Raw genomic sequence first — 55,706 nt, 5'->3', positions numbered from 1 at the left:
GTCGCCGAACTTCTTGGACACGTTCCTGAACTCCATCACCGAGTTGCCCAGGCGCTCGCCCGGCGGGATGAAGATCTCGTTGGTCTCGTTGCGCTTCTGGTAGTCGACCGACTGCAGTTCTTCCAGGCGGGCCAGGCGCGCCTTGCCCTTGGAACGGCCGCCCTTGGCGTTCTGCCGCGACCATTCCAGTTCCTTGGCGATCGCCTTCTGGCGGGCCTTTTCCTGGTTCTCTTCCTGCTTGAGCCGCTCTTCCTTCTGCTCCAGCCACTGGGTGTAGTTGCCCTTCCACGGGATGCCGCGGCCGCGGTCCAGTTCCAGGATCCACTCGGCGGCGTTGTCCAGGAAGTAGCGGTCGTGGGTGACCGCCACCACGGTGCCGGTGTAGCGGTGCAGGAACTGCTCCAGCCATTCCACCGACTCGGCGTCCAGGTGGTTGGTCGGTTCGTCGAGCAGCAGCATGTCCGGCTTCTGCAGCAGCAGGCGGCACAGCGCGACGCGGCGCTTCTCGCCGCCGGACAGCTTGCCGATCACCGCGTCCCACGGCGGCAGGCGCAGCGCATCGGCGGCCACGTCCAGCTGGTGTTCGACGGTGTGCGCGTCACCGGCGGCCAGGATCGCCTCCAGGCGCTCCTGCTCCTTGGCCAGCGCGTCGAAATCGGCGCCTTCCTCGGCGTAGGCGGCGTACACCGCTTCCAGCGCGGCCTGCGCCTGCAGCACGTCGCCCACGCCTTCTTCCACGGCCTGGCGCACGGTGTGCTCGGGGTTCAACTCCGGCTCCTGGGCCAGGTAGCCGACCTTGATGCCGGGTTGCGGGCGGGCCTCGCCCTCGAAATCGGTGTCCACGCCGGCCATGATCTTCAGCACGGTGGACTTGCCGGCGCCGTTCAGGCCCAACAGGCCGATCTTGGCGCCCGGGAAGAACGACAGCGAGATGTCCTTGATGATCTGCCGCTTGGGCGGGACCACCTTGCTGACGCGGTTCATGGTGTAGATGTATTGCGAGGACATGACGTCTCCGTAGCGCGCGCCCGCGCCCGGTCCGCAAGGCGGACGAGCCCGAGGCAAAAGGGAATGGGCGATTATAGCGGGAAGCCGCCCCGCACCGGCGGCCGCGGCACGGCTGGCCGGTTGATGAATGGCGCTGTCGGTAACCGTTTCCAGCCGGAAACCGTTCAGATCGCGTGAGCATGATGGGATGCGTCCATCAACACCGCGAGGGCCACCATGAAGATGCACCGACTTGCAGTCGCCGCGATGACCACCCTGCTGGCCTTCGGCGCCACGGCCCCGGCCTTCGCCGCCGGCGATCGCGACCACGATCGCGGCCGCCACGGCTGGGACGACCGTGGCCACGGCCACGGCCACGACCGCCGTGACGACCGCCGCGACTGGCGCGACGACCGCCGCCACTACAACGCCGGCTACCGCGAGGGCTACCGCGACGCCCGCCACAACGACCGCCGCTACTACGCCCCGCCGCCGCGCGTGGTCTACCGTCCCTACGGGTTCGAGCGCGGCTACCGCTACAACAACTACTACGGCGGCCCGGTCTACGTGGTCAACGACTACGACCGCTACCACCTGCGCCGGCCGCCGCACGGCCACCGCTGGATCCGCGACGACCGCGGCAACCTGCTGATGGTGGCCATCGCCACCGGCATCATCGCCGACATCGTGTTCAACCACTGAGGCGGCTGCGGTCGCGTGACGGCAGGGCGCCCCCGGGGCGCCCTTGCTTTTCGGGCGCGGCGCGGGCGGCGGCCGGTGCGGTGCCGGGGAAGCGCTACAATCGGCGTTCTCCCCGCCCACCCTCCCAGGAGCCGAGATGTTCCCGCGTGACGCCCGTATCGAGTCCTACGACCCCGAGTTGGCCAAGGCCATCGCCGCCGAATGCCAGCGCCAGGAAGACCATGTCGAGCTGATCGCCAGCGAGAACTACGCCAGCCCGATGGTGATGGAGGCCCAGGGCAGCCAGCTGACCAACAAGTACGCCGAGGGCTACCCGGGCAAGCGTTACTACGGCGGCTGCGAGTACGTGGACATCGCCGAGAAGCTGGCTATTGACCGCCTCAAGCAGCTGTTCGGCGCCGATTACGCCAACGTCCAGCCGCACAGCGGCTCGCAGGCCAACCAGGCCGTGTATTTCGCGCTGCTGCAGCCGGGCGACACCATCCTGGGCATGAGCCTGGCCCATGGCGGCCACCTGACCCACGGCGCCAAGGTCAACGCTTCGGGCAAGCTGTTCAATGCCGTCCAGTACGGCGTGAACGAGCAGGGCCTGATCGATTACGACGAAGTCGAGCGGCTGGCGCTGGAGCACAAGCCGAAGATGGTCGTGGCCGGGTTCTCGGCCTATTCGCAGATCGTCGACTGGGCGCGCTTCCGCGCCATCGCCGACATGGTCGGCGCCTACCTGTTCGTGGACATGGCGCACGTGGCCGGGCTGGTCGCCGCCGGCGTCTACCCGAACCCGATCGAGCACGCCCACGTGGTCACCTCGACCACCCACAAGACCCTGCGCGGCCCGCGCGGCGGCATCATCATCGCCAAGGGCGCCGGCGAGGAGATCGAGAAGAAGCTGCAGTCGATCGTGTTCCCGGGCATCCAGGGCGGCCCGCTGATGCACGTCATCGCGGCCAAGGCGGTGGCCTTCAAGGAAGCGCTGGAGCCGGAGTTCAAGGCCTACCAGGAGCAGGTGGTCAGGAACGCGCAGGCGATGGCCGACACGCTGATCTCGCGCGGCTACAAGATCGTCTCCGGCGGCACCCGCAACCACCTGATGCTGGTGGACATGATCGGCAGGGACGTGTCCGGCAAGGACGCGGAAGCCGCGCTGGGCAAGGCCCACATCACCGTCAACAAGAACTCGGTGCCGAACGACCCGCGTTCGCCGTTCGTCACCTCGGGCCTGCGCCTGGGCACCCCGGCCATCACCACCCGCGGCTACAAGGAGCCTGACTGCGTGGCGCTGGCCAACTGGATCGCCGACGTGCTGGACAACCCGAACGACGACAACGTCATCGCCGGCGTGCGCGAGAACGTCACCCTGCAGTGCCGGCAGTTCCCGGTCTACGGCTGATCCGGCGCCGCCGCCGGCAGCCCTGGTGGCGGCCGTGCCATGCGTCCGCCACCGCAGCGGTGGCCTCGCTCCGGGCCGGGCAGTCTTGCTCCGTCCCGGGGTTTGCTGTATCTGCGTTGTAGTGAAGGGATGCCGCAGCCGCGGCGCCTGATGTCCAAGGCGAGATAGATGCACTGCCCGTTCTGCCAGCACACCGATACCCGCGTGATCGATTCGCGCGTTTCCGAGGATGGCGCGACCATCCGCCGCCGGCGCGGCTGCGAAGCCTGTGGCGAGCGTTTCTCCACGCTGGAAACCATCGAGCTCAAGCTGCCGGTCATCGTCAAGAGCGATGGCGGGCGCGAGGCGTTCGATGCGCGCAAGCTGCGGGTTGGCTTCGACCGCGCGCTGCAGAAGCGGCCGGTGGCGGAGGAGCGGATCGAGGCGGCGGTGCGCGCGGTGGTCCACCAGCTGCGCATGAGCGGCGAACGCGAGGTGCCGTCGATCCGCGTCGGCGAGTTCGTGATGGACGAACTGCGCAAGCTCGACCACGTGGGCTATGTGCGCTTTGCCTCGGTGTACCGCAGTTTCGAGGACGTGGCGGACTTCCGCGACGAGATCGAGAAGCTCGAGCGCGACCACCCGGCCGGCGACGAGCAGCTGTCGCTGCTGGATGCCGCCACCGCCGCACGCCGCGAGCGCAAGGCATCGCGCTGACGGCGGTGCGCATCGTCGGTCTGCAGGCGCGGCCCGGGTGGCTGCCGGCATTGGCGCGGGCGCATGTGCAGGCCTTCGGCACGCTGCTGCCGGCGTGGACCGTCGAGCAGGCCGAGGCCGAGCTGCGCATGCAGCGCGACGACACCATTCCCTGTACCTGGGTGGCCGAGGACGCCGCCGGCTGGCTGGGCTCGGTGAGCCTGCTGCATGACGACCACGAGCAGATCCGTGGCTGGTCGCCGTGGCTGGCGTCGCTGTACGTGCGGCCCACGGCGCGGGGCCGCGGTGTCGGCGCACGGCTGGTCCGGCACTGCGTGGCGCATGCCGCGCGGCTGGGCGTGCCGCGCCTGTATCTTTACTGCGAGGCGGCGATGGTGCCGTGGTACCGCGCGCTGGGCTGGGCGCCGCACACCCGGCTGCAGCTCGGGCCGCTGGCCGTCACCGTGATGCAGATCGATCCGGCGCCGCCCTGAGGCGGTACGCCACCTGTTTCCGATGAGGTTTTCCATGCATGAGTTCACCGCCACCGACCACCAGCTGATGGCGCGCGCACTGCGCCTGGCCGAACGCGGGGCGTGGACCACCCGGCCCAACCCGATGGTCGGCTGCGTCATCGCCCATGGCGGGGAGGTCGTGGGCGAAGGCTTCCACCAGCGTGCCGGCGGCCCGCATGCCGAAGTGTTCGCGCTGCGCCAGGCCGGCGCGCGCGCGCGCGGTGCCACCGCCTACGTCACCCTGGAGCCATGCGCGCACTACGGGCGCACGCCGCCGTGCGCGCTGGCGCTGATCGAGGCCGGGGTGGCGCGGGTGGTGGCGGCCATGGGCGATCCGTTCCCGGATGTCGATGGTGGTGGCTTCGCGCTGCTGCGCCAGGCCGGGATCGAGGTGGCGGTGGGGCTGATGGCGGACCGCGCGCGCGCGCTCAACCGCGGCTTCCTGTCGCGCATCGAGCGCGGCCGGCCGTTGGTACGGGTCAAGCTGGCGGCCAGCCTGGACGGGCGCACCGCCATGGCCAGCGGCGAATCGAAGTGGATCACCGGTGAGGCGGCGCGCGCCGACGTGCAGCGCTGGCGCGCCCGCGCCGGCGCGATCCTGACCGGGGCGGCGACGGTGCTGGCCGACGACCCGGCACTGACCGCGCGCCCGGAGGCCGGCGATTTCCTGCCGCCGCTGCGGGTGGTGCTCGATGCGCGGCTGCGCACGCTGGCCTGCGCACGGGTGCGCGAAGGCGACGCGGCCACGCTGTACCTGCACGATCCGGCGCTGGCCGCGCCGGTGCTGCAGGGTGCGGAATTCGCCGCCGCGCCGCTGCTGGCCGATGGCCGCTTCGACCTGGCCGCGGTGATGGCGCTGCTGGCTGCCCGCGGCATCAACGAAGTCCATGTCGAGGCCGGCCCGACCCTGTGCGGGGCGCTGCTGCGCGCCGGCCTGGCCGACGAGCTGCTGCTGTACATGGCGCCGCTGCTGATGGGCGAGGGCGCACGCCCGCTGCTGGCCGGGCTGGGGATCGGGCGCATGGCGCAGGCCTGGCCGCTGGAGGTGGCGGACCTGCGCATGGTCGGCGGGGACCTGCGCCTGCTGCTGCGCCCGGACCCGCGCTGACGCCCGCTGCTGCAACACTGCCATCCATCTGCCGGACAGGTCCGCCGCGGATGGACTGGTACAATGCGCCGGCCGGTTCGCCGGCAACCACGAACGTCTTCAGGGCGGGGTGTAATTCCCCACCGGCGGTAGGTACGCGGTCCCCCGAGTGGGAGCGCGCACGAGCCCGCGAGCGCCGAGGCCGGCGCGCGAATCATTCGCCGGAACCCACGCGCTGGCGTGCGGGTTCCACGGCCAAGGGTCAGCAGATCCGGTCCGATGCCGGAGCCGACGGTTGGCGACGCCGCGAATGCGGTGGCGCCTAGAGTCCGGATGAAAGAAGACGGCCCGCGCGCGGCCCCGCCGTGCGTGCGCCTGTATGCCTTGCGGCGTTTTTCGCTCTCCAACCGCGGGAAACGTTCATGAAAACCCTCTGCATCCCCCATCCGCTCTCCCGGCCGCTGGCCGCGGGGGTGCGCTGATGTTCACCGGCATCATCGAAGGCGTCGGCCGCCTGGCCGCGCACGAGCCCGTTGGCGGCGACGTCCGCTTCACCTTCGAGGTCGGCAGCCTGCCGTTCGAGCAGGTGCGGCTGGGCGAAAGCATCGCGGTCAATGGCGTGTGCCTGACCGTGATCGCGTTCGACGCCAGCTCGTTCCAGGCCGATGCCTCCACCGAGACCCTGGGCCTGACCACGCTCGGCCGGCTGGCCCCCGGCGCGGCGTTGAACCTGGAGCGCGCCATGCGCCCGAGCGACCGCCTCGGCGGCCACCTGGTCAGCGGCCACGTCGATGGCATCGGCACGGTGCTGTCGATCCATGACGACGCCCGCGCCCAGCGCTGGCGCTTCGCCGCGCCCGCGCCGCTGCTCAGGTACATCGCGAAGAAGGGCTCGATCTGCGTCGACGGCGTCAGCCTCACCGTCAACGAAGCCGACGCCGCCGGTTTCGAGGTGGCGCTGATCCCGCACACCGTCGCCCATACCCGTTTTGCCCATACCGGCGTCGGCGACGCCGTCAATCTGGAAATCGACCTGGTGGCGCGCTATGTCGAGCGCCTGCTGGGCCAAGGAGCCGCCGCATGAACTTCGCCCCCGTTCCCGAACTGCTGGAAGAGATCCGCGCCGGCCGCATGGTGGTGATCGTCGACGACGAGGACCGCGAGAACGAAGGCGATCTGATCATGGCCGCCGAGCTGGTCAAGCCGTCGGACATCAACTTCATGGTCACCCACGGCCGCGGCCTGGTGTGCCTGCCGCTGACCCGCGAGCGCGCCGGCCAGCTCGGGCTGGCGCCGATGGTGCGCGCCAACACCGCGCAGTTCCAGACCAACTTCACGGTCAGCATCGAGGCCGCCGAGGGCGTGACCACCGGCATCTCCGCCGCCGACCGCGCCCACACCATCCGCACCGCGGTCAGGCCCGGTGCCCGGCCCTCGGACCTGCACCAGCCCGGCCATATCTTCCCGCTGATCGCACAGCCCGGCGGCGTGCTGACCCGCGCCGGCCACACCGAGGCCGGGGTCGACCTGGCGATGCTGGCCGGGCTGGAGCCGGCCGGCGTGCTGGTCGAGATCCTCAACCCCGACGGCACCATGGCGCGGCGTCCCGAGCTGGAGGTGTTCGCGCGCGAGCACGGGCTGAAGATGGGTTCCATCGCCGACCTGATCGCCTACCGCCTGGCCACCGAACACACCGTCGAGCGCGTGGACGCGCGCGAGATCGACACCGAGTTCGGTGCCTTCACGCTGGTCACCTACCGCGACCGCATCGCCCACGACCTGCATTTCGCGCTGGTCAAGGGCCAGCCGCACAAGGACACCCCGACCCTGGTGCGGGTCCAGGTCGAGAACCCGCTGGCCGACCTGCTGCACTGGCGTCGCGACGATTTCGGGGTGGCCGCCACCGACGCGCTGCGCGCCATCGCCAGCGAAGGCCAGGGGGTCATGGTGGTGCTGTCGGCCCCGCGCGATTCCGACGCGCTGCTGGCGCGCCTGCGGCGCGAGCCGGAAGTGCGCCCGGCCGGCAAGGACAAGGACGTGGGCCAGTGGCGCCGCAACGGTGCCGGCGCGCAGATCCTCGCCGACCTGGGCCTGGGCAGGCTGCGCGTGCTCGGTACCCCGCGCCGGCAGATCGGCCTGGCCGGCTACGGCCTGGAGATCGTCGAGACCCTGCAACCCTGAGCCTGCGCGCGGGTGCGGGGCCGGCCCCATGCCCGCTGCGGCCGCGTGCGGTGCGGGGCAAGCCACGCACCTACACGGTAAACTGACCCACCTTTTGGATCGCACCGCCCCATGAGCCACTACGAAGGCGACCTCCGCCCGGCCGGAACGGCCCGTTTCGTCATCATCGCCAGCCGCTGGAACGCGCGCATCACCGACGTGCTGGTGGCCGGCGCGCGGCAGAGCCTGGCCGGCAACGGCATCGGCGAGGACGCCATCGACGTGGTGCGCGTGCCCGGCGCCTGGGAGATCCCGCTGGTCGCCACCCGCCTGGCCGCCGCCGGCCGGCATGCGGCCATCATCACCCTGGGCTGCGTGATCCGCGGCGACACCCGCCACTACGAGCACGTGGCCGACCGCTGCGCCGAGGGCCTGATGCGCGCGCAGCTGGATTTCGGCGTGCCGGTGCTCAATGGCGTGCTGGCGGTCGAACGGGTGGAGGATGCCGAGGCCCGCGCCGGCGGCAGCCACGGCAACAAGGGCGAGGAAGCCGCACTGGCGGCGTTGGAAATGGTCAATCTTCTGGAGCAGCTGCCATGAGCAACAAGAACCACGGCAAGCCTGCCGGCAAGCCCTTCCGCCGCGACGGCGTCGACCCGGTGCTGCGTTCGCGCGCGCGCCGCCGCGCGCTGCAGGCGATCTACGCGTGGCAGATTTCCGGCGGCAACGCCGAGTCGCTGCTGGCCCAGTTCGCGCACGAGCAGGCGCACGAAGTGGCCGACCTGGCCTACTTCGAGAACCTGCTGCGCGGGGTGCTCGACCACCGCCGCGAGCTGGACGAGGCGCTGCTGCCGTTCCTCGACCGCCCGGTCGAAGAGGTCGACGCGATCGAGCGCGCGGTGCTGCGCGTGGCCGCCTACGAACTGCGCCACCGCGTCGACGTGCCGTACCGGGTGGTGATCAACGAGGCCATCGAGACCGCCAAGCGTTTCGGTTCCGAGCATGGCCACACCTACGTCAATGGCGTGCTCGACCGCGCCGCCGTGGAATGGCGCAAGGTCGAATCGGGCCAGTGACGCCGCTGCCGGTGCGCGGGCGCGCCGGCCGCTTCCAGCACGACGCCGGGGCCGGCAGCATCGGCGCCGGCGTTTTCGTTCCAGGAATGCCTGTCCATGAGCCTTGACGAGTTCGCCCTGATCGAACGCATCGCGCGCCGCACCCGGGCGCGCGCCGACATCGTGCTGGGCATCGGCGACGACGCGGCGCTGCTGCAGCCGGCGCCGGGGCAGCAGCTGGCGGTCACCGCCGACACCCTCAATGCCGGCGTGCACTTCCCGGCCGAGAGCGCCCCGGCCGACATCGGCTGGAAGGCCCTGGCGGCCAATCTGTCCGACCTGGCGGCGATGGGAGCCGTGCCGGCCTGGTGCACGCTGTCGCTGTCCCTGCCGCAGGCCGAGGGCGACTGGCTGGATGCCTTCGCCGACGGGCTGTTCGCACTGGCCGACGCCAGCGGCATCGCCGTGGTCGGTGGCGATACCACGCGTGGGCCCCTGTCGATCTCGATCACCGCGATGGGGCAGGTGCCGGCCGCGCAGGCGCTGCGCCGCGACGGCGCCCGGGTGGGCGACGACATCTGGGTCAGCGGTCATCCCGGCGAGGCCGCCGGCGCCCTGCGGCTGTGGCATCAGGGCCGGCTTGACGTACGCGGCGTGGTGGCCGATGCCGCCCACGAGCGCCTGCGCCAGCGCCTGCAGCGGCCGATGCCGCGGCTGGCGCTGGGGCTGGCGCTGCGCAGCTGCGCGCATGCGGCCGCCGATGTGTCCGATGGCCTGCTCGCCGACCTGGGCCACATCGCGTCGCGCAGCGGCGTGGCCGCGATGCTGCAGGCCGACGCGGTGCCGCTGTCGGCCGCGCTGCGTACCGCGCTCGGCGATGCTGCCGCCCTGGACTGCGCCCTGCGCGGCGGCGACGACTACGAACTGTGCTTCACCGCCGCGCCGGAACGGCGCCAGGCGGTGCAGGCCCTGGCAGCGGATCTCGCGCTGCCGCTGGCGCGCATCGGCGTGATCACCGAAGGCCGCGGCGTGCATTGCGAAGGCGATGCCGGCGCGGGTCGCAGCGGCTACCGCCACTTCGCGGAGTAGGGCGGCGGCTGGCGCATCCTGGGCGCGTCCAGTTGCCGGTGCCGGCACGCCCCCGCGGCACGCGAAGGCGGCGTGTGGCCGCGCCGCGGGCCGTCCGCCCGGTGGCTTCCAATCCTGCGCCCGGTGCCTGCCGGGGCCCGGTACCGGCGCCACGCGGTGGCGCCGTCAGCGATGCGCGGCGTCGGTATCGGGCAGCACCTTGCCCGGATTGAGGATGGCGTCCGGGTCCAGCGCCCGCTTGATCGCGCGCATCGCCGCCAGCGTGGCCGGGGTGAAGGCCTGCGCCATGAACGCGCGCTTGGCCAGGCCGATGCCGTGTTCGCCGGACAGGGTGCCGCCCAGCGCCAGCGCCAGCGCGAACACTTCCGGCAGCGCCGCATGCGCGCGCGCGTTCTCGCCGGCGTCGTCGGGGTGGTAGAGGATGTTGACGTGCAGGTTGCCGTTGCCGGCATGGCCGAAGGTGACGATGGGCAGCGCGAAACGCGCCGACAGCGCCTGCACGCCGGCCACCAGCTCGGGGATGCGCGAGACCGGCACCACCACGTCTTCGTTGATCTTGCCGGGGGCGATACGCCTGAGCGCCGGCGACAGTGCGCGCCGCGCCGCCCACAGCTGTTCGCGCGCGCTGCCGTCCATCGCCACGTCCAGCGCCAGCAGGCCCTCGCCTTCGGCGGCCTGGGCCAGCGCGTGCAGGATGTTGGGCAGGGTGTCGTCATCGCCGTCGGCGTCGATCAGCAGCATCGCGCCGGCATCGGGCACCTGCGCGCCGTTGCCGCGCAGCAGCTCCAGGCTGCGCGCGTCCATGAATTCGAGCGTGGTCGGCGTGGCCGGCTGCGCCATCACCCGCGACACCGCCGCCGCTGCGCTGGCCGCGTCGCGGTAGAGCACGCGCAGCCCGGCCTGCGCGCGTGGTCGCGGCGCCAGCCTGAGCGTGGCTTCGACGATCAGCGCCAGCGTGCCCTCGCTGCCGACCAGCAGGTGGGTGAGGTCGTAGCCGGTGGCGTCCTTGGTCCACGGGCCGCCGCATTCGATCAGTTCGCCGGCGCCGGTCACCGCCACCAGCCCGAGCACGTTGTCGCGGGTGGTGCCGTACTTCACCGCGCGCGGGCCGCCGGCATTGGTGGCCAGGTTGCCGCCGATGCTGCAGCTCTCGAAGCTGGACGGATCCGGCGGCCAGAACAGGCCATGCGGCATCAGCGCCTGCTGCAGGTCGCCGTTCAGCACGCCCGGCTCGACCACCGCGCAGCGGTCGCCGGGGCGCAGCGCGAGGATGCGGTTCATGCGCGCGAACGACAGCACGATGCCACCTGCGACCGGCACCGCGGCGCCGGTGGTGCCGGTGCCGGCACCGCGCCCGACCAGCGGCACGCCGTGCGCGCGGCACGCCCGCACGATGGCCTGTACCTGCGCGCGGTCCTCCGGCAGCGCCACGCCCAGCGGCAGCGCGTGCCGCCAGGAGTTGTCCTGCGCGTGCGCGGCCAGGGCGGCAGGGTCGGTGCGCCAGTGCGCGCCGAGCAGGTCGGAGAGCGTCTGGTCGAATGCGGCGGGCAGGCAGGTCATGGGGTGCGGGAACCGGCAGGGGAACGGTGTGGGAGCAGGCGCCAGCCGAGCACCGCCAGGGTCAACGGCAGCCACACCCAGCGCAGTTCGGACAGCACGGTCTGCAGGCCGCGTGCGCTGAAGAAGCCATTGGCGAAGGGCGAGACCCGGATCGGCCGCCACGGGGCGAACAGGCGTGCCTCGCTCCATGGCCACCACAGCGCGACGCCGAGGCCACCGGAGGTGAACGCGTCGAGCAGCGGGTGCGACAGCGCGCAGGCGAAGACGAAGGCTGCCGCCTGCGCCGGTCCCGCGCGCAGCGGCCGGTACAGGGCCAGCGCCAGCGCCGCCAGCACGGCCGAGAACAGCAGCGAATGGCTGGCACCGCGATGGCCGAAGGCATCGGCGTAGGGGACGTGCAGGGCGAAGCCCAGCACGTCGGCGTCGGGCAGCACCGCGGCGACGACGCCGGCGGCAAGCAGCCGCGTGGACACGCGCCCGCGCGCGCTGGCGCACCACAGGGCCAGCGGCACGGCGGCATGGGTGAAGACGCTGGGCATCAGCCGTCGTCGGCGCGGAAGGCGTCGCGCAGCCAGTGCAGCTGCGGTGGTTCGCCGCTGGCTTCGACCACGTCGAAGCGGCACGGCGCCTGGGCATGGGCCGGGTGCTCGCCCAGGTACAGCTGTGCGGCCAGCAGCAGGCGCCGGCGCTTGCCGGCATCCACCGACGCGGCGCCACCGCCGAACGCGCGGCTGCGGCGGTAGCGCACTTCCACGAAGACGAGGCCGCCGCTGGCCGGGTCCGCCATCACCAGGTCGAGTTCGCCACCGCGGTAGCGGACGTTGCCCGCAAGCCAGCGCAGGCCGGCCCGCTCCAGGTGGCGGCGCGCGGCGGCTTCCACCGCGGCGCCGCGTGCGGCCTGGTCAGCGGCCATCACCGATCGGCACCGGCTGGCCGGCGCTGAAGGTGGACCACGCCGGGGTGCGCAGCACGTTGCCGAAGCCGTCCAGGTGCAGGGTGCCGGTGGCGCCGGCCAGGCCGCCCTGGGTGCTGTTGGCCAGCTTTTCCAGGTAGGCGGAGATCTTCCAGGCATCGAAACCGAAGGCGAACAGGCGCGCGGCGGCACCGCGCGCGGTCGGCAGGGTGGCGGCCAGTTCGGCGGCTGCCGGCAGCCCCGGCGCACCGCGCACGGCCCATGCCTCGCTCGGGAAGGCGATGCCGTCCAGCGCCATGTCTTCCTCGGCCTTGCCGGTGCCCGACACCAGCTGCGAGGTGCCCACCCGCGTGGCCCCGCCGATGCCGGCCAGCGCCAGCTGCGGCGCCAATACCCGCGCCTGCGCGCCCTTGACCGCCAGGAACACCGCATCGACCGTGCCGGCCTGGCGCAGGCGCGCGCCGATGTCGCCGGGGGCGTCGCCGACGGTGAGGCTGGCGACGACCTTGCCGCCGCGCTCGGCGAAGCGCTCGCCGAAGGCGGCGGTGGCGCGGCGGCCGTTGTCGTCGTTGCTGCCGATCACCAGCACCTTGCCGCGCTCGCGGGCCAGCAGGTACTCGGCGGCCATGATGCCGTCGTCCTCCGGTGCCAGCGAGAAGCCGGCGCTGCCCGCCGGCGGCGTGTCCTTGCCGCGGTTGAGCGCGAGCAGCGGCACCTGCAGCTGCTCGCGGCCGAACAGCGCATCCACCTCGTCGCGGCCCAGCGGACCGACCACGAAATCGGCGCCGCCGGCCACGGCCTTGTCGTAGGCGGCGATGGCGCCGGCCGGGGTGCCGCGGGTGTCGATGAAATCGACCTGCGGGCGGCGGCGGTACTCGCCGTAGTAACCGGCCAGCAGGCCATCGCGCACCGGCGCGGCGGCAGTGGCCAGGGTGCCGGACAGCGGCAGCAGCACCGCCATCTTCAGCGGCGGGCGATAGCCGTCGGTGTCGGCCGGCGGGCGCTTGCTGGTGTCCAGCTGCCACGCGGCATCGCGCTCGAACGGCCGCGGCAGCGGCAGGCCGCGGCCGATCAGCGCGCGGCCGGCATGGTTGTAGAGCGGGTCGCCGGCCGGCAGCGCGGCGCTGCGGCTGGCCAGGGTGGCATCGTCCAGTCCTGCCAGCAGGCGGGTGATGGCGCGCTGGTTGTCGGTGCGCGCAGCGCCGGCCAGCAGCACGCCGGCGCGGGCGCGGGCACCGGCCGCGGCGAAGGCATCGCCATTGGCCTCCAGCGCCTGGCCGCGGGCCAGGTGCCAGCGCGCCTGCTGGGCGGCCGCGAGCAGGTCCGGCTGCTGCGTGCCCAGCGCCTGCAGCACGGCGGCCGGCTGCTTGTCGGCCAGGGCCAGTTCCGCGCCAAGCAGGGCATGGCGCTGGCGGCTGGCGCCGCTCAGCTGGCGCGCCTGCACCTGCGGCAGCAGCATGCGCGCGCGCGCATCGTCGTTGGCTTCGTGCCAGGCGAATGCGGCATCGGCCAGCAACTGCGACCTGGCGGCGCCGCGGACCAGCGCGGCTTCGGCTTCCAGCTGCTGCGCGGCTTCGCGCGGTTTGCCCTGTTCGAGCAGGGCGATGGCGGCCTGCTGCCCCGGCGAGGTGGTCGGTGCCGGGCCGGTGGTGGCGCAGGCGGCCAACAGCAGCAGCGACAGGGACAGGGCGGTGATCCGTGCGGCGGGCTTGTTCATTCGGGGTCCGTTCAACGGCACGCGGCGGCGCCGGGTGGGTGACACGGTAGGATTCTACCCTTGCCCATGGAAAAGCCGATGATGCCCGCTGCCCCCGCCACCCTGTACGTTGTCGCCACGCCGATCGGCAACCTTGCCGACCTGAGTCCGCGCGCGCAGGAGGTACTGCGGTCGGTGGCCGCGATCTGCGCCGAGGACACGCGCCATACCGGGCAGCTGCTGTCGCACTTCGGCATCAGCCGGCCGCTGGTGGCGCTGCACGACCACAACGAGGAAGCGATGGCCGAGCGCGTGGTGGCGCGCCTGCTCGGTGGCGAATCGATGGCGGTGGTGAGCGACGCCGGCACCCCGCTGGTCAGCGACCCCGGCTTCCGGCTGGTGCGGGCGGCGCGTGCGGCCGGGGTGAAGGTCAGCCCGGTGCCCGGCGCCTGCGCCGCGATCGCGGCGTTGAGCGTGGCCGGCCTGCCCAGCGACCGGTTCGTGTTCGAGGGTTTCCTGCCGGCCAAGGCGGCGGCCCGGCGCGAGCGCCTGCAACGCCTGGCTGGCGAAACCGGCACCCTGGTGTTCTACGAATCCTCGCACCGCATCGCCGAATCGCTGGCCGACATGGCCGCCGCGTTCGGCGATGAGCGCCCGGCGGTGGTCGCGCGCGAACTGACCAAGCTGTTCGAAACCGTGCTCGACGGCACCCTGGCGCAGCTGCGCGCGGCGGTCGAGGCCGACGACAACCAGCGCAAGGGCGAGTTCGTGGTGATGGTGCAGGGCGCGGCCGACGATGAAGCGGCGAAGATCGCCGAAGGCCGCCGGCTGCATGCCCGGCTCAAGGAATACCTGCCGCCGTCCACCGCGGCCAAGCTCGCCGCCGAACTGAGCGGCGCGCCGCGCAAGCTGCTGTACGGCGGTTAGGCCGGGCCATGAAATGGGCAGGTACGCGGCATGGAACAGGTCAGGTGAAGCGCCGCCTTCTGCGCGAGGGTGAGGCGACGGCCGCGGCGACGGGCGACGGGCGACGGGCGACAGGCGAGGCGCACGCCGGAACCTGAAGTCTTTCCGGCGGACTTTCGCGGCAATGCCCGCAGCGCCGGCGCCAGCACGTACACTATGCGCGGCGGAGTCGGCCGGGCAGTCGCGTCGTTCCTTCGGGAACGCCGAGGAAAGTCCGGGCTCCACAGGGCAAGGTGCCAGGTAACGCCTGGGCGGCGCGAGCCGACGGAAAGTGCAACAGAAAGATACCGCCTACGTCTCTTTCGGGAGGCCGGTAAGGGTGAAATGGTGCGGTAAGAGCGCACCGCGAGTCCGGCAACGGACCGGCACGGCAAACCCCACCTGGAGCAAGACCAAATAGGGACCTAATGGCGTGGCCCGCGTCGGGTCCGGGTAGGTTGCTCGAGCGTCACGGTGACGTGGCGCCTAGAAGAATGACTGTCCACGACAGAACCCGGCTTACAGGCCGGCTCCGCCGCTTTTCCCGCCTGGCGGGCGGGAAAAGCCCCATTGTTCCGTACCGCGGAAGCGGTACAGAACAATGGGCCCCGGGCCCTTTGCCCTCCACAACCCCGCGCCTGTCGGCGCGCCCCCTTTACTAAAGGGGGCTGTGGCTCCGGAGGCATGGCTTGCTCGCTTCGCATCGTGTTTGGTGGGCGGGAGAGTCCTCTGATTCTTGCTGCGGCTGCGGGATTGGAACAGCGGGCCCCAGGTCTTTTGCAATCCGCCCTGCGCCTGTTGGTGCGCCTCCTTTGCTGGAGGGCGTTGTGGCTCCGGCGGCATGGCTTGCTCGCTTCGCATCGCGTTTGGTGGGCGGGAGAGCCATCTGATTCCTGCTGCGGCTGAAGTACTGAAACAGCGGGCTCCAGGTCTTTTGCAATCCGCAGCCCATGCCTGTTGGTGCGCCTCCTCTGCTGGAGGGCGCGGCTCCGGCGGCATGGCCTGCCCGCTTCGCATCCCGTCTGGTGCGTGGGTCGACAGGTGCGCTGCGGTGTGGTCAGGGCCCGATATCCAGCCGGCTGTGGCCGAGGAACACGCCTTCCGGGCCGAAGCGGCGTTCGGCGATGAAGCCATGGCCGTCGTGGTCGATGGCGATCACGGTGCTGGCGCGGGTGCCGTAGTCCCGGCCGCGGATGAAGGCGGCCGACAGCTGGCGTTCCAGTGGCAGGGCGATGCCGGTCGCCGGCAGCTCGGCGTCGTCCGGGCGCCATTCGTCGGCCAGCGCCGCCCACAGCGGGTCCAGTGGCGGGTCGTTCCGTGCCAGCCAGTCTTCCAGTGCCGCCATCAGGCGCCGCGTCTTCGGCCACGGCGCGTCGAGCGCGCCGTTGGACATGCCGTGCACGCCGGGCGCCAGGGCCTGCCGCGCCGGTGGGTGGTTCCCCAGGTAGTGGCAGCCGTCGGCGTCGGCCAGCAGCAGGTTGAACGGGGCGTAGTCGCCGGCCGAGGCCGCCAGTTGCCCGATCTGCCCGGCTGCGGAGGTGCCGGCGCCGGCCAGGTAATCGGCTACCAGGGCGCCGCGCGACGGTCCGCCGCTGGCCGCGCGCGGGTCGCGCACGTTGGTGATCACCGCGGCGCGGCCGCTGCCGCCGATGCCCATCCAGGTGCCGCCCGAGCGCAGGTCGCGGCCGGCGACCACGTCGCCGTGCGGCGGCGGCCAGCGGTCCAGCGCGGCGGTCGGACGGGCGTGGAACTCGTCGCGGTTGCCCGCCATGAACAGGCGCCAGCGGGGGTGGGACTTCCAGGCGAGAGCGACCAGGCACATGCGGCCAGTGTGCCTTCCTGCGCGGGCAGCGGCCATGTCCAGCTGAACAGCGGCCCGACCGGATCGGCGTTTTCACATGCCCTCCACACGCCTGAATTTCCTTGAAATCTCAAAATTTGAGACGAAACAGCAACTTGTGGATAAAGTTTGAACAAGTCTCTAAAGATTGGTGCAAGCCCTTGATGCGAATGACGATTTTGCCCACGAAAAGTTGTTGACAAGCCTTTGGCCGCTGCTAAGGTGGTCATGCGAGGGAAAACCGGGTTTTTTGTGGTTTTCCGTGGTTCAATGACCGCCCAGGCGACATCAGGCACTGAAGGGTAGAGACGGCGTGTTTCAAGGCGAGACGGCCATCACGGTTGACGACAAGGGACGCATGGCGGTGCCAACCGCCTACCGCGACCTGGTCGCGCGTGCGAGCGGCAACCGCCTGGTGCTGACCTACAACCCGTTCGAAGCCGGGTGCCTGTGGCTGTACGCCGAGCAGGAGTGGGAGCGGGTGCGCGACGACGTGATGGCCAAGCCCAACACCCAGCGCGTGGTGCGCACCCTGCAGCAGAAACTTGTCGGCTCGGCCGCCCATCTGGAACTGGATGGCAATGGCCGCATCAGCCTGCCGTCCAGCCACCGCAACGCGGTCGGCATCGAGAAGAAGGCGGTGCTGATGGGCATGGGCGACAAGTTCGAACTATGGAGCGAGCAAGCGCATCGCGCACTGATCCAGCAGACGTTGTCTGACGAGGATCTGGGCGATGGGCTGCTCGATCTGAAGTTGTGAGCCGGGGTGCCCGGGTGCGCGGTCAAGCGCAGGCCGGTCACCCTCCGGTGTCGCAGCCGCCGGCGGCTCACCTGCCGGTGCTGTACACCCAGGTCCTGCAGGGCCTGAGGGTGATCGAGGACGGTACCTATCTGGACGGCACGTTCGGCCGTGGCGGCCACGCCGGCGGCGTGCTGCGCCAGCTCGGTCCCCATGGCCGCCTGCTGGTGATGGACAAGGATCCGGAGGCCATTGCCGTGGCCGAGCGCGATTTCGCGCCGGACCCGCGCGTGGCGATCCATCGCGGCAGCTTCGCCGACCTGCTGGACTGGAGCGAGACCGCCTCCGGGCTGGACGGCGTGCTGTTCGATCTGGGCGTGTCCTCGCCGCAGCTGGACGTGGCCGAGCGCGGTTTCAGCTTCGGCAAGGACGGCCCGCTGGACATGCGCATGGACCCGGATTCGGGCGAGAGCGCGGCGCAGTGGCTCAACCGCGCCGAGGAGCGCGAGATCGCCGACGTGCTGTGGACCTACGGCGAGGAGCGGCAGAGCCGCCGCATCGCCCGCGCGATCATCCAGTACCGCACCGCCAGGCAGCCGTTTTCGCGTACCGCCGAACTGGCCGAGCTGATCGCCTCGGTGATGCCGCGCGGCAAGGACAAGATCCACCCGGCCACGCGCAGCTTCCAGGCCATCCGCATCCACATCAACCGCGAACTGGCCGACCTCGAGGCCGGGCTGGACGCGGCGATGGCGCGGCTCAAGCCCGGTGGCCGGCTGGCGGTGATCAGCTTCCATTCGCTGGAAGACCGCATCGTCAAGCAGTTCATGAACCGCCATGCCAAGGCGCCGCCGAGCAACCGCCGGCTGCCGGAAGTGCAGGCCTTCGTGCCGACGCTGGACCTGGTCGGTGGCGCCATCAAGGCCGAGGACGACGAGCTGGCGGCCAACCCGCGTTCGCGCAGCGCGGTGCTGCGGGTGGCGGAAAAGCGCGCGCCGGCCACCGGGGGAGGCGCCGCATGAGCCGCCTGCTGCTGGTGGTGCTGCTGGCCTGCACGATCGCCTCGGCGATCGGCGTGGTGTTCATGCGCCACCGCCATCGCCAGTTGTTCGTGGAGCTGTCGCGGCTGGAGCACGCACGCGACGAACTCAACATCGAATTCGGCCGCCTGCAGCTGGAGCAGGCCACCCTGGCCCAGGCCACCCGCGTGGACCAGGAGGCGCGTGGGCGCCTGGGCATGAAGTTCCCGGAAGCCGGCGACATCGTGGTGGTGCGGCCATGACCAAGCGGCAGGACAGTCGTTTTGCACGGCGAAGCCGCCCGCAGGGCGGCGCAGGGTCGGTTTGTGCTCCTGCAAAACCGGCATTCCCGCCGTCCATGGCGGTCAGAGGTGCGCCATGAACGCGCCCCGCCGCAACCGCAACCGCAGCCAGTTCAACCTGCGCAACCGCATGCTGATGGTCGGCGCCGGGCTGGGCCTGTGCGCGGTGACCCTGGTCGGCCGCGCCGCCTACGTGCAGCTGGTCAACAGCGATTTCTACCAGCGCCAGGGCGAAGCGCGTTACCTGCGCGAAGTGCCCATTGCCACCTCGCGCGGCATGATCACCGACCGCAATGGCGAGCCGGTGGCGGTATCCACCCCGGTGGCCTCGATCTGGGTCAACCCGCAGGAGCTGCTGCGCGCGCCCGGACGCATCCCCGAGCTGGCGCAGGCGCTGTCGCTGCCGGTGGACGAGCTGACCGCCAAGCTCACGCAGAAGGCCGACAAGGAGTTCATGTACCTGCGGCGCCGGATGAACCCGGACGTGGCCGAGCAGATCGTCGCGCTGAAGATTCCCGGCGTGTTCGCGCAGCGCGAGTTCCGCCGCTATTACCCGCAGGGCGAGGCGATGGCCCACGTGCTGGGCTTCACCAACATCGACGACCACGGCCAGGAAGGCCTGGAGCTGGCGTTCGACGAATGGCTGCGTGGCAAGCCCGGCGCCAAGAAGGTGATCCGCGACCGCAAGGGCGCGATCGTGGAGAGCATCGACCTGGTGCGCGCGGCCGAGCCGGGCAAGGACCTGACCCTCAGCATCGACCGCCGCATCCAGTTCCTGGCCATGCGCGAGCTGCGCAACGCGGTCACCGCCAACGAAGCGGCCGGCGGCTCCATCGTGATCATGGACGTGGCCACCGGCGAGATCATGGCCATGGCCAACCTGCCGACCTACAACCCGAATTCGGTCAGCGGGGCGACGCCGGACGCGCGCCGCAACCGCGCCGTGACCGACCTGGTCGAGCCGGGTTCGACGATGAAGCCGCTGACCATCGCCACCGCGCTGCAGAACCGCGTGGTCACCCCGGACACCATCATCGACACCAACCCCGGCTACCTGTCGCTGGGTCGCTATACGATCCGCGACGTGCCGCGCAACAACGGCGTGCTCAACGTCACCGGGGTGATCACCCGCAGCTCCAACATCGGCGCGGCCAAGATCGTGGCGCGGCTGCCGGACCAGACCTTCTACAACGCGGTGCGCGCCTTCGGTTACGGCGTGGCGCCGCACAGCGGCTTCCCGGGCGAGTCGGCCGGCGTGGTGCCGTCGCCGGGCAGCCCGGGCTGGTACGGCACCACCAAGACCACCATGTCCTACGGCTACGGCCTGTCGGTGACGCCGCTGCAGATCGCGCAGGCCTACTCGGCGCTGGCCAACGGCGGGCGCGTGATCCAGCCGACCTTCGTCAAGGGCCAGCACAACGAAGCGCGCCAGGTGATCGAGCCGGCGGTCGCGCAGGAAGTGGTGCGGATGATGGAGACGGTGGTGACCCAGGGCGGTGCCAAGCAGGCGGCGATCCTGGGCTACCACGTCGCCGGCAAGACCGGCACCGCGCGCAAGAACGGCCCCAACGGCTACGAACGCGGCCACTACAACCTGCTGTTCGCCGGCGTGGTGCCGGCCACCAACCCGCGCTTTGCCGCGGTGATCGTGGTCAACGACCCGCGCGGCAGGCTGCAGTACGGCGGCCTGGTGTCCGCGCCGGTGTTCCACCACGTGATGGAGGGCACGCTGCGGCTGATGGACGTGCCGCCGGACGACATCCAGTCGTGGCTGGCAGCGCAGGCGGCCGGCAAGGTCGGCGGCAACCCGGTCCACAACCCGGCGGTGCTGCCGGTGCCGCAGGACCCGGCCGAGCCCAATATCGATGCCGAATTCAACGCGGCCATCCCCACCGCCACCGCGCCGCAGCCGGCCACGCCGGAGGTGCGCCAGTGAGCCGCACGATGCCGCTGTCGCAGCTGTTGCCCGACCTGGCGCTGGCGTCCGACCCGCAGATCGGCGGGCTGGTGCTGGACTCGCGCCAGGTGCGCCCCGGCGACGCCTTCGTCGCCATCGCCGGCTTCGGCGCGCATGGGCTGGGTTTCGTCGAGCAGGCCCGCGCGGCCGGTGCCAGCGCCATCCTGTTCGATCCGCCGGCACCGGCGCAGCTGCCGGCACCGGCCGACGCCATCGCCGTGCCCGGCCTGCGCCAGCGCATGGGCGCGATGGCCGACCAGTTCCATGGCCACCCTTCGCGCGCGATGACCATGGTCGGCGTGACCGGCACCAACGGCAAGACCTCGACCGTGCAGCTGCTGTCGCAGGCCTGGCACCTGCTGGGTACCCGCAGCGGCAGCATCGGCACGCTCGGCGTCGGCCTGTACGGCGACGTGGTGCCGACCGGCTTCACCACGCCGCTGGTGCTGCAGATGCACGAAGTGCTGGCGCGGCTGCGCGACCAGGGTGCGCAGGCGGTGGCGATGGAGGTCAGCTCGCATGCGCTGGACCAGGGCCGCGTCGATGCCGTGCACTACGACGTGGCGGTGTTCACCAATCTCACCCGCGACCATCTTGACTACCACGGCGACATGGCCAGCTACGGCGCGGCCAAGGCGCGGCTGTTCCACCGTGACGGCCTGAAGGCGGCGGTGATCAACCTCGACGACGGGTTCGGCCGCGAACTGGCAGGCACCCTGGCCGCCGGGGTCCGTGGCATCGGCCTGAGCTCGACCGGGCAGGCGGGCGCCAGCGTGCGCGCCGAGGCGCTGGTGCTGGATGGGCAGGGCATCGGCTTCGACCTGGTCATCGGCGGCGAGCGCCACCCGCTGCGCTCGCCGCTGCTGGGCCGCTTCAACGTCGACAACCTGCTGGCCGTGGCCGGCACGCTGCATGCGCTGGGCCACCCGGCGGCGACCATCGCCGACGTGCTGGGCCGGCTGCAGCCGATCCGCGGTCGCATGAACCGCCTCGGCGGGCACGGCGAGCCGACCGTGGTCATCGATTACGCGCACACCCCCGACGCGCTGGAGCAGGCGCTGCGCAGCCTGCACGGCCACCTCGACGGCCGCCTGCTGTGCGTGTTCGGCTGCGGTGGCGAGCGCGACACCGGCAAGCGTCCGCAGATGGCGGCCATCGCCCAGGCGCATGCCGACGTGGTGTTCGTCACCGACGACAACCCGCGCGGCGAGGACGGCGACGTCATCGTCGCCGACATCATGGCCGGCTTCGCCACGGGCGAAAGCACCCGCAGCGCCGCCGCGGGCAGCGCTGCGGCGCACAGGCCCACCGAAATTCACGTACAGCGCGACCGTGCGCGCGCCATCGGCGCGGCCATCGCCCAGGCCGGCCCCGGCGACATCGTGCTGGTCGCCGGCAAGGGGCACGAGCCCTATCAGGAGATCGCAGGCATCAAGCATCCTTTCGACGACACCGACGTCGCCTCGCGCGCGCTGGCCAGCCGCCAAAGCGCACGCGCCGCACAGGGTTCCAGCGGCGACGCGGCCGCGGGAGGCGCCCGATGAAGCGCACCCCGTTGTCGCTGATCGCGCACTGGGCCGGCGGCGAGCTGCATGGCGAGGACGCGAGCATCGATGCCATCGGCAACGACAGCCGCACGCTGGCGCCGGGCAGCCTGTACCTGGCCCTGCGCGGCGAGCGCTTCGACGGCCACGACTTCGCCGCCAGTGCCGTGGAGAACGGCGCCAGTGCGCTGCTGGTCGAGCGCCTGCTGCCGCTGGACGTGCCGCAGGTGGTGGTCGCCAACGCCGAGCGCGCGCTGGCCAGGATCGCCACCGCGATGCAGCGCGACCGCGCCACGCGCGTGTTCGCCATCACCGGCAGCAATGGCAAGACCAGCGTCAAGACCCTGCTGCTGGCCATCCTGCAGCACGTGGCGATGGTCGAGGGCCGCCAGGTCTACGCCACCCCGGGCAACCGCAATAACGAGATCGGCATGCCGCTGGCGGTGATCGACGCGCCGGAAGACGCCGACTTCGCGATCTACGAGATGGGCACCGGCAAGCCGGGCGACATCGCCTACCTGACCGCCATCGCCGCGCCGGACGTGGCGCTGGTGAACAACGTCGCGCCCGCGCACCTGGAGCGGATGGGCAGCCTGCTGGAGATCGCCAACACCAAGGCGGCGGTCTACGACGACCTGCGCGAGGGCGGAGTGGCGGTGGTCAACGCCGACGACGCGTTCGCCCCGTTCTTCGCCGAGCGCGCCGGTGCCCACCGCGTGCTCCGCTTCGGCCTGGAAGCCAGCGCCGACGTCACCGCCAGCGCCATCGTGCTGGCCGCGGCCGGTTCGCGCTTCCGCCTGCACGCGCCGCAGGGCGCGGCCGACGTGGCGCTGCAGCTGCCAGGCCGGCACAACGTGCTCAACGCGCTGGCCGCCGCATCGCTGGCGCTGGCCGCGGGCATCGCCCTGCCGCGGGTCGCCGAAGGCCTGCAGCAGGCGCGTCCGGTGGCGGGCCGCCAGGTCGCCCATGCGCTGCCCGGCGGCGCGGTGCTGGTCGACGACAGCTACAACGCCAACCCGGGGTCGCTGGCCGCGGCGATCGCCGCGCTCGCCGCGGCCAGCGAAGAAGGCTGGCTGGTGCTGGGCGACATGCGCGAACTCGGCCCGGACGCGCAGGCGCTGCATGCGCAGGCCGGCACGCGTGCGCGCGAGGCCGGGCTCAAGCGGCTGTACGCGCTGGGGCCGCTGAGCGCCGCCGCCGCCGCCGCGTTCGGCGATGGCGGGCGCCATTTCGACAGCCACGCCGCGCTGGCCGCCGCGCTGGAAGCCGACCTTCATGCTGGCGTGCGTTGCCTGGTCAAGGGCTCGCGCGGCAGCGCCATGGACAAGATCGTGACCGCGCTGCTCAAGCGCGGCGAGGACACACCGCATGTTGCTTGAACTGGCCCGCTGGCTGCAGCAGCTGGACGACCTGTTCCGGTTGTTCAACTACCTCACGTTCCGCGGCATCCTCGCCGCGTTGACCGCGCTGGGGCTGTCGCTGTGGCTGGGGCCGGCGGCGATCCGCCGCCTGGCGCAGCTCAAGGGCGGTCAGCCGATCCGCAAGGACGGCCCGCAGTCGCACTTCTCCAAGGCCGGCACCCCGACCATGGGCGGCGGCCTGATCCTGCTGTCGGTGCTGATGGCGGTGCTGCTGTGGGGGGACCTGCGCAACCGCTACGTGTGGCTGGTGATGGCGGTGATGCTGTGCTTCGGCGCCATCGGCTGGTACGACGACTGGATCAAGATCGCCCGGCGCGACCCCAACGGGCTGAAGTCGCGCTGGAAGTACCTGCTGCAGTCGATCTTCGGTCTCGGCGCCGGCCTGTTCCTGTTCCATACCGCCGACGTGCCGGCGGCGCTGACCCTGTACATCCCCATGTTCAAGGCGATCGCGCTGCCGCTGGCCGGGATCAGCTTCGTCGCCATCGCCTACTTCTGGATCGTCGGCTTCTCCAACGCGGTCAACCTGACCGACGGCCTGGACGGGCTGGCGATCATGCCGACCGTGCTGGTCGCCTGCGCGCTGGGCGTGTTCGCCTACGCCTCGGGCAACGCGGTGTTCTCCAGCTACCTGCAGATCCCGCAGATCCCCGGGGCAGGCGAGCTGGTCATCATCTGCGCGGCGATCGCCGGCGCCGGCCTCGGCTTCCTGTGGTTCAACACCTACCCGGCGATGGTGTTCATGGGCGACGTCGGCGCGCTGGCGCTGGGCGCGGTGCTGGGCACCATCGCGGTGATCGTGCGCCAGGAACTGGTGCTGGTGGTGATGGGCGGCGTGTTCGTGATCGAGACGCTGTCGGTGATGATCCAGGTGGCCAGCTTCAAGCTGACCGGCAAGCGCGTGTTCCGCATGGCGCCGATCCACCACCACTTCGAACTCAAGGGCTGGCCCGAGCCGCGGGTGATCGTGCGCTTCTGGATCATCTCGGTGGTGCTGGTGCTGATCGGCCTGGCGACGCTGAAGGTGCGCTGATGGACGATACCGCGCGCCAGGCAACCCGGCTCGAAGCGATCGGCGGCCACTACGACAAGTGGCTGCTGGGCGCGGCCGTGGCGCTGGCGTCGCTGGGCATCGTGATGGTCGCCTCCAGCTCCATCGCGCTCACCCAGAGCCCGTTCTACTACCTGAGCCGGCACCTGGTGTTCATCGGCATCGGCGTGGCGCTGGCGGCGGTGGCGATGCGGGTGGAGCTGCGCGAGGTCGAGAAGTACAACCACCTGCTGCTGCTGGGCTGCTTCGCATTGCTGGTGGTGGTGTTCGTGCCCGGCCTGGGCAGCACCGTCAACGGCGCCCGCCGCTGGATCAACCTGGGCGTGTCCAAGTTCCAGACGGTCGAGGCGGTGAAGGTGCTGTACATCGTCTGGCTGTCCAGCTACCTGGTGCGCTTCCGCGACGAGGTCAACGCCACCTGGCAGGCGATGCTCAAGCCGGTTGGCGTGGTCGGGGTGCTGGTGGTGCTGCTGCTGCTGCAGCCGGACTTCGGTTCGTCGATGCTGCTGCTGGGCATCACCACCTGCATGCTGGTGCTGGGCGGCGCGCAGCTCAAGCGGATCATGCTGCCGCTGCTGCTGATGCTGCCGGCGCTGGTGCTGCTGGTGATCTTCGAGCCGTACCGCATGCGCCGCGTGACCTCGTTCATGGACCCGTGGGAAGACCAACTGGGCTCGGGCTACCAGCTGTCCAACGCGCTGATGGCGATCGGCCGCGGCGAATGGACCGGCGTGGGCCTGGGCGCGTCCATCCAGAAGCTCAACTACCTGCCCGAATCACATACCGACTTCATCTTCTCGGTGATCGCCGAGGAGCTGGGGTTCGCCGGCGTGTGCACCATCGTCGCGCTGTACGCGCTGCTGGTCGGCCGCGCGTTCTGGCTGGGCATGCGCTGCATCGAGATGCGCCGCCACTTCTCCGGCTACATCGCCTTCGGCGTGGGCCTGTGGATCGGCCTGCAGACCTTCGTGTCGATCGGCGTGAACCTGGGCATGCTGCCGACCAAGGGCCTGACCCTGCCGCTGATTTCCTCCGGCGGCTCCAGCGTGATGATGACCTGCGTGGCGGTCGGCGTGCTGCTGCGCGTGTCGTGGGAATACAACCGCGCGGTGCGCCGCCAGGAAGTGCGCGATGACGCCGACGTGGCCGATGCGCCGGCAGAGGCCGGCGCGCAGCCGGCCGAGCCGGCCACCGCCAGCGCGATCGCCGCGGCCATGCAGGCCGGCGCCATGCGCGGCACCAGCCGCATGCAGCAGCGTGTCGAACCGACCTTCGGGAGGATCGCGTGATGACGCATCCCTCGCAGCAGCCGGCGCAGCCGCATGCCGGGACTCGCCAGCAGGGCGGCCCGGGGCCGTCGCATGACGCGCGCCCGGTGCTGATCATGGCTGGTGGCACCGGCGGGCACATCTTCCCGGGGCTGGCCGTGGCCCGGGTGCTGCGCGAGCGCGGCATCCCGGTGACCTGGCTCGGCGCCGAGGGCGCGATGGAGACCCGGCTGGTGCCGCAGCACGGCATCGCGATCGACACCCTGGCGATCTCCGGCCTGCGCGGCAAGGGCAAGCTGGCGCTGCTGGCGGCGCCGCTGCGGGTGCTGCGCGCGATCCGCGCCGCCGGCTTCATCCTGCGCGAGCGCAACCCGCGCGCGGTGGTGGCGTTCGGCGGTTTCGCCTCCGGCCCTGGCGGCATGGCCGCGCGCCTGCACGGCTTGCCGTTGCTGGTGCACGAACAGAACCGCGCGCCGGGCATGACCAACCGCATCCTGTCGCGCTTCGCGCGGCGCCTGTTGACCGGCTTCCCCGGCAGCTTCGCCACCGGCGAAGAGGTCGTCGGCAATCCCGTGCGCGCGGAGATCGCCGCGCTGCCGGCACCGGAGCAGCGCCTGGCCGGCCGCAGCGGCCCGATGCGGGTGCTGGTGCTGGGCGGCAGCCAGGGCGCGCGCGCGCTCAACAACGCAGTGCCCCGGGCGCTGGCCGCGCTGGCCGGCAGCGTCGCCATCGAGGTCTGGCACCAGTGCGGCGAGAAGCTGCTCGACGAAGCGCGGCGGTCTTACCGCGATGCCGGCGTCGACGGCCGCGTCGATGCCTTCATCCAGGACATGGCCGCGGCCTATGCCTGGGCCGACCTGGTGGTGTGCCGTTCGGGCGCTTCCACCCTGGCCGAACTGTGCGCGGTGGGCGTCGGCAGCGTGCTGGTGCCGTTTGCCGCGGCGGTCGACGACCACCAGACCCGCAACGCCGAATACCTGGTCGAGCGCGGCGCCGCCGAACTGCTGAAGCAGGACGACGCGCTGGCCACCAACCTGGAGGGCGTGCTGCGCGCGCTCGCCGCCACTCCCGCCCGACGCATGCAGATGGCCCAGGCCGCGCGTGCGCTGGCCAAGGCCGATGCGGCCGAACGCATCGCCGACATCATCCTCGAGGAAGCAGCATGAACACGGCACCGCGCACCCGCGCCCGCCTTGCCGGAGGCCGCGCATGATCCGCCGCCTCCACGACACCACCGACCTGGTCCGGGCGTTCCCGCGGGTGCATTTCGTCGGCATCGGCGGCACCGGCATGAGCGGCATCGCCGAGGTGATGCTGACCCTGGGTTATGAAGTCTCCGGCTCGGACAACGCCGACAATGCCGCCACCCGCCGCCTGGCGCGGCTGGGCGCGCGGGTGATGCGCGGGCACTCGGCCGCCAACGTGCTCGGCACCGACTGCGTGGTGGTGTCCAGCGCCATCCGCGAAGACAACCCGGAACTGATGGAGGCGCGCAGCCAGCGCATCCCGATCATGCCGCGCGCGGCGATGCTGGCCGAGCTGATGCGCTTCCGCCGCGGCATCGCCGTGGCCGGCACCCACGGCAAGACCACCACCACCTCGCTGACCGCCGCGGTACTGAGCGAAGGCGGCCTGGACCCGACCTTCGTGATCGGCGGGCAGCTGCTGGCCGCCGGTGCCAACGCCAAGCTCGGCGGTGGGCAGTGGTTGGTGGCCGAAGCCGACGAGAGCGACGGCAGCTTCCTGCGCCTGAACCCGCTGGTGGCGGTGATCACCAATATCGACGCCGACCACCTGGAGAACTACGGCAACGACTTCGCCCGCGTGCAGGCGGCGTTCGCCGAGTTCCTGCAGCGGCTGCCGTTCTACGGGCTGGCGGTGCTGTGCATCGACGATCCGGAAGTGGCCGCGCTGGCGACGCAGACCCCGCGCCACGTCATGACCTACGGCATGAGCGGCAACGCCGACGTGCGCGCCGAGGACGTGGAGCAGGACGGCGCGCGCATGCGCTTCACCCTGCGCCTGCCCGAAGGCAGCAGCGTGCCGGTGACGCTGGCGCTGCCCGGCCGCCACAACGTGCTCAATGCGCTGGCCGCCGCCGCCATCGGCTGGCAGCTGGGCGTGGCCCCGGACACCATCGCCGCGGCGCTGGAGAAGTTCGAAGGCGTGGGCCGCCGCTTCAACGACCTGGGCGTGGTCACCACCGCCAAGGGCGCCCGGGTGCGGCTGATCGACGACTACGGCCACCATCCGCGCGAGCTGGCCGCGGTGTTCGCCGCGGCCCGCGGCGGCTGGCCCGAGCAGCGCCTGGTGGTGGCGTTCCAGCCGCATCGCTACAGCCGTACCCGCGACCAGTTCGACGCGTTCGCCGCGGTGCTGTCGGAAGTCGACGCGCTGGTGCTGAGCGAGGTGTACCCGGCCGGCGAGGCACCGATCCCCGGCGCCGATTCGAAGTCGCTGGCCCGCGCCATCCGTGCCCGCGGCCGCAGCGAACCGGTGGTGGTCGGCCATGCCCACGACCTGGTGTCGGTGCTGCCGGACGTGCTGCGCGACGGCGACCTGCTGCTGATGATGGGCGCCGGCGATATCGGCCACGTCGCCCAGCAGATCGCCAGCGGCGGCTTCCAGGAGGCGCGGGACGAATGATCGCCTGGCTGCTTCCGTCGGCATGCACCAAGTCCAGGGCCGCACGCGGCCAGGGCGCGGTGCGGCCGTGCGGAACCGCCCGGACGCGTGGAGGCCGGGCATGAGCGCGCTGCTGCGCATCCTCGCCTGGCTGCTGGCCATCGCCCTGGTGGCGCTGCCGGTGGTCGCGGTGCTCAACGGCTGGGTCGGCGCCGAGCGCTGGCCGCTGACCCGGCTGCGGGTGCACGGCGAGTTCAAGCGCGTGCCAGGCGAAGACCTGCGCAGGGCGCTGCTGCCGTATGCGCGCGCCGGCTACTTCGCGGTGAAGCTGCAGGACGCGCAGCACGCGGTGGAGCGGTTGCCCTGGGTGGAAAGCGCGCAGGTGCGCAAGCAGTGGCCGGACGTGCTGGAAGTGAGCGTGGTCGAGCACAAGCCGTTCGCGCGCTGGGGCAAGGACCGGCTGCTGTCCGAGCAGGGGCGCCTGTTCGCCACCCCGCACGGGCTGGAGGACGCGCCGTTGCCCGAGCTCGACGGCCCGGACAGCAAGACCGCCGAGGTGGTCGAGCTCTACAACGATTCGCGCGCGCTGTTCGCGCCGGTGGGCATGGACGTGCGGCGTGTGGCGATGGACGCGCGCGGCAGCTGGTCGCTGGCGCTGGACAACGGCACCGAAGTCATCGTCGGCCGCGACGACGCGCGTTCGCGGCTGGGCCGCTTCGTGCGCGTGCTGCCGCAGCTCACGCGCACCCAGGTGCCGATCGTGCGCGCCGATCTCCGCTACACCAACGGTTTCACGCTGAGCTGGGGAACTCCGCCGCCGGCAGCAAAGCAGACGCAGGACAGGACATGAATCGCAAGGGTGACAAATCACTGATCGTCGGCCTCGACATCGGCACCTCCAAGGTGGTGGCGCTGGTGGGCGAGTACTCGCCGGGCAGCCCGATCGAGGTGATCGGCATCGGCTCGCACGAATCGCGCGGGCTCAAGCGCGGCGTGGTGGTCGACATCGAGTCGACGGTGCAGTCGATCCAGCGCGCCATCGAGGAAGCCGAGCTGATGGCCGGCTGCGAGATCCGCTCGGTCTACGCCTCGATCTCCGGCAACCACGTGCAGTGCCGCAACTCGCAGGGCATCACCCCGATCCGCGAGGGCGAGGTGACCTGGGGCGACCTGGACCGGGTGCTGGAGGCGGCCAAGGCGGTGGCGATCCCGGCCGACCAGAAGATCCTGCACGCGATCCCGCGCGAGTACGTGCTGGACGATTCGCAGGAAGGTATCCGCAACCCGGTCGGTATGACCGGCGTGCGCCTGGAGGTGCACGCGCACCTGGTGGTGTGCGCGCAGTCGGCCGCGGCCAACATCAGCAAGTGCGTGCAGCGCTGCGGCCTGCAGGTGGACGACCTGGTGCTGTCCTCGCTGGCGTCGTCGGTGGCGGTGCTGACCGCCGACGAGCGCGAGCTCGGCGTGGTGATGGTGGACATCGGCGCCGGCACCACCGACATCGCGGTGTTCGTGCAGGGCGCGATCTGCCACACCGCCTCGCTGCCGATCGCCGGCGACCACGTCACCAACGACATCGCGCACATGCTGCGCACGCCGACCCCCGAGGCCGAGCAGATCAAGGTGCGCTACGCCTGCGCGCTGGCGCAGCTGGCCACCGCCGAGGAGAGCATCCAGGTGCCGTCGGTCGGCGACCGCCCGCCGCGGCGCATGCCGCGCGCCTCGCTGGCGCAGGCGGTGCAGGGCCGCTACGAGGAGATCTTCGAGATGGTGCAGGCCGAACTGCGGCGCTCGGGCTTCGAGGAAATGGTGCGCGCCGGCATGGTGCTCACCGGCGGCGCCTCGAAGATGGAAGGCGTGGTCGAGCTGGCCGAGGAAATGCTGCAGATGCCGGTGCGCGTGGGCATCCCGCAGCACGTCACCGGGCTGGGCGAGGTGGTCGGCAACCCGGTGCACGCCACCGGCGTCGGCCTGCTGCTGATGGGCAGCCAGATCGAACACCCGCGGCGTCCGTCGCTGCCCACCGGGCGCGCCGGCACGCTGTTCAACAAATTGAAGAACTGGTTCCGCGGAGAGTTCTGACGCGGAGCGGGCGGTAACGCCGGCCGCTGGCCGGTGATTGAAGCAGGGCGGTACCCCGTAGTGGCGCAGGCCACGAGGGATTCCAACGACAACTGCCGCAATGGCGGCGCGGTGACCAAGGGCAGGACGCCTGCGGGGCCACGCCAACGGAAGCGGTTATAACGAGGACATGGACATGGCACATTTCGAACTGATCGAGAAGATGGCACCCAATGCGGTGATCAAGGTGGTGGGCGTGGGCGGCGGCGGCGGCAACGCCGTGGCGCACATGGTCAACTCCAGCGTGGACGGCGTCGAGTTCATCACCGCCAACACCGATTCGCAGGCGATCAAGAACTGCGGCGCCAAGCTGCAGCTGCAGCTCGGCACCAATGTCACCAAGGGCCTGGGCGCCGGCGCCAACCCGGAAGTCGGCCGCCAGGCCGCGCTGGAAGACCGCGAGCGGATCATGGACGCCCTGCAGGGTGCGGACATGGTGTTCATCACCGCCGGCATGGGCGGCGGCACCGGTACCGGCGCGGCGCCGGTGGTGGCGCAGCTGGCCAAGGAAATGGGCATCCTGACCGTGGCCGTGGTCACCAAGCCGTTCCCGTTCGAGGGCCGCCGCCGCATGCAGGTCGCGCTCAAGGGCATCGAGGAACTGAGCCAGCACGTCGACTCGCTGATCACCATCCCCAACGAGAAGCTGATCACCGTGCTCGGCCGCAACGCCACCATGGTGCAGGCCTTCCGCGCCGCCAACGACGTGCTGCAGGGCGCGGTGCAGGGCATCGCCGACCTGATCGTGCGCCCGGGCCTGATCAACGTCGACTTCGCCGACGTGCGCACCGTGATGTCGGAGATGGGCCTGGCCATGATGGGCACCGGCACCGCCCGCGGCGACGACCGCGCCCAGGCCGCCGCCGAGGCCGCCATCCAGAACCCGCTGCTGGACGACGTGAACCTGGCCGGCGCCAACGGCATCCTGGTCAACATCACCGCCGGCCCGGACTTCACCATGAGCGAGTTCGACGAGATCGGCCGCACCATCGACGGCTTCGCCTCGGAAGACGCGACCGTGGTGGTCGGCACCGTGCTCGACCCGGACATGCAGGACGAGGTGCGGGTGACCGTGGTCGCCACCGGCCTGAACCGCGCCGTGGCCAAGAGCGCGCAGCGCCCGGGCGAGCGTGCGCCGATCAAGCTGGTGCGCAATGCCACCACCGGCCAGGCCGAGTTCGGCGGCGACTACGAAAGCCCGGCCGACGCCGTGGCCAAGGCGGTGGGCAGCTCGCTGGGCATGGGCCTGCGTCGCCCGAGTTCGGACACCGTGGCCGCCTCGGCCCCGGCGGCCGCACCGGCCGCGGCGGAGCTGCCGAGCGACTACCTGGACATCCCGGCGTTCCTCCGCCGCCAGGCCGACTGACCGGCCGGTCGCCATCGCCGGGCGTCCCGACGGGGCGCCCTCGGCGGGCGGCATGGCCGGCAGGTGGTGAGTTGTCGTAGACGCCGGGGTTGTCCTCCCCGGTGGCAGCATCCATGTCCGTTGCTGCCGGGCCAGGATCGGCCCGGCGGCAGCTTCGCCTCCCCGGAGGAGGCGGGGTGGCCGCACGCCAGGGACGGATGTTGATGCGTGTTATTCTTGTTTGGTTATGGCCGCGCTCCGGGCGGTCCCTCCAGAACGTACCCCGATGATCCAGCAGCGCACCCTCAAGAACACGATCCGCGCCACCGGCGTCGGCCTGCACAGCGGCGACAAGGTCTACATGACCCTGCGCCCGGCGCCGGTCGACCACGGCATCGTGTTCCGCCGCGTCGACCTGGACCCGGTGGTGGAAGTGCCGGCGCGCGCCGACCTGGTCACCGAGGTGACCCTGTGCACCGGCCTGACCTGCGAAGGCGCCAAGATCCAGACCGTCGAGCACCTGATGTCGGCCATGGCCGGGCTGGGCGTGGACAACGCCATCGTCGAGCTGTCCTCGGCCGAACTGCCGATCATGGACGGTTCCTCGGGTCCGTTCGTGTTCCTGCTGCAGTCGGCGGGCATCGTCGAGCAGCCGGCGCCCAAGCGTTTCCTGCGCATCCTCAAGACCGTGGAAGTGCGCGACGGCGACAAGATCGCCCGTTTCGAACCGCACGAGGGCTACCGGCTGGGCTTCACCATCCAGTTCGACCACCCGATGATCCCGGCCCGCCAGTCGCGGGTGGAGATCGACTTCTCCACCGCCGCCTACATCAAGGAAATCTCCCGCGCGCGCACCTTCGGCTTCATGCGCGACCTGGAGTACATGCGCGAGCGCAACCTGGGGCTGGGCGGTTCGATGGACAACGCCATCGTGCTGGACGAGTTCCGCGTGCTCAACGACGACGGCCTGCGCTACGCCGACGAGTTCGTGCGGCACAAGATCCTCGATGCGGTCGGCGACCTGTACCTGGCCGGCGGCCCGGTGCTGGGCGCCTACGAGGGCTACAAATCCGGCCACGCGCTCAACAACAAGCTGGTCCGCGCCCTGCTGGCCGACGCCAGTGCCTGGGAGTGGGCGAGCTTCGATTCGCCGGCTGCCGCCGACCCGATCGTCTACGGGGCGACGGCCTACGCCTGAATGGGTGGTCTACCGATAGGCGTAGACAAAATGTGAATCCAGGCGCCATTTCAGCCTGAATTTAACGATTAATTAACAAAAGACTAACTCCTCCACTGCAAGTCGCGGCTAGGATTCCTGCCGGCTTGGTGCTGGGGTCCTTCGGGATGCCCGGATGCGGTGGAGCAACCCCACCCGCATTCAGGAACGGGTGCCCTTCACATCCGCCAGACAAGCCAGGGCGCCGCGCAGGCCTTTGTGCGTGGCGGCCGTTACTGCGTGAGTGCTGCGCTGGTCGTTGCGCACCGGGGAGGGTGCAGGCGCGGTTGCAGTCTTGACGGTCACCCGGGTGGCCTTCAGCCCGATGGATCGGGCCGCGTCGAGCAGCTGGTTTTCGGCAAGCCTGACCTTGGCATGCCAGACCGGCGATTCGACGAGAAAAACGAGGTGTTCGCCGTCCACATTGGCCAGCCGGCAACGGTTGGCCAGCGCAGGCGGCAGATGGGGGCGCAACTGCCGGTCCAGCGCATCGAGCCACAGGGCTCGTCGCAGCGGGTTCCCGGCCTTGTCCGCCATGACCGCTTCCAGCGCCTGTTTGGGCGCGCTGCGGGAACGAACGCTGGATTTCGGCTCAGACATAAGAATTCTTCGATGGCATTCAAAAAGATCGTAATCAAAACTCGGGGGCAGCAGGCAAAAACGCCGTTGGCGCGCCTGCAGGTGTTTTTCGAGGATAGGCCAAAGGCCCTGCTGGGCAGCGTGATGGGCCTGGGTTGCCTGGTCGGCGTGGGGCTCACCCTCGGCGTCGGCGCGACCGGCGACGCGGCGCTGCGCGCGCAGGTCGAACGCCAGGAGCGCGAACTTGCCAAGGTGCAGGCCGATGCGCAGACCCAGGTCAACGCGCTGGCGGCGCGGCTGGGCGAGCTGCAGGCCCAGGCCACCCGCCTGAACGCCCTCGGCGAACGCCTGACCCAGATGGGCAAGCTCGAGGACGGCGAGTTCGATTTCAACGAAACGCCCGGCCTGGGTGACGGCGATGCCGGCCCGGCGCAGGACATCCCGCTGAGCGCGGTCAACAGCGACTTACAGGTGCTGGAGCAGCGCTTCGCTGCTTCAGGCAGGCAGTTGTCGGTGCTCGAATCGCTGCTGTTCGACCACCAGCTGGAGCAGAACGCCGTGCCCTCGCGCATGCCGATCCGCAACAGCTACGTGACCTCCGGCTTCGGTACCCGCGCCGATCCGTTCGGCCGCGGTGCCGCTACCCACAAGGGCATGGACTTCCACGCCCGCGTCGGCGACCCGGTGACGGCGGTGGCCGAAGGCGTGGTCAGCTTCTCCGGGGTCAAGGGCGGCTACGGCAACGTGGTCGAGGTCGACCACGGCAATGGCTACAAGACCCTGTACGCGCACAACTCGCGCCTGAGCGTGCGCGAGGGCGACCTGGTCCGGGTCGGCCAGGAAGTGGCCAAGGCCGGTTCCACCGGGCGCTCCACCGGCGCGCACGTGCATTTCGAGGTCTGGCAGGACGGGCGCGTGGTCAACCCGCGCAAGTTCCTGGGCGACGGCGGCACCACCCCGGTGGGCCGCGTCCAGCGTGGCTGACGGGCGCCTGCGGGCGCTTGAATCGCCAGGCGCCCGCCCCAAGCTACAATAGGCGTTGCCATCGACAGGGCGCATTGCGCCCTGTTTCGTTTGTGCCCGGCTGGTCCCGCTTGGGGTGGGGTCCGCGCACGGCATTCCATTCAAACCGGTTCCTTCAATGATCAACAGCCTGCTTACCCGCGTTTTTGGCAGCCGCAACGAGCGCCAGCTCCGCCAGCTCAACCGTATCGTCGCCAAGATCAATGCCTTGGAGCCGGAAATCCAGAAGCTTTCCGACGACCAGCTGAAGGCCAAGACCCCCGAGTTCCGCGAGCGCATCGCCGCCGGCGAGGCGCTGGACAAGGTGCTGCCGGAAGCGTTCGCGGTCTGCCGCGAGGCCTCGCTGCGCGTGCTGGGCATGCGCCACTACGACGTGCAGCTGATCGGCGGCATGGTGCTGCACCTGGGCAAGATCGCCGAAATGCGCACCGGTGAAGGCAAGACCCTGGTCGCCACCCTGCCGGTGTACCTCAATGCCCTGGAAGGCAAGGGCGTGCACGTGGTCACCGTCAACGACTACCTGGCGCGGCGCGACGCCGCGCAGATGGGCCGGCTCTACAACTGGCTGGGGCTGAGCGTGGGCGTGGTCTATCCGGGCATGCCGCATGGCGACAAGCGCGAAGCCTATGCCGCCGACATCACCTACGGCACCAACAACGAGTTCGGCTTCGACTACCTGCGCGACAACATGGCGCTGACCCGCGCCGACCGCTACCAGCGCGGCCTGCACTACGCCATCGTCGACGAAGTCGACTCGATCCTGATCGACGAGGCCCGCACCCCGCTGATCATCTCCGGCCCGGCCGACGACTCGCCGGAGCTGTACATCCGCGTCAACCGCGTGGTGCCGCAGCTGGTCAAGCAGGAGACCGAGGAAGGCGAAGGCGATTTCTGGGTCGACGAGAAGGGCAAGCAGGTGCACCTGTCCGAAGCGGGCATGGAGCACGCCGAGGACCTGCTGCGGCAGGCTGGCATCATCGACGCCGACAACGACGGCGGCCTGTACGCCGCGCAGAACCTGACGGTGGTCCACCACCTCAACGCCGCGCTGCGCGCGCACGCGATCTACCAGCGCGACGTGGACTACATCGTGCGCGACGGCGAAGTGGTGATCGTCGACGAATTCACCGGCCGTACCCTGGCCGGCCGCCGCTGGTCCGACGGCCTGCACCAGGCGGTGGAAGCCAAGGAAGGGGTGCCGGTGCAGCGCGAGAACCAGACGCTGGCCAGCATCACCTTCCAGAACCTGTTCCGCATGTACAAGAAGCTGTCCGGCATGACCGGTACGGCCGACACGGAAGCCTACGAGTTCCAGAGCATCTACGGCCTGGAAGTGGTGGTGATCCCGACCAACAAGCCCACCATCCGCAAGGACCACCCGGACCAGGTGTTCCTCAACCGCAAGGGCAAGTTCAACGCGGTGCTGGCCGACATCGAGGAATGTGCCAAGCGCGGCCAGCCGGTGCTGGTCGGCACCACCTCGATCGAAACCTCGGAGATGCTGTCCGAGCACCTGCGCAAGGCCGGCGTGAAGCACGAGGTGCTCAACGCCAAGCAGCACGACCGCGAAGCGACCATCGTCGCCAATGCCGGCCGCCCGGGCTCGGTGACCATCGCCACCAACATGGCCGGCCGCGGTACCGACATCGTGCTCGGCGGTTCGCTGGAGACCGAGCTGCAGGAACTGGGCGAGGAGGCCAGCGCCGAGCAGAAGGCCGCGGTCAAGGCGGCCTGGCAGGAGCGCCACGACGCGGTCAAGGCCGCCGGCGGCCTGCACATCGTCGGCACCGAACGCCACGAATCGCGCCGCATCGACAACCAGCTGCGCGGCCGTTCCGGCCGCCAGGGCGACCCGGGTTCCTCGCGCTTCTACCTGTCGCTCGAAGACAACCTGATGCGCATCTTCGCCTCCGACTGGGTGCAGAAGGCGATGCGCCTGATGGGCATGAAGGAAGACGACGTCATCGAGGACCGCCTGGTCAGCCGCCAGATCGAGAAGGCGCAGCGCAAGGTCGAGGCGCACAACTTCGACATCCGCAAGAACCTGCTGGACTTCGACGACGTCAACAACGACCAGCGCAAGGTGATCTACGCGCAGCGCGACGAGCTGCTCGACGCCGAGTCGGTCAAGGACAACATCGATGGCATCCGCGGCGACGTGATCTACGACCTGGTGGCCCGCTTCGTGCCGCCGAACTCGGTGGACGAGCAGTGGGACCTGCCGGGCCTGCAGGCCACGCTGGAGTCCGACCTGGGCGTGCAGATGGACCTGGTGGGGCTGTTCAAGCAGCACGAGGAACTGGATGCCGAGGGCATCGCCCAGGCCGTTGCCGACCACATCGAGCGGCACTTCGAGCAGAAGGAAGCGGCGGTCGGCGCCGAGACCATGCGCGCGCTGGAGAAGCACGTGATGCTGACCGTGCTCGACCAGAGCTGGAAGGAACACCTTGCGCGCATGGATTACCTGCGCCAGGGCATCTACCTGCGCGGCTACGCACAGAAGCAGCCCAAGCAGGAATACAAGAAGGAAGCCTTCGAACTGTTCTCGGAGATGCTGGAGAACGTCAAGCGCGAAGTGATCCAGCTGCTCTCGCGCGTGCGCATCCGCAGCGAGGAGGAAGTGGCGGCGATGGAGGCGCTGGAACGCCAGCAGGCCGAAGCGCGCCTGCAGATGTCGCAGTTCCAGCACCAGGACAACGGCGGCTACGGCGCCGACGAGGAGGCGGCCGAGGTGCAGGCCGCGCTCGCCGAGCCCAAGGTCGGCCGCAATGATCCGTGCCCCTGCGGCAGCGGCAAGAAGTACAAGCACTGCCACGGTCAACTCAACTGAGTTGAGTTGACCGTGGTGTAGCCCGCTTTGCGGGCTACACCCCCAAGTCCGCCGTGCGGACTTGGGGCCCCACGTTCCTTTCTCCCGATCCCCGCGGCTGTCGCCGCGCCCCCTTACCAAGGGGGCTTTCCCCGGACGGATTCGGTAGTGCCGGCCATTGGCCGCGACACGCTATCGCTGCTGGCGGTTGCGCCACGTTGCGCCGCAAAGCATGCCCCCCGCTCTTTTCTGCTTCCCCGGGCCGGTGCAGCGCACCGGGCGTCCGCCTGGCCTGCCGTGCGCTGCAGCACAGGCAGGCCACCCTCACCCCCGCGCCCCGGCCGGCCCCGGCATGCGGCCCGCTCTTCGGGCCGGCGTCGCCGGTCGCGCTTCGCGCGATAGCGTCGCCGACCCAGGGAGCCGCCTGCAGGCGCGATCCCGATGGGTGCCGGCAGTCAATCGACACGGCCGTGCACCTCTGGAACGCCGGTGCGGGGCTCGCCCCACACCGGGCCTTCCCGACGGGCGCCCAAGCCGAAACTGCGCGCATGCAGGCGATTGCGCCGTCCCCCGGGTTTTCGGCATGCTCGGCGCATGACTCCTCCGTTGCGCTCGATCCACGTCGTGGCCGCCGTCATCACCGACGCGCGTGGCCGCATCCTGCTCAACCGCCGCAATGGCACCAGCGACATGGCCGGGCTGTGGGAATTCCCCGGCGGCAAGCGCGAGCCGGGCGAGACCTCCGAGCAGGCGCTGGCGCGCGAGCTGCACGAAGAGCTTGGCATCGAGGCCGAGGTCGGCGACTGGCTGATGGAAGTGCCGCAGCTCTATCCGGACAAGCGCCTGCGCCTGGAAGTGCGCCTGGTGCAGCGCTGGAAGGGGAGCGCGCGCGGGCGCGAAGGGCAGGCCATCACCTGGGTGGCGCCGGACAGGCTGGGCCGGTATTCGATGCCGCCGGCGGACCTGCCGGTGGTGGCCGCGCTGCGCCAGGCCGATCGTTACCTGGTCACGCCCGAGCCCGCGGCCGGCGGCGAAGCGTGGCTGGAGGGCGTGCAGGCCGCGGTGGACGCCGGCATCCGCCGGGTGCAGCTGCGCACGCCGCAGGCCGGCGACCGCGCGGCGTTGGCGCGTGACGCGGTGGACCGCCTCGGCCGCCAGGCCGAGCTGTTGCTCAACCGCGACATCGCGCTGGCCAGGGAGCTGGGGGTGGGCGTGCACCTGGGCAGCGAGCAGCTGCAGCAGCTGCAGCAGCGACCGCTGCCGGAAAGCGTCCTGGTCGGCGCCTCCTGCCACGACCTGGCGCAGTTGCAGGCCGCGCAGCGCCTGGGCTGCGACTTCGCCGTGCTCGGCCCGGTGCAGGCCACCGCCAGCCATCCCGGGGCGACGCCGCTGGGATGGGCCGCGTTCGAGCAGCTGCGCGAGCAGGTGTCGCTGCCGATCTACGCCATCGGCGGATTGGCCGCGGCGGATATCGGCACCGCGCGCCGGCACGGTGCGCAGGGCGTGGCCGCGATCCGCGCGTTGTGGCCGCGGCCGGCTACAGGCTGATCCAGAAGCAGTTGTACTGCCGGCGCAGTTTCAACAGCGTGCGCGACGGCGTGGCGCCCTGCCCGAGGGTCTGTTCCAGGCGCAGCGCGACCGGGCGCGGGCGCCGCGCCGGCATCTCGGTGGACATGGCCGCAGCGTCGCCGCCGGCATGCTCGCCTTCGCCTTCAGGCAGCAGCTCCGGGTCACGCGGGAACACCGGCGCGATGTCGACCAGCGGACGCTGCACGATGGCGTCCAGGCGGTCCATGACCCGCGTGGCTTCGGTGCTGGACAGCCCGCTCCAGGCATAGATGCCGGACAGGTGGTTGGGGTCGCGCGCCTCCACCGCCGCGCGGATCTGCGCCACCACCTCGCTGAGCCGGCGCGCGCAGCTGTCGCGGTACAGGCCGCTGGCGCCGGCGGGACGCGCCTCGGGCAGCAGGCGCGCGCGCGCGCCCATCGCCTCGCAGGGCTTGTCGCCGTATACCGTCCGCCCCTGCGGGTCGGTGCAGCGGTTGACGTGCTGCGCATGCGCGGCACCCGCCCACAGGGCGGCAGGGAGCAGCAGGAGCGGCAGCGATCGCATGGGCCAAGCCTAACCCGCGGCCGCGTGACGGGATGTGTACCCGCGCCGGCGGGGGATCAGCCGTGGCCGAGCCGCTGCAGCACCGCGCTGGTCGGCCTGGCCAGGTTGAGCGTGTAGAAGTGCAGCGACGGCGCGCCGCCGGCGATCAGCCGCTCGCACAACGCCGCCACCACGTCGGCACCGAATGCGCGCACCGAGTCGACATCATCGCCATAGGCCTGCATGCGCTTGGCGATCCAGCGCGGGATCTCCGCGCCGCACTGCTCGGAGAAGCGCCGCAGCTGGCTGAAGTTGGAGATCGGCATCACCCCGGGGACGATCGGCACGTCCACGCCCAGCTTGCCGGCGGCATCGACGAACTGGAAGTAGGCGTCGGCGTTGTAGAAGTACTGGGTGATGGCGGCGTCGGCGCCGGCGTCGATCTTGGCCTTGAAATGGCGCAGGTCGGCCAGCGCGTCGCTGGCCTGCGGGTGCGTTTCCGGATACGCGCCGACCTCGATGCGGAACGCGTCGCCGTGCTCGGCGCGGATGAAGGCGATCAGCTCCGAGGCGTAGCGCAGGTCGCCGGGGAAGCCCATGCCCGAAGGCAGGTCGCCGCGCAGGGCGACGATGCGGCGCACGCCGATGGCGCGGTACAGCTTGAGCAGCTCGCGGATCTCCTCGCGGGTACCGCCCACGCAGGACAGGTGCGGCGCGGCCTGCAGGCCATGGTGCTGGTTGAGGTGGCGCACCGTCTCGGAGGTGTAGCTCAGGGTCGAGCCACCGGCGCCGAAGGTACAGGACACGTACTCGGGGGCATGCACCTTGAGCTTGCTCGCGGTGCGGTCCAGCTGCGCGCGCTGGTCATCGGTCTTGGGCGGGTAGAACTCGAAGCTGAGCGCGGTCATGGCGGGGCGGTGAGTGGGCCTGGCCGGGATTATATCTCTCCATCAAGATGGATGTGCAATTGTTTCCGTTGTCACCGGGCGCCCGTGCGTGGGTTCAGTGGGCCCGCCGCGCGGCGCGCTGCGGCAACAGCGCGATGCAGGCCACGATCGCGATCAGCAGCACCAGCGAGGCGGCGTAACGGCTCAGCGCCAGCCCCCCGTGATCGAGCGGCTTGTCGAGGAAGTCGCCGACCACCGCGCCCAGTGGCCGGGTGAGGATGAAGGCGGCCCAGAACAGCAGGGTCCTGGACAGGCGGGTCGTCAGGTGCAGTGCCGCGACCAGCGCCAGCAGGCCACCGAACAGGACCATGCCGCCGGCATAGCCCAGCCCCTGGGTATCGGCCGCCCAGTCGCCCAGCGCGGTACCCAGGGTCTGCGAGAAGGTGATGGTCAGCCAGTAGAACAGCTCGCTGCGCCGCGAGTTGATGTCCACCACCGAAACGCTGCCGGTACTGCGCTGCCAGCAGAACAGGGTGCCCAGCAGCAATGCCAGCAGCACGCTGCTGCCGCCGCTGTAGCCGATGCCGAGCGAGCGGTCCAGGTAGTCTGCCAGGGTGGTCCCCACGGTGGTGCTGGCGATGATCGCCGCCCAGTACAGCCAGGGCCGGAAGCCGCTGGCGCGGATCTGCGCGGCCACGGCGGCGGCGAACACCACGGCGAACAGCGCGGTGCCGGCCAGGTAGCCCAGGCCCATCGACATCGTGACCGCGTCGCCACCGACCTCGCCCAGGGTGGTGGCGAGGATCTTGGTGATCCAGAAAGCGAGGGTGACTTCGGGAACCTTGCTGGCGCCCGGCAGGGGGCGGGTATGCATGACGGCGGTCCGGTGCGTGAGCGACAACGCCACGGTGCGCGGGCGGGGGTCGGAGCCGTGTCGGAATCCCGCGCGTGGCGCCAGCGGTTCACGCTGCAGACGGTGACGGTGACGGGGCGGGCATGCGCAGCGCATGCCGGGCGCAGCGCGCATCCACTGCCGGCGCGGACCCGGCCGCGGCGTGCGCGGGCAGGTGGCGATGGCCGACAATGGCCGGGTTTTCCGAACGTCCCGGCCATGTCGATCTTCCTCACCCCCTTCGCCCGTACCCGCCTGTTCCCCCGCACGCCGCGCCCGAACACGATCCGCGACTGCACGCCCGAACAGTTCGAGCGGCACCTCAACGCACATGCGCCGCTGCGCGTGCTCGATGGCTATGCGCCGTTCTGCAAGCTGCACGTGCACCGCAACTGGACCTCCACCCGCTGCCTGACGGTGCCGGTCACCGATGGCAACCGCCACCTGCTGCGCTCGGCCTACGAGGCGCGCACGCGCGAGGAACTGCCGGTACTGGTGCGCTGGTTCGAAGGCGTGGAGCCGCCGGTGGCCGATTACCTGGTCGTCATCCTCTACAGCCGCGAACAGCTGGCCAAGGAGGGCGCGCCCATCGAGGCCGACTGGGGCGTGGTCGGCTGCCTGTACACCGCCGAGCCGGCGGAAATCCCGATGGCGCCGATCACCATGATGCGCAATGCGCTCGGCGTGGAGGAGGGCGGCTCGGGCGTGCCCATCGACCGCGATGCCTACCGGCGCGCGGTGGAATTCTGGGAAGCGAACGCGAACTGGCGCTGAGCGCGCTCAGTGCGCCGGGCGGTAGTCGAGCGCCAGGCGCAGCATGTCGCGATGCTGGATGCCGTCCTCGACGATCGCTTCGTCGTAGTTGCGCAGGAAGAAGTCGCGGTCCACCTGGAACACGCGGAAGCCATGCCGCTGGTAGAACGCGAGCGGGTAGCCGAAGGCACCGGTGCCGACTTCCAACCGTAGCGCACCCTCCCGCCGGCAGGTGTCGATCACGTGCACCAGCAGCCGCGAACCGATGCCGCGCTGCTGCCAGGCCGGATCGACCGCGATGTTGATCAGCTCGTGGCGGCCCGGCGCGTGCGTCACCACCGCGCAGATGCCGGCGATGGCGCCGTCCACGCGCGCGGCGAAACAGCGTGCGCCCGGCAGGTAGGCGCGTACCTTGGACTCGGAAGGATCGGCCAGCAGGAGCAGCGCCAGCGGCGCGTCGGTCGGCGGTACTTCGTGGATCGAAAGCGACATGTTTGAACCGGGGTCAGGGCAAACCGGGATCGGCGTCGGATTCTCCACCGGAAGCCGAATCCGCGCCGGCTTGCGGCCATGCGCCTGGTCGCCTCCCGCGAAGGGTCAGCGCCCGCCGTCGCCGCTGCCGGGGGTGGCTGGATACATGCGCTCGATCGCCATCGCCTCGAGCGCGGTGTAGATGGTGTCGTGGCGCAGGTCCGGGCGCGGCAGTGCCTGCCATTGCAGGTGGGCAGGGCCGGCACGCTTCACCGTGTCCGACAGCGCCTGCGCGTGCGGGCCGATGGTGTCCTCGTCGCCCCAGGCCAGCAGCATCCGGCCCTCCAGGCCGGGCATGCCCTGCAGCCGCACGCCGGCGCTGCGGGTGAGCGCCGCGTCGTTCCACCACAGGCTGGGGCTGAAGGCGATCCAGGTATCGAACAGGGTCGGCTGCTCGAACAGGGTTTCGACGATGAACAGCCCGGCCAGCGACTCGCCGATGATGCCGCGCGAGCCCGTGGTGCGGTAACGGCGTTCGATCTCGGGCACCAGCTCCTCGGCGATGAACGCGCGGAACGCGGCCGAGCCGCCGACCACCGGCGCGATGCGGCGGTCGCTGTCCACCCGGGTCGGGCCGGTCATGTCGCGGCGGCGCTGGGTATTCTCGATGCCGACCACCAGCAGCGGCGCGATCCGGCCGGCGCGGATGCCGGCATCGACCGTGGCGGCCACGTGCGGGAAGTCCTCGGCGGTGCCGCCATCGGGCATGTACAGCACCGGATGCGCCACCGCCGCGTCGGCGGGCGGCAGGTAGACGTTGATGGTGCGCGCCTCCTGCAGGCGCTGCGACTGGATGACGAAGCTGTCGTGTGCCGGCAGCGCCGGTTGCGCGCTGGCGATGCCTGGCAGGGCTGCCATCAGCAGGGCCGCGATGGCGGGAAGCATCGATTTCATCGTCATGTCGGTGGACGGCGTCGGGGCAGGGTCGCGCAGGGTAGCAAGCGCGCGTGGCCGGCGAGAACACGTGCCGCGGTCGTGGGCGTCCGGCGAAAGCATGACGGGCGCCCTGCGGCGCCCGTCGTGGTGTTTCACGCGATGACCGGCGCGCCGGTCAGTAGCGGTAGTGCTCCGGCTTGAACGGGCCGTCGACCGGCACGCCGAGGTAGTCGGCCTGTTCCTGGGTCAGGGTGGTCAGCTTGACGCCGATCTTTTCCAGGTGCAGGCGAGCCACTTCCTCGTCCAGCTTCTTCGGCAGGCGGTAGACGTCGGCCGTGTAGCTGTCCTTGTTGGCCCACAGGTCGATCTGCGCCAGGGTCTGGTTGGCGAAGCTGTTGGACATCACGAAGCTCGGGTGGCCGGTGGCGCAGCCCAGGTTCACCAGGCGGCCCTCGGCCAGCAGGAAGATCGCGTTGCCGTTCGGGAACACGTACTTGTCCACCTGCGGCTTGATGTTGATCTTCTTCACGCCGGCGTAGCCGTTCAGCGCATCGACCTGGATCTCGTTGTCGAAATGGCCGATGTTGCAGACGATGGCCTGGTCCTTCATCGCGCTCAGGTGCTCGATGCGGATGATGTCCTTGTTGCCGGTGGTGGTGACGTAGATGTCGGCGCGGCCCAGGGTGGACTCGATGGTGTTGACCTCGAAGCCCTCCATCGCCGCCTGCAGGGCGCAGATCGGGTCGATCTCGGTGACGATCACGCGCGCGCCGTAGGCGCGCAGCGAGTGCGCCGAGCCCTTGCCGACGTCGCCGTAGCCGCAGACCACGGCGACCTTGCCGGCCAGCATCACGTCCATCGCGCGCTTGAGCCCGTCGGCCAGCGATTCGCGGCAGCCGTACAGGTTGTCGAACTTGCTCTTGGTGACCGAGTCGTTGACGTTGATCGCCGGGACCAGCAGGGTGCCGGCTTCGGCCAGTTGGTACAGGCGGTGCACGCCGGTGGTGGTCTCCTCGGAGACGCCCTTCCAGTCCTTGACCACGCGGGTCCAGTAGCCCGGGCGCTCGGCGTGCACGCGCTTGAGCAGGTTCTTGATGACCTGTTCCTCATGCGAGCCGGACGGGGTGTTCACCCAGTCGCTGCCGTTCTCCAGCTCGTAGCCCTTGTGGATCAGCAGGGTGACGTCGCCACCGTCGTCGACCACCAGTTCCGGCCCCAGCAGGGTGCCGTCGGCGGCCTTGAAGGTCAGCGCCTCCAGGGTGCAGTCCCAGTACTCCTCCAGGGTCTCGCCCTTCCACGCGAACACCGGCGTGCCGGTGGCGGCGATGGCGGCGGCCGCCTGGTCCTGGGTGGAGAAGATGTTGCACGAGGCCCAGCGCACGTCGCCGCCGATGTCCTTGAGCGTTTCGATCAGCACCGCGGTCTGGATGGTCATGTGCAGCGAGCCGGTCACGCGCACGCCCTTGAGCGGCTGCGTGGCGGCGTGCTTGCGGCGGATCGCCATCAGCCCGGGCATCTCGTGCTCGGCGATGTCGATTTCCTTGCGGCCCCAGTCGGCCAGCGAGATGTCGGCGACCTTGTAGTCGCCTTCCTGGGAGAAGGTCTTTGCAACAGCGTTCATGTGAAGCTCCGGTGTGGTGCGAGCAGGGCTCGCGTTCGCCGGGCGCCGTTGTTGCATGCGGTGCCGTCCGAGCCTGGCCGCCGTGCCGGTCCGGCCCTTGCGGGGGACTCCACACGGCGGTCGCAGCGCCCCTCGGACGGGGGCGCCGATTATATCGCGCGCCGGCCCTGCCCAACCAAAGGCAGGGGAGCCGCCAGCCGGGGATTGTTAACGTGTGCGGTTGAAACCGCCCAGATGAGGATTGCCATGACGATGTTCGCTTCCCGCCGCCCCCGCCGCGCGTCCGCGGCGCTGGTGCTGTGCGCCGGCCTGCTGCTGGCCGTGCCGCCGTTGCTGGCGGCCGCCCCGGCCGCCAACGCCGCCGCCAGCGATGCCCAGGGCTACCGCCTGCCGTCGGCGGCGCTGCAGGCGGTGGTCGACGCCCCGCGCGCGCCGACCCTGCGGCTGTCGCCGCGCCGCGACCTGGCGGCGATGCTGCAGACCCCGCCGCTGCCGTCGATCGCCCAGGTGGCGCAGCCGGAGCTGAAGCTGGCCGGCCTGCGGATCAACCCCAGGACCTTTTCCGACAGCCGTTTCTCGTTCGGCAGCAGACTGTGGCTGATCTCCACCGCCGATGGCGCCGAGCGCCAGATCAGCGGCCTGCCGCAGCCGCTGTCGGTGGCCTCGCTGGCCTGGTCGCCGGACCAGAAGTACCTGGCGTTCAACCAGGTGGACCCGGCCAGCGGCAGCAACGAGCTGTGGCTGGTGGACGTGGCCGCCGGCAGCGCGCGGCGGGTGGCCGAGCGGCTGAACTCGGTGGTCGGCAACGGCTATGCATGGCTGCCGGGCGGCGCTGCGCTGCTGGTGATGCAGCGCCCGGCCGGCCAGGGCGCCGCGCCGGTGGGCGATGGCATCCCCACTGGACCGGCGGTGCAGCAGACCGAGGCGGGCCGGGGCGTGCGCTCGGTGCGCACCTACCAGGACCTGTTGAAGAACGACCATGACGCGCGCCTGTTCGAGTATTACCTGCAGGCGCAGCCGGTGCGGGTGGCGATCAACGGCGAAAGCCGTCCGCTGGGCATGCCGGGCCTGTACCTGGGGCTGTCATCCTCGCCGGATGGCAACTATCTGCTCAGCCAGCGCGTGGAGCGGCCGTTCTCCTATGCGGTGCCGGTCGGCAGCTTCCCCGCGCCGTATCGAGGTGCTGGACGCGCAGGGCCGGGTCGCGCACACGGTGGCCAGGCTGCCGCTGGTCGAAGGCCTGCCCACCGGCAACGACGCGGTGCCGACCGGAGTGCGTTCGATCTCCTGGCGCGCCGACGCGCCGGCCACCCTGGTCTGGGCCGAAGCGCAGGATGGCGGCGATCCGGCGCGCGAGGCGGCGATCCGCGACGCGGTGCTGGTCCAGGCCGCGCCGTTCGACCGGCCGCCGGTGACCCTGGCGCGCCTGGCCGCGCGCTATGCCGGCATCAGCTGGGGCCGTGGCGACGTCGCCCTGCTCAACGAGTACTGGTGGAAGACGCGCCAGGTGCGTGAGTGGAAGATCGCCCCGGACCATCCGGAGCAGGCGCCGCAGCTGGTGTCCGAACGTTCCGGCGACGATCGCTACGGCGATCCGGGCGCGCCGTTGCTACAGCCCGACGACGGTGGCCGTTCGCGCCTGCAGTTCAGCGCCGACGGGCGCAGCTTCTATCGCGTCGGCGACGGTGCCTCGCCGCAAGGCGACCGGCCCGTTCCTGGACCGGATCGACCTGGACAGCGGCAGCAGCGAGCGCCTGTTCCATTCGCAGGCGCCGTACTACGAGACGCCGGTGGCGGTGATCGACGGCCCCACGCCGCGCGTGCTGTACAGCCGCGAGTCCAACGACGAGCCGTCCAACCTGTACACCCGTGCGCTGGGCGATGCGACGGCTCCGTTCGCCCTGACCCGCAATACGCACCCGCTGCCGCAGCTGCGTGGCGTGAGCAAGGAGCAGATCCGCTACACGCGCAACGACGGCGTCGAACTCACCGCCGACCTGCTGCTGCCGCCCGGTTACGACCCGAAGAAGGACGGTCCGCGCCCGCTGCTGATGTGGGCCTATCCGGCCGAGTTCAAGTCGGCCGGCGATGCCAGCCAGGTCAGCGGCTCCCCGCACCGTTTCAATGCGATCAGCTACTGGGGCCCGCAGGCGTTCCTGGCCAAGGGCTACGTGGTGCTCAACAACCCGACCATGCCGATCGTCGGCGAGGGTGATGCCGAGCCCAACGACACCTACGTGCAGCAGCTGGTGGCCAGCGCGCAGGCGGCGGTGGACGAAGTGGTGCGCCGTGGCGTGGCCGACCGCGGCCGCATCGCCGTCGGCGGACATTCCTATGGCGCGTTCATGACCGCCAACCTGCTGGCGCACACGCGCCTGTTCAAGGCCGGCATCGCCCGCTCCGGCGCCTACAACCGCACGCTGACCCCGTTCGGCTTCCAGGCCGAGGAGCGCAATTACTGGCAGGTGCAGGACACCTACCTGAAGATGTCGCCGTTCAACTACGGCCGGCGACATCAAGGACGCGATCCTGTTCATCCATGGTGTGGACGACAACAATTCGGGCACGTTCCCGATGCAGAGCGAGCGCATGTTCGCCGCGGTCAAGGGCCTGGGCGGCAACGCGCGGCTGGTGATGCTGCCCAACGAATCGCATGCCTACCGCGCGCGCGAATCGATCATGACCATGCTCGCCGAGAGCGAGGACTGGCTGGACCGCTGGCTGGCGGCACCGGCGAAGGACGGCAAGCGGTAATCCCGCCGCGGGCCGGCGCATGCCGGCGTTCCGCGCGCCCCGCCCCACGGTCTGCGTCGCAGGCCGTGGGGCTTTTTTTTTTCCGGCTGCGGTGGCGCCGTGTCTTCGCGGCGCCCTCTCCAGCATTCTCGCCGGGAGCGAGTGCTGCTGCAGGAATCCCGCCGTCACCCCGGTCATCCACTGTCCACGGCGAGGCGCCCGCGGCCGCCATTCCGATGTCCGCAACGACAGCCGTCGGACAACATGCAGATGCAACCATTTCTCCGGTTGATGCACTGCAAAAAAACGCGGAATTTTTCAGTTAGGCTTGGGGACGTTCCCGCTTCCGAGGTTCCGGTTCCTGGATGAACGAGTACCGCAGCAGCGTCGTCTTCGCCACCCCCGACCTGCCCCTGCGCGACGACGTCCGTCGCCTCGGCGCGATGGTCGGCGATCTCCTTTCCGAACAGGTCTCGCCCGCGTTCCTCGATGAAGTGGAGGAGGTGCGCACCGCCCGCGATCGCGCGCCGCGAGAGCCAGGCGCCGCTGGCCACGCTCAGCGCGCAACTGGCCGGGCGCACGCCGCGCCAGGCCGAGGCGCTGGTGGCGCGCGTTCAGTACCTACTTCCAGGTGGTGAACATCGCCGAGCGCGTGCACCGCATCCGCCGCCGCCGCGACTACCAGCGCGCCCGGCACCAAGCGTCCGCAGCCCGAAGGCCTGCAGGGATGCTCTGCAGCAGCTCAAGGCGCAGGGCGTGACCCTGGAAGAGCTGGTGCAGTGGTTGCCGCGCATCGACATCGAGCCGGTGTTCACCGCCCATCCCACCGAGGCGGTGCGCCGCGCGCTGCTGGAAAAAAGAGCAGCTGATGGTGGCGAGCCTGGTGGACAACCTCGACGGCCAGCGCACGCCGGGGCGAGCAGGCCGCCGATACCGCGCGCCTGCGCATGGCGCTCACCGCGTCGTGGCAGACCGGCCGATTCATCGCCGGTGCGGCCCGGCGTGGAGGATGAGCGCGAGCACGTCGGCTTCTACCTCACCCGGGTGCTGTACCGGGTGATGCCGGTGTTCTACGAATCGCTGGAGCAGGCGCTGCGCGACACCTGGGGCCGCACCCTGCCGCTGCCGCGGCTGGTGCGCTTCGGCACCTGGGTGGGCGGCGACATGGACGGCAACCCCAATGTCGATGCGGGCACCATCGCCGCCACCTTGAACGCGCAGCGCGCCGCGGTGCTGGAGCTGTACCAGAAGGACCTGCTCAAGCTCGCCAGCCTGCTCAGCCAGTCCACCGAACTGGTCGGGGTGAGCGAGGCGGTGCGCGCGCGCGTGGATGCCTATCGGCGCGCTGTTGCCGCAGGTGCAGTCGCGCCCGCGCCACGCCGACATGCCCTACCGCCTGCTCAACGACCGCATGCGCGCGCGGCTGCAGGCCACGCTCGACGATGCCGGGGGCGCGTACCGCTCGCCGGATGAACTGGTCGACGACATCCAGCTGATCCTCGACAGCCTGGACGCGAACCGCGGCCGCCACGCCGGCTGGTTCTCGGTGCGGCGCCTGCTGTGGCGCGTGCGCACCTTCGGCTTCCACCTGGCGCGGCTGGACGTGCGCCAGGAATCGAGCGTGCATGCGCGCGCGCTGGCCGAGGTGCTGGGCGGGGCAGGCGGCATTCGAGGCGCTGGACGGCGCGGCGCGCGCCCGCCTGCTGGCGCCCTATGCCGCCGGCGAGACGACCTTGCCGCGGGGCGACGACGAAGCCGGGCAAGCGGCTGGACAAGGTGTTCGCGGCGCTGGCCGATGCGCGCGCCCGGCACGGTGCCGACGCGCTGGGCAGCTACATCATCTCGATGGCCCACGACCGCGGCGACGTGCTCGCGGTGCTGGCGCTGGCGCGCCGTGGCGGGCCTGGTCGACGCCGGCAACGCGGTGCCGCTGGACATCGCGCCGCTGTTCGAGACGGTGGACGACCTGCACCACGGCACCGCGACCCTGGGCGATCTGCTGGACGACCCGGTGTACCGCGCGCACCTGGCCGCGCGTGGCGATGTGCAGATGGTGATGCTCGGCTACTCGGACAGCGGCAAGGACGGTGGCAATCGCCGCCTCGCGCTGGGGGTTGCAGCAGGCGCAGGTGGAACTGCTGGCCGTGGCCGCCGCCCACGGCGTGCGCCTGACCTTCTTCCACGGCCGCGGCGGTTCGATCAGCCGTGGCGGCACCAAGACCACGCATGCGGTCGACGCCTCGCCGCCGGGCAGCATCGACGGCCGTCTGCGGGTCACCGAGCAGGGCGAGGTGATCCACCGCAAGTACGGCATCCGCGCGCTGGGCGCTGCGCTCGCTGGAGCAGGCCGCCGGCGCGGTGCTGCGGGCCAGCCTGCGCCCGCGCCGCCGCCGAGCCGCGCGAGCGGCTGTGGACGCCGGTGATGGACATCGTCCGCGGCCGAGAGCGCGCGCCGCTACCGTGGCTTCGTCGGCGACGCGCAGTTCATGGATTACTTCCGCAACGCCACTCCGATCGACGTGATCGAGCGCATGACCCTGGGCTCGCGGCCCTCGCGCCGGCTCGGCCAGGACGCGGCCCTGTCCAACCTGCGCGCGATCCCCGTGGGTGTTCGCCTGGAGCCAGGCGCGCGCGGTGATTCCCGGCTGGTTCGGCGTGGGCAGCGGCCTGCAGGCCGCCGGCCGATGCGGGCCACGAGGAGCGGGCTGCGCGAGATGGCGCACGACTGGCCGTTCTTCGCCACCTTCCTGGACGACATGGCGATGGTGCTGAGCAAGGGCGACATCCACATCGCCGAGCAGTTCTCGCGCCTGGCCGGGCCGCTGCACGCGCGCTTTCTTTCCCGGTGATCCGCGAAGAGCTGGCGCTGACCCGGGCATTGGGTCCAAGCGGCTCAGCGGGGCAGCAGGAACTGCTCGCGCACGATCCGCGGCTGGCGCTGTCCATCCGCCTGCGGCAACCCCTACATCGACCCGATCAGCACCCTGCAGGTGGACCTGCTGCAGCGCTGGCGGCACAGTGGCCGCGAGGACGAGGCGCTGCTGCGCGCGCTGGTGGCCTGCGTGAACGGGGTGTCGCAGGGCGTGCAGAATACCGGCTGACGGCGGCCTGCCGCACGGGGAGGGGAACGGGGAATGGGGACGATGCGCGAAGGGGAGGGGAACGCTGGCGACGCGGCGCGTTACCACCGGGTCAAGCAGATCGTGCTGCAGGCGCTGGACCTGCAGGGCAGCGCCCGCGAGGAACTGATCGTCCGCGAGGCGGGCGGCGACGCGACGATCGCCGATGAAGTGCGGGCGCTGCTTGCCGGCATGGAGGCAGACCAGACGCTGGTGGTGTCGTTGCCGCTCGCCCGGGCTGCCGCCGCCCGATCCGGGGGCAGGACCTCAGCGGCCAGGAGGCATCGGCCGACGCCAGCCGCGAGTACCGCCTGCTGCAGCGCCTGGGCGCCGGCGGCATGGGCGTGGTGTACCTGGCCGAACGCAGCCACGGCGGCTTCGTGCAGAAGGTCGCGCTGAAGCTGCTCAACCCGGTGGCCGAGGCGTCGCCGGAACTGCGCGAACGCTTTCGCCCGCGAGCGCGAGCTGCTGGCACGGCTGGACCACCCCGGCATCGCGCGCCTGCTCGACGGCGGCATCCCTCGCCGACGGCCGTCCGTTCCTGGCCATGGAGTACGTCGAAGGCGTGCGCGTGGGACGTGCACGCCGCGCACCTGCCGCTGGACGAGCGCATCGCGCTGTTCGTCAGGATCTGCGAAGCAGTGGCCGAGGCGCACCGCTGCCTGGTGATCCATCGCGATCTCAAGCCGGCCAACATCCTGGTCGACGCCCGCGGCCAGCCGCGGCTGCTGGATTTCGGCATCGCCCGCCTGATCGACGAGGACAGCGCGGCGGCCCGGCGATACCCGTACCGGCCAGCATGCGCTCACCCTGGCCTATGCCCAGCCCCGAGCAGCTCGCCTGCCAGCCGCTGACCACCGCCACCGACGTCTACTCGCTGGGCGCGGTGCTGTACCAGCTGGTCTGCGGGCAGTTGCCGTTCGCCGAGATCGACAATCCGGCCGGCCTGTACAACGCCATCGCCAACACCGACGTGCCGCCGCCCAGTCGCCGGGCTGCGCGACACCGGCACGCCGCGGCCGCGCACCCGCGCGGTGCCGGCCGACATCGATGCCATCGTGCTCAAGACGCTGCGCAAGGAGCCGGAGCGTCCGCTTACGCCTCGGTCGCGGCACTGGCCGAGGACCTGCGCCGTTACCCTGGCCCATCGCCCGGTCAGCGCGCGCGCCGGCGAGCGCGGTTATCGCGCGCGGCGGCTGCTGCGGCGCAATGCCTGGCCGCTGGCCGCCGCCACGCTGGTGCTGCTGTCGGTACTGGGCGGCCTGCTGGCCTCGGTGTTGGCCCTGCGCGAGGCGCGGGCGCAGCAGGCGCTGGCCGAACGCCCGCGGCCAGGAGCTGCAGCGGAATCGTCTCGATTTCCAGCGGAGCACGCTGGAAAGCGTGGGACATCCAGGCAATGGGGCGCTCGCTGGCCGAAGCGCAGAAGGACATGCTGCTCAAGGCCGATGCGGCATCCGGGCGGAAACTGGCTTCGCCGCAGGTGCTGCAGCTGGTGGATGCCGCGGCCGCGCGCGGTGCCACCGACCTCGCCCGCGATGCGCTGGAGACCTACGTGGTGGCGCATGCGCTGGACCGGATCGGGAACGAGGTGGACGACGACGCCGCGCTGGCGGCGGAGCTGAGGCAGTCGCTGGCCGGGCGTGCTGCATGCGATCGGCAGCAACGTCGGGCGCCGAGGCGCAGTTGCGGCGGGTGCTGGAGCAGCGGGCAGGCGCTGGCAGCGGACAGCCCGGAGCGGCTGTCTACGGAATTGGCGCTGGCGGGGGTGCTGGTCACCCTCGGGCGCCCGGACGAGGCGCAGCGCCTGTACATGCAGGTGCACGCCGCCACCGCGGCACGGCCGATGAGCGATCCGCAGCGGCTGGAGGCCGAACTGGGGCGGGCCATCGTGATGATCATCCAGGGCCGCTTCGACGACGCCATCGCCGCCTACGACGCGATCCGCACGGGTGTCGGCGGCGCGCTGCCGGAAAGCGACGAGCGCATGCTGCGCCTGCGCCGTTACCGCATCGACGCGCTGATCCAGGCCGGCCGTCGCGAGAAGGCCGGGCCGGAGGCCGAGGCGTTGTTGTCGCTGTACCAGCGGGCCCTGGGGGCCACGCATCGCGACACGCTGTACGTGGCGCTGGTCCAGGCCAAGCTGCTGCGCGAGCAGAAGCAGTTCGAACAGTCGCAGGTGCTGGCCCGCAGCGTGGCCGACGTGCTGGCGCGGCGCTACGGCGAAGGCCATCCGGACACCGTGTCGGCGCGCTACCTGGTGGCGACCAACGGCTTCGCGCTTGCCCGGGACGATGCGGCGCTGGCCCAGGTGCAGGGCCGATATCGAGCGCGTCGTCGAGTACCGGCGCCAGCAGCAGGGCGAAGACAGCGCCCAGGCCGTGTCGCCGATGACCGGGCTGGTCGGCGTGCTGAGCAAGCGCGGCGCGCTGGCCGACGACCCGGCCGCCAGTGCCGGGTCATGGCGCAGGCGCTGCGGGTACAGCAGGCCGTGCTGGATTCGCACCTGCAGCACCGCGGTCCGGATCATCCCAATACCCTGCTGGCGCAGGGCAGCCTGGCGAGCCTGCTGCACCGGCAGGGGCGCCACGCGCAGGCGTTGCCGCATGCGCAGCGCTGCTCGAGGGCCAGCGGCGCACGCTCGCGGCGGACCACCCGATCATCGCCGGAACATGGAGCCTGAACGGCGACATCCTGCTCGCCCTGGGCCGGCTGGAACCGGCGCGTGCGGCCTATGCGACGGCCTTGCAGCTGCGTACGCAGAAGCTGGGCGCCCAGGCGCCGAACACGATCGAAAGCGCCGCGCGCCTGTACGCGTTGCTGCAGCGCCTGCAGCGCCCGGACGAGGCCAGCGTGCTGCGCACCCGCTACCTGGACCCGGTGGTGAAGATGGACCCCGCGCACTTGGATGCCGGGATGCGTTCGGTCCGCGACAAGGCAAGGGACGTGATCGCCGCGGCCGGCGGCCGCTGAAGGCGCGGTGGCCATGATGGGGCTGACCGGCGCCGCGCTTGCGGTGCCCGCCCGCGTCCCCGTTCCGGTTGCAGCGGCCGGCAGCGCGCCGGCGCGGCGCTACGGGGACCGCGTCTGCGTGGCGGGGGCGGGGCTGCTGCCGAGCAGCTCCCGGTGGCGCTGCTCCATGTCCTGCCGCAGCTGGCGGCGGATCTGCGCGCGGCATAGCGACGCGTCTCGTCGCCGGTCGCCGGCTGCAGCGGCGGCACCGGCGGCACCGGCGTGGGCCTGCCGTCGTCGTCCACCGCGACCATGGTGAAGAAGCAGCTGTTGGCGTGGCGCACGCTGCCCTTGCGGATGTCCTCGGCCACCACCTTGATGCCCACCTCCATCGACGAGGGTGCCGGTGTAGTTCACCGATGCCAGGAAGGTGACCAGTTCGCCCACTGCGATCGGCTGGCGGAACATCACCTGGTCCACCGACAGGGTGACCACGTAGTTGCCGGCATAGCGGCTGGCACAGGCATAGGCGACCTGGTCGAGCAGGCGCAGCACCGCGCCGCCGTGCACCTTGCCCGAGAAATTGGCCATCTCCGGGGTCATCAGCACGGTCATCGACAACTGGTGGGGCGTGGGTGCGGACATGGGCGGCGACGCGATGGGCGGAGCCGCAGGCTAACCCGGCATGGTGGCTGGATGCACGCGCCGCTGGTCCATCCGCAAATGGAAAGGCCGCCCGTGCGGGCGGCCTTTCCGGTCGGTGCCTGCCGGGCCGGGCTTACTTGAGCTTGGCGGCCTTGCGCAGCGCCTCGGCGCGGTCGGTCTTCTCCCACGAGAACGCGGTGGCGTTCTGGGTCTTGCCGTCGCCGTCGACGTACGAGAATTCCTTCGGCTTGCGGCCGAAGTGGGCCGTAGGCGGCGGTCTGCTGGTACATCGGGTGGATCAGGTCGAGCATCTTGATGATGCCGTACGGGCGCAGGTCGAAGTGCGCGCGGATCAGCTTCTCGATCTGCGCGTCGGCGATCTTGCCGGTGCCGAAGGTGGTGACCGAGATCGAGGTCGGCTCGGCCACGCCGATGGCGTAGGAGACCTGCACTTCGCACTTGTCGGCCAGGCCGGCGGCGACCACGTTCTTGGCCACGTAGCGGGCGGCGTAGGCGGCCGAGCGGTCGACCTTGGACGGGTCCTTGCCGGAGAACGCGCCGCCACCGTGGCGGGCCATGCCGCCGTAGGTGTCGACGATGATCTTGCGGCCGGTCAGGCCGCAGTCGCCCACCGGGCCGCCGATCACGAAGATGCCGGTCGGGTTGATGTGCACCTTGTTCTTCGGCAGCGCGTCCAGCCACGCCTTGGGCAGGACCGGCTTGAGGATGTGCTCGCGCACGCGGCCTCGATCAGGTCCTTCTGCTTCACGCCCGGGTCATGCTGGGTCGACAACACCACACGCGATCTTGCCATCTGGCCGCCCGCGCGGGTGACCTGGCTCTTGGCGTCCGGGCGCAGCCACGGCAGCGGCGAGTTCTTCTTCTTGCGGACCTTGGCCTGCTGCTCGACCAGGCGGTGCGAGTAGTAGATCGGCGCCGGCATGAATTCCGGGGCTTCGTTGCAGGCATAACCGA

The 55,706-nt window shown here is 70.8% G+C and carries 49 protein-coding genes, 1 other RNA gene, 7 pseudogenes and 1 riboswitch (1 of these 58 running past the window's edge); of the genes and pseudogenes, 42 read left to right on the top strand and 15 right to left on the bottom strand.

Annotation, left to right across the window (positions count from 1 at the left end):
• Positions 1-1,008: the 5' portion of an energy-dependent translational throttle protein EttA gene (gene ettA / locus F0P95_RS00515; protein WP_054667623.1), read on the bottom strand. The gene continues 657 nt to the left of window position 1, outside the view; only the first 1,008 of its 1,665 coding nucleotides appear in the window; its start codon is at positions 1,006-1,008; its stop codon lies beyond the left edge, outside the window.
• Positions 1,009-1,224: 216 nt separating this feature from the next.
• Here ettA and F0P95_RS00510 point away from each other — a divergent pair, with 216 nt between their 5' ends.
• From F0P95_RS00510 to thiL, 10 genes are all read left to right on the top strand, one after another.
• Positions 1,225-1,689 carry an RcnB family protein gene (locus F0P95_RS00510; protein WP_182335290.1) on the top strand — a complete coding sequence of 155 codons (465 nt, stop codon included), beginning with the start codon at positions 1,225-1,227 and terminating at the stop codon, positions 1,687-1,689.
• A 136-nt stretch (positions 1,690-1,825) separates the two neighbouring features.
• Positions 1,826-3,079 carry a serine hydroxymethyltransferase gene (gene glyA / locus F0P95_RS00505; RefSeq protein WP_182335289.1) on the top strand — a complete coding sequence of 418 codons (1,254 nt, stop codon included), beginning with the start codon at positions 1,826-1,828 and terminating at the stop codon, positions 3,077-3,079.
• Positions 3,080-3,247: 168 nt separating this feature from the next.
• On the top strand, positions 3,248-3,775 hold the full coding sequence (gene nrdR / locus F0P95_RS00500) for a transcriptional regulator NrdR (RefSeq protein ID WP_054667620.1): 528 nt from the start codon (positions 3,248-3,250) through the stop codon (positions 3,773-3,775).
• Positions 3,772-4,248 carry a GNAT family N-acetyltransferase gene (locus F0P95_RS00495; protein ID WP_182336631.1) on the top strand — a complete coding sequence of 159 codons (477 nt, stop codon included), beginning with the start codon at positions 3,772-3,774 and terminating at the stop codon, positions 4,246-4,248. The genes nrdR and F0P95_RS00495 overlap by 4 nt, the downstream gene beginning before the upstream one ends.
• A 34-nt stretch (positions 4,249-4,282) precedes the next feature.
• Positions 4,283-5,377 (top strand): bifunctional diaminohydroxyphosphoribosylaminopyrimidine deaminase/5-amino-6-(5-phosphoribosylamino)uracil reductase RibD, encoded by a 1,095-nt coding sequence (ribD, locus tag F0P95_RS00490; protein WP_162486458.1) that lies wholly within the window; start codon positions 4,283-4,285, stop codon positions 5,375-5,377.
• 460 nt (positions 5,378-5,837) lie between these two features.
• Positions 5,838-6,440 (top strand): riboflavin synthase, encoded by a 603-nt coding sequence (locus F0P95_RS00485; protein ID WP_182335288.1) that lies wholly within the window; start codon positions 5,838-5,840, stop codon positions 6,438-6,440.
• Positions 6,437-7,537 (top strand): 3,4-dihydroxy-2-butanone-4-phosphate synthase, encoded by a 1,101-nt coding sequence (ribB, locus tag F0P95_RS00480; RefSeq protein ID WP_182335287.1) that lies wholly within the window; start codon positions 6,437-6,439, stop codon positions 7,535-7,537. The genes F0P95_RS00485 and ribB overlap by 4 nt, the downstream gene beginning before the upstream one ends.
• A gap of 111 nt (positions 7,538-7,648) precedes the next feature.
• Complete coding sequence (ribH, locus tag F0P95_RS00475) at positions 7,649-8,116, top strand: 6,7-dimethyl-8-ribityllumazine synthase (protein WP_056932299.1); 468 nt, start codon at positions 7,649-7,651, stop codon at positions 8,114-8,116.
• Entirely contained in the window at positions 8,113-8,592 is a 480-nt protein-coding gene (gene nusB, locus F0P95_RS00470) for a transcription antitermination factor NusB (protein ID WP_182335286.1), read from the top strand. Before ribH ends, nusB begins: the two co-directional genes overlap by 4 nt.
• A 96-nt stretch (positions 8,593-8,688) precedes the next feature.
• On the top strand, positions 8,689-9,660 hold the full coding sequence (gene thiL / locus F0P95_RS00465; protein ID WP_182335285.1) for a thiamine-phosphate kinase: 972 nt from the start codon (positions 8,689-8,691) through the stop codon (positions 9,658-9,660).
• Positions 9,661-9,825: 165 nt separating this feature from the next.
• Here thiL and F0P95_RS00460 read toward each other — a convergent pair whose 3' ends face one another.
• From F0P95_RS00460 to F0P95_RS00445, 4 genes are read right to left on the bottom strand one after another with little or no spacing between them, the layout of a single operon-like run.
• Positions 9,826-11,220 carry an FAD-binding oxidoreductase gene (locus F0P95_RS00460; protein WP_182335284.1) on the bottom strand — a complete coding sequence of 465 codons (1,395 nt, stop codon included), beginning with the start codon at positions 11,218-11,220 and terminating at the stop codon, positions 9,826-9,828.
• A complete protein-coding gene (locus tag F0P95_RS00455; protein WP_182335283.1) occupies positions 11,217-11,759 on the bottom strand; it encodes a metal-dependent hydrolase in 543 nt (180 codons plus the stop codon). Before F0P95_RS00455 ends, F0P95_RS00460 begins: the two co-directional genes overlap by 4 nt.
• On the bottom strand, positions 11,759-12,133 hold the full coding sequence (locus F0P95_RS00450; protein ID WP_182335282.1) for a YraN family protein: 375 nt from the start codon (positions 12,131-12,133) through the stop codon (positions 11,759-11,761). The genes F0P95_RS00455 and F0P95_RS00450 overlap by 1 nt, the downstream gene beginning before the upstream one ends.
• The gene (locus tag F0P95_RS00445) at positions 12,123-13,850 is read right to left on the bottom strand and encodes a penicillin-binding protein activator (protein WP_182335281.1); all 1,728 of its coding nucleotides are present in this window, start codon (positions 13,848-13,850) and stop codon (positions 12,123-12,125) included. Before F0P95_RS00445 ends, F0P95_RS00450 begins: the two co-directional genes overlap by 11 nt.
• Before the next feature lie 81 nt (positions 13,851-13,931).
• Between F0P95_RS00445 and rsmI the strand changes: the two genes are divergently transcribed.
• Positions 13,932-14,756, top strand: a complete 825-nt coding sequence (rsmI, locus tag F0P95_RS00440) for a 16S rRNA (cytidine(1402)-2'-O)-methyltransferase (RefSeq protein ID WP_056932331.1) — start codon at positions 13,932-13,934, stop codon at positions 14,754-14,756.
• Between the two features lie 204 nt (positions 14,757-14,960).
• An RNA gene (rnpB, locus tag F0P95_RS00435) (RNase P RNA component class A) lies at positions 14,961-15,312 on the top strand.
• A gap of 519 nt (positions 15,313-15,831) precedes the next feature.
• Here the strand turns inward: rnpB and F0P95_RS00430 are convergent.
• The gene (locus tag F0P95_RS00430) at positions 15,832-16,596 is read right to left on the bottom strand and encodes an NRDE family protein (protein WP_182335280.1); all 765 of its coding nucleotides are present in this window, start codon (positions 16,594-16,596) and stop codon (positions 15,832-15,834) included.
• A 331-nt stretch (positions 16,597-16,927) separates the two neighbouring features.
• On the opposite strand from F0P95_RS00430, the gene mraZ reads away from it, so the two are divergent.
• From mraZ to lpxC, 14 genes are all read left to right on the top strand, one after another.
• Positions 16,928-17,374: a division/cell wall cluster transcriptional repressor MraZ gene (gene mraZ, locus F0P95_RS00425; RefSeq protein WP_054667607.1), complete on the top strand. Its 447-nt coding sequence runs from the start codon at positions 16,928-16,930 to the stop codon at positions 17,372-17,374.
• 14 nt (positions 17,375-17,388) lie between these two features.
• Positions 17,389-18,375 (top strand): 16S rRNA (cytosine(1402)-N(4))-methyltransferase RsmH, encoded by a 987-nt coding sequence (gene rsmH, locus F0P95_RS00420; RefSeq protein WP_182336629.1) that lies wholly within the window; start codon positions 17,389-17,391, stop codon positions 18,373-18,375.
• Complete coding sequence (gene ftsL / locus F0P95_RS00415; RefSeq protein WP_054667605.1) at positions 18,372-18,635, top strand: cell division protein FtsL; 264 nt, start codon at positions 18,372-18,374, stop codon at positions 18,633-18,635. The genes rsmH and ftsL overlap by 4 nt, the downstream gene beginning before the upstream one ends.
• Positions 18,636-18,750: 115 nt before the next feature.
• A complete protein-coding gene (locus F0P95_RS00410; protein WP_182335279.1) occupies positions 18,751-20,610 on the top strand; it encodes a peptidoglycan D,D-transpeptidase FtsI family protein in 1,860 nt (619 codons plus the stop codon).
• Positions 20,607-22,175, top strand: a complete 1,569-nt coding sequence (locus F0P95_RS00405) for a UDP-N-acetylmuramoyl-L-alanyl-D-glutamate--2,6-diaminopimelate ligase (protein WP_182335278.1) — start codon at positions 20,607-20,609, stop codon at positions 22,173-22,175. The genes F0P95_RS00410 and F0P95_RS00405 overlap by 4 nt, the downstream gene beginning before the upstream one ends.
• A complete protein-coding gene (locus F0P95_RS00400) occupies positions 22,172-23,554 on the top strand; it encodes a UDP-N-acetylmuramoyl-tripeptide--D-alanyl-D-alanine ligase (protein ID WP_182335277.1) in 1,383 nt (460 codons plus the stop codon). Before F0P95_RS00405 ends, F0P95_RS00400 begins: the two co-directional genes overlap by 4 nt.
• Positions 23,544-24,629 (top strand): phospho-N-acetylmuramoyl-pentapeptide-transferase, encoded by a 1,086-nt coding sequence (gene mraY / locus F0P95_RS00395; protein ID WP_054667601.1) that lies wholly within the window; start codon positions 23,544-23,546, stop codon positions 24,627-24,629. Before F0P95_RS00400 ends, mraY begins: the two co-directional genes overlap by 11 nt.
• Positions 24,629-25,936 (top strand): putative lipid II flippase FtsW, encoded by a 1,308-nt coding sequence (gene ftsW / locus F0P95_RS00390; protein WP_182335276.1) that lies wholly within the window; start codon positions 24,629-24,631, stop codon positions 25,934-25,936. Before mraY ends, ftsW begins: the two co-directional genes overlap by 1 nt.
• On the top strand, positions 25,936-27,081 hold the full coding sequence (gene murG / locus F0P95_RS00385) for an undecaprenyldiphospho-muramoylpentapeptide beta-N-acetylglucosaminyltransferase (protein WP_182335275.1): 1,146 nt from the start codon (positions 25,936-25,938) through the stop codon (positions 27,079-27,081). Before ftsW ends, murG begins: the two co-directional genes overlap by 1 nt.
• A 43-nt stretch (positions 27,082-27,124) precedes the next feature.
• Entirely contained in the window at positions 27,125-28,561 is a 1,437-nt protein-coding gene (murC, locus tag F0P95_RS00380) for a UDP-N-acetylmuramate--L-alanine ligase (protein WP_054667598.1), read from the top strand.
• A gap of 100 nt (positions 28,562-28,661) precedes the next feature.
• Positions 28,662-29,390, top strand: coding sequence for a cell division protein FtsQ/DivIB (locus F0P95_RS00375; protein ID WP_182335274.1), 729 nt, complete (start codon positions 28,662-28,664; stop codon positions 29,388-29,390).
• Positions 29,387-30,622: a cell division protein FtsA gene (ftsA, locus tag F0P95_RS00370; RefSeq protein ID WP_054667596.1), complete on the top strand. Its 1,236-nt coding sequence runs from the start codon at positions 29,387-29,389 to the stop codon at positions 30,620-30,622. Before F0P95_RS00375 ends, ftsA begins: the two co-directional genes overlap by 4 nt.
• Positions 30,623-30,797: 175 nt before the next feature.
• Positions 30,798-32,027, top strand: a complete 1,230-nt coding sequence (ftsZ, locus tag F0P95_RS00365) for a cell division protein FtsZ (RefSeq protein ID WP_104939595.1) — start codon at positions 30,798-30,800, stop codon at positions 32,025-32,027.
• Between the two features lie 265 nt (positions 32,028-32,292).
• Positions 32,293-33,204: a UDP-3-O-acyl-N-acetylglucosamine deacetylase gene (lpxC, locus tag F0P95_RS00360; RefSeq protein ID WP_182335273.1), complete on the top strand. Its 912-nt coding sequence runs from the start codon at positions 32,293-32,295 to the stop codon at positions 33,202-33,204.
• Positions 33,205-33,384: 180 nt separating this feature from the next.
• On the opposite strand, the gene F0P95_RS00355 is transcribed toward lpxC, so the two are convergent.
• Positions 33,385-33,822, bottom strand: a complete 438-nt coding sequence (locus tag F0P95_RS00355) for a DciA family protein (RefSeq protein WP_182335272.1) — start codon at positions 33,820-33,822, stop codon at positions 33,385-33,387.
• Positions 33,823-33,834: 12 nt separating this feature from the next.
• On the opposite strand from F0P95_RS00355, the gene F0P95_RS00350 reads away from it, so the two are divergent.
• From F0P95_RS00350 to F0P95_RS00340, 3 genes are all read left to right on the top strand, one after another.
• Positions 33,835-34,785: a M23 family metallopeptidase gene (locus tag F0P95_RS00350; protein WP_182335271.1), complete on the top strand. Its 951-nt coding sequence runs from the start codon at positions 33,835-33,837 to the stop codon at positions 34,783-34,785.
• 157 nt (positions 34,786-34,942) lie between these two features.
• Positions 34,943-37,654 carry a preprotein translocase subunit SecA gene (secA, locus tag F0P95_RS00345; RefSeq protein WP_054667592.1) on the top strand — a complete coding sequence of 904 codons (2,712 nt, stop codon included), beginning with the start codon at positions 34,943-34,945 and terminating at the stop codon, positions 37,652-37,654.
• Positions 37,655-38,227: 573 nt separating this feature from the next.
• Positions 38,228-39,181, top strand: a complete 954-nt coding sequence (locus F0P95_RS00340; RefSeq protein ID WP_182335270.1) for a Nudix family hydrolase — start codon at positions 38,228-38,230, stop codon at positions 39,179-39,181.
• Here the strand turns inward: F0P95_RS00340 and F0P95_RS00335 are convergent.
• The 3 genes from F0P95_RS00335 to F0P95_RS00325 form a co-directional block, all read right to left on the bottom strand.
• Positions 39,171-39,746: a DUF4124 domain-containing protein gene (locus tag F0P95_RS00335; protein ID WP_182335269.1), complete on the bottom strand. Its 576-nt coding sequence runs from the start codon at positions 39,744-39,746 to the stop codon at positions 39,171-39,173. The two genes, F0P95_RS00340 and F0P95_RS00335, sit on opposite strands and share 11 nt — an antisense overlap.
• 56 nt (positions 39,747-39,802) lie before the next feature.
• On the bottom strand, positions 39,803-40,633 hold the full coding sequence (metF, locus tag F0P95_RS00330; protein WP_182335262.1) for a methylenetetrahydrofolate reductase [NAD(P)H]: 831 nt from the start codon (positions 40,631-40,633) through the stop codon (positions 39,803-39,805).
• 94 nt (positions 40,634-40,727) lie between these two features.
• On the bottom strand, positions 40,728-41,486 hold the full coding sequence (locus tag F0P95_RS00325) for a COG4705 family protein (protein ID WP_182335268.1): 759 nt from the start codon (positions 41,484-41,486) through the stop codon (positions 40,728-40,730).
• Positions 41,487-41,723: 237 nt separating this feature from the next.
• On the opposite strand from F0P95_RS00325, the gene F0P95_RS00320 reads away from it, so the two are divergent.
• Complete coding sequence (locus F0P95_RS00320) at positions 41,724-42,278, top strand: DUF3228 family protein (RefSeq protein WP_054667588.1); 555 nt, start codon at positions 41,724-41,726, stop codon at positions 42,276-42,278.
• Between the two features lie 6 nt (positions 42,279-42,284).
• On the opposite strand, the gene F0P95_RS00315 is transcribed toward F0P95_RS00320, so the two are convergent.
• The 3 genes from F0P95_RS00315 to ahcY form a co-directional block, all read right to left on the bottom strand.
• The gene (locus F0P95_RS00315; protein WP_182335267.1) at positions 42,285-42,749 is read right to left on the bottom strand and encodes a GNAT family N-acetyltransferase; all 465 of its coding nucleotides are present in this window, start codon (positions 42,747-42,749) and stop codon (positions 42,285-42,287) included.
• A gap of 105 nt (positions 42,750-42,854) precedes the next feature.
• Positions 42,855-43,682 carry an alpha/beta hydrolase gene (locus tag F0P95_RS00310; RefSeq protein ID WP_232528717.1) on the bottom strand — a complete coding sequence of 276 codons (828 nt, stop codon included), beginning with the start codon at positions 43,680-43,682 and terminating at the stop codon, positions 42,855-42,857.
• A gap of 157 nt (positions 43,683-43,839) precedes the next feature.
• Positions 43,840-45,285 (bottom strand): adenosylhomocysteinase, encoded by a 1,446-nt coding sequence (ahcY, locus tag F0P95_RS00305; protein ID WP_182335266.1) that lies wholly within the window; start codon positions 45,283-45,285, stop codon positions 43,840-43,842.
• A gap of 33 nt (positions 45,286-45,318) precedes the next feature.
• Positions 45,319-45,425, bottom strand: a riboswitch (S-adenosyl-L-homocysteine riboswitch).
• 112 nt (positions 45,426-45,537) lie between these two features.
• Between ahcY and F0P95_RS00300 the strand changes: the two are divergent.
• The 12 genes and pseudogenes from F0P95_RS00300 (at position 45,538) to F0P95_RS00280 (ending at position 54,107) form a co-directional block, all read left to right on the top strand.
• A pseudogene (locus tag F0P95_RS00300) lies at positions 45,538-48,039 on the top strand (alpha/beta hydrolase family protein).
• 344 nt (positions 48,040-48,383) lie between these two features.
• Complete coding sequence (locus F0P95_RS17635) at positions 48,384-48,656, top strand: hypothetical protein (protein WP_269150860.1); 273 nt, start codon at positions 48,384-48,386, stop codon at positions 48,654-48,656.
• A complete protein-coding gene (locus tag F0P95_RS17770) occupies positions 48,650-48,778 on the top strand; it encodes a hypothetical protein (RefSeq protein WP_425515891.1) in 129 nt (42 codons plus the stop codon). Before F0P95_RS17635 ends, F0P95_RS17770 begins: the two co-directional genes overlap by 7 nt.
• Positions 48,775-49,491 carry a phosphoenolpyruvate carboxylase gene (locus F0P95_RS17630; RefSeq protein WP_269150859.1) on the top strand — a complete coding sequence of 239 codons (717 nt, stop codon included), beginning with the start codon at positions 48,775-48,777 and terminating at the stop codon, positions 49,489-49,491. The genes F0P95_RS17770 and F0P95_RS17630 overlap by 4 nt, the downstream gene beginning before the upstream one ends.
• Positions 49,403-49,615, top strand: a pseudogene (locus F0P95_RS17625) (phosphoenolpyruvate carboxylase); the annotation flags it as partial. The gene F0P95_RS17630 and the pseudogene F0P95_RS17625, both read left to right, overlap by 89 nt.
• Positions 49,616-49,731: 116 nt before the next feature.
• Positions 49,732-49,863: pseudogene (locus F0P95_RS17620) on the top strand (hypothetical protein); the annotation flags it as partial.
• Positions 49,814-50,050, top strand: a pseudogene (locus F0P95_RS17615) (phosphoenolpyruvate carboxylase); the annotation flags it as partial. The pseudogenes F0P95_RS17620 and F0P95_RS17615, both read left to right, overlap by 50 nt.
• Before the next feature lie 55 nt (positions 50,051-50,105).
• A pseudogene (locus F0P95_RS17710) lies at positions 50,106-51,119 on the top strand (phosphoenolpyruvate carboxylase).
• 42 nt (positions 51,120-51,161) lie between these two features.
• Entirely contained in the window at positions 51,162-51,536 is a 375-nt protein-coding gene (locus F0P95_RS17435; RefSeq protein ID WP_232528716.1) for a hypothetical protein, read from the top strand.
• Positions 51,476-51,991 (top strand): protein kinase domain-containing protein, encoded by a 516-nt coding sequence (locus F0P95_RS00290; RefSeq protein ID WP_331252897.1) that lies wholly within the window; start codon positions 51,476-51,478, stop codon positions 51,989-51,991. Before F0P95_RS17435 ends, F0P95_RS00290 begins: the two co-directional genes overlap by 61 nt.
• Positions 51,992-52,533: 542 nt before the next feature.
• Entirely contained in the window at positions 52,534-53,817 is a 1,284-nt protein-coding gene (locus F0P95_RS00285; protein WP_182335265.1) for a tetratricopeptide repeat protein, read from the top strand.
• 62 nt (positions 53,818-53,879) lie between these two features.
• Positions 53,880-54,107: a hypothetical protein gene (locus F0P95_RS00280; protein ID WP_182335264.1), complete on the top strand. Its 228-nt coding sequence runs from the start codon at positions 53,880-53,882 to the stop codon at positions 54,105-54,107.
• A gap of 99 nt (positions 54,108-54,206) precedes the next feature.
• Here F0P95_RS00280 and F0P95_RS00275 read toward each other — a convergent pair.
• A pseudogene (locus F0P95_RS00275) lies at positions 54,207-54,731 on the bottom strand (acyl-CoA thioesterase).
• Positions 54,732-54,864: 133 nt separating this feature from the next.
• Positions 54,865-55,704, bottom strand: a pseudogene (gene metK, locus F0P95_RS00270) (methionine adenosyltransferase); the annotation flags it as partial.
• Positions 55,705-55,706 lie beyond the last annotated feature (2 nt).

Origin of the sequence: Stenotrophomonas acidaminiphila (genome assembly GCF_014109845.1) — a bacterium.
Classification (GTDB): Bacteria; Pseudomonadota; Gammaproteobacteria; order Xanthomonadales; family Xanthomonadaceae; genus Stenotrophomonas; species Stenotrophomonas acidaminiphila.
The sequence above is the reverse complement of the archived record's forward strand: the minus strand, read 5'-3'. Positions and strand labels throughout refer to the sequence as shown.

Excerpts from the sequence above, each read along its gene's own strand:
- F0P95_RS00510 (WP_182335290.1), top strand. The coding sequence starts at position 1,225 with ATGAAGATGCACCGACTTGCAGTCGCCGCGATGACCACCCTGCTGGCC.
- glyA (WP_182335289.1), top strand. The coding sequence starts at position 1,826 with ATGTTCCCGCGTGACGCCCGTATCGAGTCCTACGACCCCGAGTTGGCC.
- nrdR (WP_054667620.1), top strand. The coding sequence starts at position 3,248 with ATGCACTGCCCGTTCTGCCAGCACACCGATACCCGCGTGATCGATTCG.
- ribD (WP_162486458.1), top strand. The coding sequence starts at position 4,283 with ATGCATGAGTTCACCGCCACCGACCACCAGCTGATGGCGCGCGCACTG.
- F0P95_RS00485 (WP_182335288.1), top strand. The coding sequence starts at position 5,838 with ATGTTCACCGGCATCATCGAAGGCGTCGGCCGCCTGGCCGCGCACGAG.
- ribB (WP_182335287.1), top strand. The coding sequence starts at position 6,437 with ATGAACTTCGCCCCCGTTCCCGAACTGCTGGAAGAGATCCGCGCCGGC.
- ribH (WP_056932299.1), top strand. The coding sequence starts at position 7,649 with ATGAGCCACTACGAAGGCGACCTCCGCCCGGCCGGAACGGCCCGTTTC.
- nusB (WP_182335286.1), top strand. The coding sequence starts at position 8,113 with ATGAGCAACAAGAACCACGGCAAGCCTGCCGGCAAGCCCTTCCGCCGC.
- thiL (WP_182335285.1), top strand. The coding sequence starts at position 8,689 with ATGAGCCTTGACGAGTTCGCCCTGATCGAACGCATCGCGCGCCGCACC.
- F0P95_RS00460 (WP_182335284.1), bottom strand. The coding sequence starts at position 11,220 with ATGACCTGCCTGCCCGCCGCATTCGACCAGACGCTCTCCGACCTGCTC.
- F0P95_RS00455 (WP_182335283.1), bottom strand. The coding sequence starts at position 11,759 with ATGCCCAGCGTCTTCACCCATGCCGCCGTGCCGCTGGCCCTGTGGTGC.
- F0P95_RS00450 (WP_182335282.1), bottom strand. The coding sequence starts at position 12,133 with ATGGCCGCTGACCAGGCCGCACGCGGCGCCGCGGTGGAAGCCGCCGCG.
- F0P95_RS00445 (WP_182335281.1), bottom strand. The coding sequence starts at position 13,850 with ATGAACAAGCCCGCCGCACGGATCACCGCCCTGTCCCTGTCGCTGCTG.
- rsmI (WP_056932331.1), top strand. The coding sequence starts at position 13,932 with ATGCCCGCTGCCCCCGCCACCCTGTACGTTGTCGCCACGCCGATCGGC.
- F0P95_RS00430 (WP_182335280.1), bottom strand. The coding sequence starts at position 16,596 with ATGTGCCTGGTCGCTCTCGCCTGGAAGTCCCACCCCCGCTGGCGCCTG.
- ftsL (WP_054667605.1), top strand. The coding sequence starts at position 18,372 with ATGAGCCGCCTGCTGCTGGTGGTGCTGCTGGCCTGCACGATCGCCTCG.
- F0P95_RS00410 (WP_182335279.1), top strand. The coding sequence starts at position 18,751 with ATGAACGCGCCCCGCCGCAACCGCAACCGCAGCCAGTTCAACCTGCGC.
- F0P95_RS00400 (WP_182335277.1), top strand. The coding sequence starts at position 22,172 with ATGAAGCGCACCCCGTTGTCGCTGATCGCGCACTGGGCCGGCGGCGAG.
- mraY (WP_054667601.1), top strand. The coding sequence starts at position 23,544 with ATGTTGCTTGAACTGGCCCGCTGGCTGCAGCAGCTGGACGACCTGTTC.
- ftsW (WP_182335276.1), top strand. The coding sequence starts at position 24,629 with ATGGACGATACCGCGCGCCAGGCAACCCGGCTCGAAGCGATCGGCGGC.
- murG (WP_182335275.1), top strand. The coding sequence starts at position 25,936 with ATGACGCATCCCTCGCAGCAGCCGGCGCAGCCGCATGCCGGGACTCGC.
- murC (WP_054667598.1), top strand. The coding sequence starts at position 27,125 with ATGATCCGCCGCCTCCACGACACCACCGACCTGGTCCGGGCGTTCCCG.
- F0P95_RS00375 (WP_182335274.1), top strand. The coding sequence starts at position 28,662 with ATGAGCGCGCTGCTGCGCATCCTCGCCTGGCTGCTGGCCATCGCCCTG.
- ftsA (WP_054667596.1), top strand. The coding sequence starts at position 29,387 with ATGAATCGCAAGGGTGACAAATCACTGATCGTCGGCCTCGACATCGGC.
- ftsZ (WP_104939595.1), top strand. The coding sequence starts at position 30,798 with ATGGCACATTTCGAACTGATCGAGAAGATGGCACCCAATGCGGTGATC.
- lpxC (WP_182335273.1), top strand. The coding sequence starts at position 32,293 with ATGATCCAGCAGCGCACCCTCAAGAACACGATCCGCGCCACCGGCGTC.
- F0P95_RS00355 (WP_182335272.1), bottom strand. The coding sequence starts at position 33,822 with ATGTCTGAGCCGAAATCCAGCGTTCGTTCCCGCAGCGCGCCCAAACAG.
- F0P95_RS00350 (WP_182335271.1), top strand. The coding sequence starts at position 33,835 with ATGGCATTCAAAAAGATCGTAATCAAAACTCGGGGGCAGCAGGCAAAA.
- secA (WP_054667592.1), top strand. The coding sequence starts at position 34,943 with ATGATCAACAGCCTGCTTACCCGCGTTTTTGGCAGCCGCAACGAGCGC.
- F0P95_RS00340 (WP_182335270.1), top strand. The coding sequence starts at position 38,228 with ATGACTCCTCCGTTGCGCTCGATCCACGTCGTGGCCGCCGTCATCACC.
- F0P95_RS00335 (WP_182335269.1), bottom strand. The coding sequence starts at position 39,746 with ATGCGATCGCTGCCGCTCCTGCTGCTCCCTGCCGCCCTGTGGGCGGGT.
- metF (WP_182335262.1), bottom strand. The coding sequence starts at position 40,633 with ATGACCGCGCTCAGCTTCGAGTTCTACCCGCCCAAGACCGATGACCAG.
- F0P95_RS00325 (WP_182335268.1), bottom strand. The coding sequence starts at position 41,486 with ATGCATACCCGCCCCCTGCCGGGCGCCAGCAAGGTTCCCGAAGTCACC.
- F0P95_RS00320 (WP_054667588.1), top strand. The coding sequence starts at position 41,724 with ATGTCGATCTTCCTCACCCCCTTCGCCCGTACCCGCCTGTTCCCCCGC.
- F0P95_RS00315 (WP_182335267.1), bottom strand. The coding sequence starts at position 42,749 with ATGTCGCTTTCGATCCACGAAGTACCGCCGACCGACGCGCCGCTGGCG.
- F0P95_RS00310 (WP_232528717.1), bottom strand. The coding sequence starts at position 43,682 with ATGAAATCGATGCTTCCCGCCATCGCGGCCCTGCTGATGGCAGCCCTG.
- ahcY (WP_182335266.1), bottom strand. The coding sequence starts at position 45,285 with ATGAACGCTGTTGCAAAGACCTTCTCCCAGGAAGGCGACTACAAGGTC.
- F0P95_RS17635 (WP_269150860.1), top strand. The coding sequence starts at position 48,384 with ATGAACGAGTACCGCAGCAGCGTCGTCTTCGCCACCCCCGACCTGCCC.
- F0P95_RS17435 (WP_232528716.1), top strand. The coding sequence starts at position 51,162 with ATGCGCGAAGGGGAGGGGAACGCTGGCGACGCGGCGCGTTACCACCGG.
- F0P95_RS00290 (WP_331252897.1), top strand. The coding sequence starts at position 51,476 with ATGGGCGTGGTGTACCTGGCCGAACGCAGCCACGGCGGCTTCGTGCAG.
- F0P95_RS00285 (WP_182335265.1), top strand. The coding sequence starts at position 52,534 with ATGGGGCGCTCGCTGGCCGAAGCGCAGAAGGACATGCTGCTCAAGGCC.